The organism is Pseudomonas sp. LJDD11, from assembly GCF_024584215.1.
Classification (GTDB): Bacteria; Pseudomonadota; Gammaproteobacteria; order Pseudomonadales; family Pseudomonadaceae; genus Aquipseudomonas.
The window spans coordinates 131,745-187,121 of the sequence record NZ_JANJFL010000002.1; the positions used below are offsets into that span (position 1 = coordinate 131,745).

57 protein-coding genes and 1 pseudogene (2 of these 58 running past the window's edge) are annotated in these 55,377 nt (G+C 61.1%); 36 read left to right on the plus strand and 22 right to left on the minus strand.

The window, feature by feature from the left end:
- The 4 genes in view from NRB16_RS03145 to NRB16_RS03160 are tightly spaced (at most 60 nt apart) and all read right to left on the minus strand, a layout consistent with a single transcriptional unit that may run on beyond the window.
- Nucleotides 1-564 carry the 5' portion of an AbrB family transcriptional regulator gene (locus NRB16_RS03145; protein WP_257105451.1) on the minus strand. The gene continues 468 nt to the left of window position 1, outside the view, so the window shows 564 of its 1,032 coding nt (coding positions 1-564); the start codon lies at nt 562-564; its stop codon lies beyond the left edge, outside the window.
- Nucleotides 557-2,071, minus strand: a complete 1,515-nt coding sequence (locus NRB16_RS03150) for a tripartite tricarboxylate transporter permease (protein ID WP_257105452.1) — start codon at nt 2,069-2,071, stop codon at nt 557-559. Before NRB16_RS03150 ends, NRB16_RS03145 begins: the two co-directional genes overlap by 8 nt.
- 1 nt (nt 2,072) lies before the next feature.
- Entirely contained in the window at nt 2,073-2,531 is a 459-nt protein-coding gene (locus NRB16_RS03155; RefSeq protein WP_045488385.1) for a tripartite tricarboxylate transporter TctB family protein, read from the minus strand.
- 60 nt (nt 2,532-2,591) lie between these two features.
- A complete protein-coding gene (locus NRB16_RS03160) occupies nt 2,592-3,572 on the minus strand; it encodes a tripartite tricarboxylate transporter substrate binding protein (RefSeq protein ID WP_045488388.1) in 981 nt (326 codons plus the stop codon).
- Between the two features lie 433 nt (nt 3,573-4,005).
- Here NRB16_RS03160 and NRB16_RS03165 point away from each other — a divergent pair, with 433 nt between their 5' ends.
- Both NRB16_RS03165 and NRB16_RS03170 read left to right on the plus strand, forming a co-directional pair.
- On the plus strand, nt 4,006-4,680 hold the full coding sequence (locus tag NRB16_RS03165; RefSeq protein ID WP_045488390.1) for a response regulator: 675 nt from the start codon (nt 4,006-4,008) through the stop codon (nt 4,678-4,680).
- A complete protein-coding gene (locus tag NRB16_RS03170; RefSeq protein WP_045488392.1) occupies nt 4,670-6,046 on the plus strand; it encodes a sensor histidine kinase in 1,377 nt (458 codons plus the stop codon). Before NRB16_RS03165 ends, NRB16_RS03170 begins: the two co-directional genes overlap by 11 nt.
- Before the next feature lie 68 nt (nt 6,047-6,114).
- Here NRB16_RS03170 and NRB16_RS03175 read toward each other — a convergent pair whose 3' ends face one another.
- From NRB16_RS03175 to NRB16_RS03185, 3 genes are all read right to left on the minus strand, one after another.
- Complete coding sequence (locus tag NRB16_RS03175) at nt 6,115-6,936, minus strand: HDOD domain-containing protein (RefSeq protein ID WP_253113367.1); 822 nt, start codon at nt 6,934-6,936, stop codon at nt 6,115-6,117.
- A 64-nt stretch (nt 6,937-7,000) separates the two neighbouring features.
- Complete coding sequence (locus tag NRB16_RS03180) at nt 7,001-7,942, minus strand: folate-binding protein YgfZ (RefSeq protein ID WP_257105453.1); 942 nt, start codon at nt 7,940-7,942, stop codon at nt 7,001-7,003.
- A gap of 91 nt (nt 7,943-8,033) precedes the next feature.
- Nucleotides 8,034-8,294: a transposase gene (locus NRB16_RS03185; RefSeq protein WP_257105454.1), complete on the minus strand. Its 261-nt coding sequence runs from the start codon at nt 8,292-8,294 to the stop codon at nt 8,034-8,036.
- 72 nt (nt 8,295-8,366) lie between these two features.
- Between NRB16_RS03185 and NRB16_RS03190 the strand changes: the two genes are divergently transcribed.
- Both NRB16_RS03190 and NRB16_RS03195 read left to right on the plus strand, forming a co-directional pair.
- Nucleotides 8,367-8,621, plus strand: coding sequence for a succinate dehydrogenase assembly factor 2 (locus tag NRB16_RS03190; RefSeq protein ID WP_045488395.1), 255 nt, complete (start codon nt 8,367-8,369; stop codon nt 8,619-8,621).
- Nucleotides 8,605-9,054 carry a protein YgfX gene (locus NRB16_RS03195; RefSeq protein ID WP_257105455.1) on the plus strand — a complete coding sequence of 150 codons (450 nt, stop codon included), beginning with the start codon at nt 8,605-8,607 and terminating at the stop codon, nt 9,052-9,054. Before NRB16_RS03190 ends, NRB16_RS03195 begins: the two co-directional genes overlap by 17 nt.
- Before the next feature lies 1 nt (nt 9,055).
- Here NRB16_RS03195 and nadB read toward each other — a convergent pair whose 3' ends face one another.
- A complete protein-coding gene (gene nadB, locus NRB16_RS03200) occupies nt 9,056-10,672 on the minus strand; it encodes an L-aspartate oxidase (RefSeq protein WP_257105456.1) in 1,617 nt (538 codons plus the stop codon).
- Nucleotides 10,673-11,149: 477 nt separating this feature from the next.
- Here nadB and rpoE point away from each other — a divergent pair, with 477 nt between their 5' ends.
- The 11 genes from rpoE (at nt 11,150) to pdxJ (ending at nt 21,482) form a co-directional block, all read left to right on the plus strand.
- A complete protein-coding gene (gene rpoE / locus NRB16_RS03205; protein WP_045488402.1) occupies nt 11,150-11,731 on the plus strand; it encodes an RNA polymerase sigma factor RpoE in 582 nt (193 codons plus the stop codon).
- A gap of 32 nt (nt 11,732-11,763) precedes the next feature.
- Complete coding sequence (locus NRB16_RS03210) at nt 11,764-12,348, plus strand: RseA family anti-sigma factor (protein WP_257105457.1); 585 nt, start codon at nt 11,764-11,766, stop codon at nt 12,346-12,348.
- A gap of 17 nt (nt 12,349-12,365) precedes the next feature.
- Nucleotides 12,366-13,331, plus strand: coding sequence for a MucB/RseB C-terminal domain-containing protein (locus tag NRB16_RS03215; protein ID WP_257105458.1), 966 nt, complete (start codon nt 12,366-12,368; stop codon nt 13,329-13,331).
- 307 nt (nt 13,332-13,638) lie between these two features.
- Nucleotides 13,639-15,069 (plus strand): DegQ family serine endoprotease, encoded by a 1,431-nt coding sequence (locus NRB16_RS03220; protein ID WP_257105459.1) that lies wholly within the window; start codon nt 13,639-13,641, stop codon nt 15,067-15,069.
- A gap of 172 nt (nt 15,070-15,241) precedes the next feature.
- Nucleotides 15,242-17,038 carry a translation elongation factor 4 gene (lepA, locus tag NRB16_RS03225; protein WP_045488415.1) on the plus strand — a complete coding sequence of 599 codons (1,797 nt, stop codon included), beginning with the start codon at nt 15,242-15,244 and terminating at the stop codon, nt 17,036-17,038.
- Between the two features lie 10 nt (nt 17,039-17,048).
- On the plus strand, nt 17,049-17,906 hold the full coding sequence (lepB, locus tag NRB16_RS03230; protein WP_045488418.1) for a signal peptidase I: 858 nt from the start codon (nt 17,049-17,051) through the stop codon (nt 17,904-17,906).
- An 80-nt stretch (nt 17,907-17,986) separates the two neighbouring features.
- Complete coding sequence (locus tag NRB16_RS03235; protein WP_045488421.1) at nt 17,987-18,364, plus strand: DUF4845 domain-containing protein; 378 nt, start codon at nt 17,987-17,989, stop codon at nt 18,362-18,364.
- Nucleotides 18,361-19,050 carry a ribonuclease III gene (gene rnc / locus NRB16_RS03240; RefSeq protein WP_045488424.1) on the plus strand — a complete coding sequence of 230 codons (690 nt, stop codon included), beginning with the start codon at nt 18,361-18,363 and terminating at the stop codon, nt 19,048-19,050. The genes NRB16_RS03235 and rnc overlap by 4 nt, the downstream gene beginning before the upstream one ends.
- The gene (gene era / locus NRB16_RS03245; protein ID WP_045488427.1) at nt 19,043-19,945 is read left to right on the plus strand and encodes a GTPase Era; all 903 of its coding nucleotides are present in this window, start codon (nt 19,043-19,045) and stop codon (nt 19,943-19,945) included. The genes rnc and era overlap by 8 nt, the downstream gene beginning before the upstream one ends.
- A gap of 59 nt (nt 19,946-20,004) precedes the next feature.
- A complete protein-coding gene (gene recO, locus NRB16_RS03250) occupies nt 20,005-20,688 on the plus strand; it encodes a DNA repair protein RecO (protein ID WP_045488430.1) in 684 nt (227 codons plus the stop codon).
- A 50-nt stretch (nt 20,689-20,738) separates the two neighbouring features.
- Entirely contained in the window at nt 20,739-21,482 is a 744-nt protein-coding gene (pdxJ, locus tag NRB16_RS03255) for a pyridoxine 5'-phosphate synthase (protein ID WP_257105460.1), read from the plus strand.
- Nucleotides 21,483-21,590: 108 nt separating this feature from the next.
- Here pdxJ and mltF read toward each other — a convergent pair whose 3' ends face one another.
- Nucleotides 21,591-23,054 carry a membrane-bound lytic murein transglycosylase MltF gene (gene mltF / locus NRB16_RS03260; RefSeq protein ID WP_052483407.1) on the minus strand — a complete coding sequence of 488 codons (1,464 nt, stop codon included), beginning with the start codon at nt 23,052-23,054 and terminating at the stop codon, nt 21,591-21,593.
- Nucleotides 23,055-23,248: 194 nt separating this feature from the next.
- Here mltF and purL point away from each other — a divergent pair, with 194 nt between their 5' ends.
- Together purL and NRB16_RS03270 are read left to right on the plus strand one after the other, a co-directional pair.
- Nucleotides 23,249-27,145: a phosphoribosylformylglycinamidine synthase gene (purL, locus tag NRB16_RS03265; protein WP_257105461.1), complete on the plus strand. Its 3,897-nt coding sequence runs from the start codon at nt 23,249-23,251 to the stop codon at nt 27,143-27,145.
- A gap of 4 nt (nt 27,146-27,149) precedes the next feature.
- Entirely contained in the window at nt 27,150-27,461 is a 312-nt protein-coding gene (locus NRB16_RS03270; RefSeq protein ID WP_045488440.1) for a YqfO family protein, read from the plus strand.
- Between the two features lie 120 nt (nt 27,462-27,581).
- On the opposite strand, the gene NRB16_RS03275 is transcribed toward NRB16_RS03270, so the two are convergent.
- Nucleotides 27,582-28,145, minus strand: coding sequence for a murein L,D-transpeptidase family protein (locus tag NRB16_RS03275; protein ID WP_045488443.1), 564 nt, complete (start codon nt 28,143-28,145; stop codon nt 27,582-27,584).
- A 44-nt stretch (nt 28,146-28,189) separates the two neighbouring features.
- Complete coding sequence (locus NRB16_RS03280) at nt 28,190-28,735, minus strand: NUDIX hydrolase (RefSeq protein WP_045488446.1); 546 nt, start codon at nt 28,733-28,735, stop codon at nt 28,190-28,192.
- A 160-nt stretch (nt 28,736-28,895) separates the two neighbouring features.
- Between NRB16_RS03280 and NRB16_RS03285 the strand changes: the two genes are divergently transcribed.
- From NRB16_RS03285 to NRB16_RS03295, 3 genes are read left to right on the plus strand one after another with little or no spacing between them, the layout of a single operon-like run.
- Nucleotides 28,896-29,492 carry a CoA pyrophosphatase gene (locus NRB16_RS03285; protein WP_045488449.1) on the plus strand — a complete coding sequence of 199 codons (597 nt, stop codon included), beginning with the start codon at nt 28,896-28,898 and terminating at the stop codon, nt 29,490-29,492.
- A gap of 33 nt (nt 29,493-29,525) precedes the next feature.
- The gene (locus tag NRB16_RS03290; RefSeq protein ID WP_253139088.1) at nt 29,526-30,059 is read left to right on the plus strand and encodes a gamma carbonic anhydrase family protein; all 534 of its coding nucleotides are present in this window, start codon (nt 29,526-29,528) and stop codon (nt 30,057-30,059) included.
- Nucleotides 30,049-30,255, plus strand: a complete 207-nt coding sequence (locus tag NRB16_RS03295; protein WP_045488454.1) for a DUF1289 domain-containing protein — start codon at nt 30,049-30,051, stop codon at nt 30,253-30,255. Before NRB16_RS03290 ends, NRB16_RS03295 begins: the two co-directional genes overlap by 11 nt.
- A 34-nt stretch (nt 30,256-30,289) precedes the next feature.
- Here the strand turns inward: NRB16_RS03295 and NRB16_RS03300 are convergent, their stop codons facing one another.
- On the minus strand, nt 30,290-30,688 hold the full coding sequence (locus NRB16_RS03300) for a GFA family protein (RefSeq protein WP_257105462.1): 399 nt from the start codon (nt 30,686-30,688) through the stop codon (nt 30,290-30,292).
- Between the two features lie 678 nt (nt 30,689-31,366).
- On the opposite strand from NRB16_RS03300, the gene NRB16_RS03305 reads away from it, so the two are divergent.
- The 11 genes from NRB16_RS03305 (at nt 31,367) to NRB16_RS03355 (ending at nt 41,670) form a co-directional block, all read left to right on the plus strand.
- The gene (locus tag NRB16_RS03305; protein ID WP_253139082.1) at nt 31,367-31,642 is read left to right on the plus strand and encodes a DUF6124 family protein; all 276 of its coding nucleotides are present in this window, start codon (nt 31,367-31,369) and stop codon (nt 31,640-31,642) included.
- Nucleotides 31,643-31,737: 95 nt separating this feature from the next.
- Complete coding sequence (locus tag NRB16_RS03310) at nt 31,738-32,190, plus strand: RidA family protein (RefSeq protein WP_257105463.1); 453 nt, start codon at nt 31,738-31,740, stop codon at nt 32,188-32,190.
- Nucleotides 32,191-32,324: 134 nt separating this feature from the next.
- Nucleotides 32,325-33,497 carry a glycosyltransferase gene (locus tag NRB16_RS03315; protein WP_257105464.1) on the plus strand — a complete coding sequence of 391 codons (1,173 nt, stop codon included), beginning with the start codon at nt 32,325-32,327 and terminating at the stop codon, nt 33,495-33,497.
- Between the two features lie 140 nt (nt 33,498-33,637).
- Nucleotides 33,638-34,315, plus strand: a complete 678-nt coding sequence (locus tag NRB16_RS03320) for a thermostable hemolysin (protein ID WP_257105465.1) — start codon at nt 33,638-33,640, stop codon at nt 34,313-34,315.
- A complete protein-coding gene (locus NRB16_RS03325; protein WP_257105466.1) occupies nt 34,305-35,783 on the plus strand; it encodes an AMP-binding protein in 1,479 nt (492 codons plus the stop codon). Before NRB16_RS03320 ends, NRB16_RS03325 begins: the two co-directional genes overlap by 11 nt.
- The gene (locus NRB16_RS03330; protein ID WP_253139069.1) at nt 35,780-36,466 is read left to right on the plus strand and encodes a TenA family transcriptional regulator; all 687 of its coding nucleotides are present in this window, start codon (nt 35,780-35,782) and stop codon (nt 36,464-36,466) included. The genes NRB16_RS03325 and NRB16_RS03330 overlap by 4 nt, the downstream gene beginning before the upstream one ends.
- Entirely contained in the window at nt 36,453-37,256 is an 804-nt protein-coding gene (locus NRB16_RS03335; protein ID WP_253139065.1) for an SDR family oxidoreductase, read from the plus strand. Before NRB16_RS03330 ends, NRB16_RS03335 begins: the two co-directional genes overlap by 14 nt.
- A gap of 2 nt (nt 37,257-37,258) precedes the next feature.
- Nucleotides 37,259-37,900, plus strand: coding sequence for a tetratricopeptide repeat protein (locus NRB16_RS03340; RefSeq protein ID WP_257105467.1), 642 nt, complete (start codon nt 37,259-37,261; stop codon nt 37,898-37,900).
- Between the two features lie 9 nt (nt 37,901-37,909).
- On the plus strand, nt 37,910-38,572 hold the full coding sequence (locus NRB16_RS03345) for a response regulator (protein WP_253113460.1): 663 nt from the start codon (nt 37,910-37,912) through the stop codon (nt 38,570-38,572).
- On the plus strand, nt 38,569-39,930 hold the full coding sequence (locus NRB16_RS03350) for an ATP-binding protein (RefSeq protein WP_257105468.1): 1,362 nt from the start codon (nt 38,569-38,571) through the stop codon (nt 39,928-39,930). Before NRB16_RS03345 ends, NRB16_RS03350 begins: the two co-directional genes overlap by 4 nt.
- 117 nt (nt 39,931-40,047) lie before the next feature.
- A complete protein-coding gene (locus NRB16_RS03355; protein WP_253113466.1) occupies nt 40,048-41,670 on the plus strand; it encodes a methyl-accepting chemotaxis protein in 1,623 nt (540 codons plus the stop codon).
- 96 nt (nt 41,671-41,766) lie between these two features.
- On the opposite strand, the gene NRB16_RS03360 is transcribed toward NRB16_RS03355, so the two are convergent.
- The 3 genes from NRB16_RS03360 to NRB16_RS03370 form a co-directional block, all read right to left on the minus strand.
- A complete protein-coding gene (locus NRB16_RS03360) occupies nt 41,767-44,208 on the minus strand; it encodes a TonB-dependent siderophore receptor (protein WP_257105469.1) in 2,442 nt (813 codons plus the stop codon).
- Between the two features lie 103 nt (nt 44,209-44,311).
- Nucleotides 44,312-45,274, minus strand: coding sequence for a FecR domain-containing protein (locus NRB16_RS03365; protein WP_253139056.1), 963 nt, complete (start codon nt 45,272-45,274; stop codon nt 44,312-44,314).
- Nucleotides 45,274-45,795, minus strand: coding sequence for a sigma-70 family RNA polymerase sigma factor (locus NRB16_RS03370; protein ID WP_253139053.1), 522 nt, complete (start codon nt 45,793-45,795; stop codon nt 45,274-45,276). Before NRB16_RS03370 ends, NRB16_RS03365 begins: the two co-directional genes overlap by 1 nt.
- Before the next feature lie 332 nt (nt 45,796-46,127).
- Here NRB16_RS03370 and NRB16_RS03375 point away from each other — a divergent pair, with 332 nt between their 5' ends.
- Nucleotides 46,128-47,156, plus strand: coding sequence for a UV damage endonuclease UvsE (locus tag NRB16_RS03375; protein WP_257105470.1), 1,029 nt, complete (start codon nt 46,128-46,130; stop codon nt 47,154-47,156).
- 18 nt (nt 47,157-47,174) lie between these two features.
- Here the strand turns inward: NRB16_RS03375 and NRB16_RS03380 are convergent.
- The 4 genes and pseudogenes from NRB16_RS03380 to NRB16_RS03395 all read right to left on the minus strand — a co-directional run.
- A pseudogene (locus NRB16_RS03380) lies at nt 47,175-49,646 on the minus strand (penicillin acylase family protein); the annotation flags it as partial.
- A gap of 109 nt (nt 49,647-49,755) precedes the next feature.
- Complete coding sequence (locus NRB16_RS03385; RefSeq protein ID WP_257105471.1) at nt 49,756-50,397, minus strand: glutathione binding-like protein; 642 nt, start codon at nt 50,395-50,397, stop codon at nt 49,756-49,758.
- A gap of 105 nt (nt 50,398-50,502) precedes the next feature.
- Nucleotides 50,503-50,703: an SEC-C metal-binding domain-containing protein gene (locus NRB16_RS03390; protein ID WP_084710242.1), complete on the minus strand. Its 201-nt coding sequence runs from the start codon at nt 50,701-50,703 to the stop codon at nt 50,503-50,505.
- A 32-nt stretch (nt 50,704-50,735) separates the two neighbouring features.
- Nucleotides 50,736-51,197 carry an LEA type 2 family protein gene (locus NRB16_RS03395; protein ID WP_257105472.1) on the minus strand — a complete coding sequence of 154 codons (462 nt, stop codon included), beginning with the start codon at nt 51,195-51,197 and terminating at the stop codon, nt 50,736-50,738.
- Between the two features lie 107 nt (nt 51,198-51,304).
- Between NRB16_RS03395 and NRB16_RS03400 the strand changes: the two genes are divergently transcribed.
- Nucleotides 51,305-51,844, plus strand: a complete 540-nt coding sequence (locus NRB16_RS03400; protein ID WP_257105473.1) for a hypothetical protein — start codon at nt 51,305-51,307, stop codon at nt 51,842-51,844.
- Nucleotides 51,845-51,855: 11 nt separating this feature from the next.
- Here NRB16_RS03400 and NRB16_RS03405 read toward each other — a convergent pair whose 3' ends face one another.
- Together NRB16_RS03405 and NRB16_RS03410 are read right to left on the minus strand one after the other, a co-directional pair.
- Nucleotides 51,856-52,329: a YchJ family protein gene (locus tag NRB16_RS03405; RefSeq protein ID WP_257105474.1), complete on the minus strand. Its 474-nt coding sequence runs from the start codon at nt 52,327-52,329 to the stop codon at nt 51,856-51,858.
- A 3-nt stretch (nt 52,330-52,332) separates the two neighbouring features.
- Entirely contained in the window at nt 52,333-52,830 is a 498-nt protein-coding gene (locus NRB16_RS03410) for a DUF6231 family protein (RefSeq protein ID WP_045488483.1), read from the minus strand.
- 299 nt (nt 52,831-53,129) lie between these two features.
- Here NRB16_RS03410 and NRB16_RS03415 point away from each other — a divergent pair, with 299 nt between their 5' ends.
- The 3 genes from NRB16_RS03415 (at nt 53,130) to NRB16_RS03425 (ending at nt 55,039) form a co-directional block, all read left to right on the plus strand.
- Complete coding sequence (locus NRB16_RS03415) at nt 53,130-53,840, plus strand: OmpA family protein (protein WP_045488485.1); 711 nt, start codon at nt 53,130-53,132, stop codon at nt 53,838-53,840.
- A 172-nt stretch (nt 53,841-54,012) separates the two neighbouring features.
- The gene (locus NRB16_RS03420; protein ID WP_045488487.1) at nt 54,013-54,288 is read left to right on the plus strand and encodes a DUF1145 domain-containing protein; all 276 of its coding nucleotides are present in this window, start codon (nt 54,013-54,015) and stop codon (nt 54,286-54,288) included.
- Complete coding sequence (locus NRB16_RS03425; RefSeq protein ID WP_257105475.1) at nt 54,281-55,039, plus strand: collagen-like protein; 759 nt, start codon at nt 54,281-54,283, stop codon at nt 55,037-55,039. The genes NRB16_RS03420 and NRB16_RS03425 overlap by 8 nt, the downstream gene beginning before the upstream one ends.
- A gap of 28 nt (nt 55,040-55,067) precedes the next feature.
- Here NRB16_RS03425 and NRB16_RS03430 read toward each other — a convergent pair whose 3' ends face one another.
- Nucleotides 55,068-55,377, minus strand: partial view of a CopD family protein gene (locus NRB16_RS03430; protein ID WP_257105476.1) — the 3' portion only. Its footprint extends 161 nt past the window's final position; the window shows 310 of its 471 coding nt (coding positions 162-471); its start codon lies beyond the right edge, outside the window; its stop codon occupies nt 55,068-55,070.

A 55,377-nucleotide genomic window follows, 5' to 3' on the forward strand; every position in this document is an offset into this window, starting at 1 on the left:
GCCGAGGCTCAGACCCAGCAGCCAGCGCCAGTCGACGCTGACCGGATGGCTGAGCAGCGCACCATCGCCTATCAGGTATTTGAAAATGGCCGGGACGCACAGCACGACAGCCAGTACCCGCAAGCTTTGCGCTGCCGCCACGCTACTGAGGGTGGCGCCGTTACGCGCGCCAAGGTTGACCATTTCCTGCGAGCCGCCTGGCATGCTGGAAAAGAATGCGGTAGGCCGGTTTTCGCCGGTGCGCAGCATCAGCCACACACCGATCAGGCAAGACAGGCCCGTGATCAGCGCGCCGCTGAGGATCAGACCAAAATGGGCGATGACCTGCTCGACCACGGCGGGGTTGAAGTGCAGGCCAATGCCCACGCCGATGATCAGTTGCCCGAACTTGCGCCCGCCCGGCACCGGGCCCAGTTGCCACGGCGTCAGGCAGCGCACCAGGATGACCGCCAGCAGCGAGCCGACCATCCATGGCAACGGCCAGCCGATCAGGCTGGCCAGGTAGCCCCCCGCTACGGCTACAAACGGGGTGGCCCACCAGTTGCGAAAGGAACTGTCAGGCATCAGCCACTGCTGCACGTTGTTTGGCGCGCTTGCGCCAGATGCGGTACAGCGGGAACAGCAGCATGAACACTGTGAGCACCCAGACGCCCATGGTAATCGGGCTGTTCCACAGAATGCCCAGTTCGCCATTGGAGATCGACAGCGCCCGGCGCAGGTTCTGCTCCATCAGACCACCGAGGATGAAGCCCAGCAGAATCGGTGACAACGGAAAGTCCATCTTGCGCAGGATGTAACCGAAGATGCCGATGCCGACCATCAGGAACAGGTCGAAGGTCGTCGCGTGGACGGCATAAACGCCAATCGCGGTGATGATCGCGATCACCGGCACCAGCGCCCAGTTCGGCACGGCAAGGATGCGGGTGAAGATCCGGATCATCGGGATGTTGAGGATCACCAGCATGACGTTAGCGATGAACAGCGAGGCGATCAGGCCCCAGACGATGTCCGGCTGCTGCTGGAACAGCATTGGCCCTGGTGTGATGTTATACAGCGACAGGGCGCCGATCATCACCGCCGTGGTGCCTGAACCCGGCACGCCGAGGGTCAGCATCGGCACCAGCGCGCCGCAGGCGGTTGCGCCAATGGCGGTTTCCGGTGCCGCCAGGCCACGCATGTCGCCCTGGCCGAACTTGCCGCTGGCGCCAGCGATGCGTTTCTCTGTCATGTAGGCCACAGCACTGGCCAGGGTCGCGCCGGCCCCTGGCAGCACGCCGAGAATGAAGCCCATCAAGCCACAGCGCAGGTTGACGAAAAATACCGCCGCTGCTTCCTTGAAGTTGAACAGCATGCGCCCGGTGGCTTTGACCGCTTCCTGGCCACGATGGGTCTTTTCCAGCAGCAGGAGGATTTCACTGATGGAAAACAGGCCCAGCACCAACACCACAAACTGAATGCCGTCAGTCAGATGGATGTTGTCACCGGTGAAGCGATACACACCGCTGTTGGCATCGATGCCGACCGCCGACAGGAACAGGCCGATCAGGGCCGCGATAAAGGTTTTCAGCGGTCGGTCACCGGCCATCCCGCCGAGGCAGACAATGGCAAACACCATGAGGACAAAGTATTCGGCCGGACCGAAAGCGATGGCCCATTTGGCCAGCAATGGGGCGAACAGCACCATGCCGCAGGTGGCAATGAAGGCACCGATGAACGAACTCCAGGCAGACAGCGACAATGCGACACCGGCCATGCCCTTGCGAGCCATCGGGTAGCCGTCGAGGGTGGTCATGACCGTGGAGGCTTCACCCGGAATGTTGAGCAGGATCGAGCTGATCCGCCCGCCGTATTCGCAGCCCAGATACACCGCTGCCAGCAGGATCAGCGCCGACTCCGGCGGTAGGCCCAGGGCGAAGGCGATCGGGATCAGCAACGCCACCCCGTTGATCGGGCCCAGGCCCGGCAGCAGGCCGACGATGGTGCCGATCAGGGTGCCAGACAGAGCGGTGACCAGGTTGTAAGGGGTCAGGGCAACGCCGAAGCCTTGGCCCAGATAGCTGAAAGTATCCATATCAATTCTCCAGAACGCTGAGCAAGCCCAAGGGCAGGGGAACGTCCATGGCTTTATCGAATAGCAAGTAGAGGCCGATGCTCATCAGGGTGACCACCACGGCACCGGGCAGCCAGCGGCCGCCATACAGCCGGGCCATGGGAATGCCGATCAGGACGCTGCTGAGAATGAAGCCCAATGGTTCGAACAGGCCGGCAAACACCAGCAGCAGGCCGATGCACACCGCGATCTTGACCAGGGTTTCACGATCCAGTGGCGGTTCGTCCTCGGTATGGACGATGGGCGTGGGACGAAACAGCATGTACAACAGCGCAGCGGACATCAGCCCCAGCATCAGCAGCGGGAAAGCCCGTGGGCCCACCGGTTCGTAAGAAAATGGCGCTTGATAAGGCCAGGCCATCAGCGCCAGGGCCGCACATACCAATAGCAGCACGGCAGCAAGAAGTCGTTGCAAGACCATGATGATCTCCTGCGTTGCGCCTCTTGAGACGCAACGGCTAGTCAGACAAGTGGGTTCTGATTACTGAATCAGGCCGAATTCCTTGGCCAGCAATTTGTAGTCAGCCACCTGTTTCTTGACGTAGGTATCGAGCTCGGCGCCGGTCATGGCAAACGGGAACAGCTCGCGCTGGTCGCGCAGTTTGGCGAAGTCTTCCGAGGCCAGCACTTTGTCGAACGAGGCTTTCCACCAGTTGTAGTCTTCGTCGCTGACTTTCGGGCCGAGGTAGAAACCACGCACCACCGGCCAGACAATGTCGTAGCCCTGTTCCTTGGCGGTCGGGATGTCTTTCATTTCCGGCTCGTCGATACGCTTGTCGGCGAAGACGGCCAGCAGCCGCATGTCACCGCTGAGGATGTGCGGCATTGAGTCGGAGATGTCGGTACTGCCCACCTGGATGTGGCCGCCGAGCAGTGCCGTGGCGATTTCTCCACCGCCTTCGAGAGCGACATAGCGCAGGGCGCGCGGGTTGATACCGGCGGCTTTGGCGATCAGTGCCGTCTGCATCCAGTCCTGGCTGCCGACGGTGCCGCCGGAGCCGATCACTACTTTGCTCGGGTCGGCCTTCAAGGCTTTGACCAGATCGTCGAGGTTCTTGTAGGGCGAGTCACTGCGCACGGCAATGGCGCCATAGCTGGTGCCTACGGCTGCCAGCCAGCGTACAGCGTTTTCATCGAAACGACCGAATTTGCCCTGCGCCAGGTTGAGCAGCGAGCCGCTGGACCAGGCCACCAGCGTACCGGCATCGGCCGGCCGCTGGGCGACCACCGCGTTATAGGCTACCGCACCCACGCCACCCGGCATGTAGGTCACGCGCATCGGCGAGGTGAGAATCTTCTCGTTGATCAGCGCGCTTTGGACCAGCTTGCAGGTCAAGTCAAAGCCGCCGCCGGGGGAGGCCGGTGCGATGCATTCGGGGCGTTTGGGTTCAGCAGCGAACAACTGGCTGGCCATCAGCATGGCGCCGGCCGCGAGGGCAAGATGGTGCAAGGGTCGTTTCATGGGGCAGTCTCCTGAAGCGTTTCTTGTTTTTAAAGGGTGAAGCAGGGCTGCTGAGCAAATCTCAGGCAGCAGCGTGCACCGGTGTCATCACTGGCATCGGAGTTCTGGAAGACGGGGTATAGACAAGTGGGAGTGGCGTACCGCGAGCGCAGCGCATCGTGCTGTTCGGGTCAATGAGCGCGCAGCCATGCATGGCGTGGTCATGAGTAAATCCTTTTTATTTTTCTTGTTATGCAGATGCTCGTTGGCACCTTGTGGAACGCTCAGCTTTCGGGCGTTTGCGCGATGCTAAATCACCAACCTTTCACTAACCTTTCAATGTTGGTTGCCAAATGAACCAAGCAACCTCAAATTGTTTCGGGGCTTCACAGCCATGTACGCCCCTGTACACTCCAGCCGACTCACCCCCTCAAAGGCATTTCTGGAGACCACGATGCGCGTGCTGTTCGTCGAAGATCATCTGCAACTGGCTGAAAGCGTATCCCGGGCGCTCAGGTTGGCCGGGCTGACCGTCGATGTTTTGCACGACGGCGTGGCGGCAGACCTGGCGCTGAGCAGCGAGGAGTATGCAGCGGTGGTGCTGGATGTCGGCCTGCCGCGCATGGACGGTTTCGAGGTGCTCGCCCGCCTGCGTGGACGCGGGCGTCATACGCCGGTGCTGATGCTCACCGCGCGCAGCGATGTCAAAGACCGCGTGCACGGCCTGAACCTGGGCGCAGATGATTACCTGGCCAAGCCGTTCGAGCTGTCCGAGCTCGAAGCCCGGGTCAAGGCGCTGCTGCGGCGCAGTGTGCTGGGCGGTGAGCGGCAGCAGCGCTGCGGTGCGCTGGTCTACGACCTGGATACCCGACGCTTCACCATCAACGGCGAACTGCTGACCCTGACCTCCCGCGAGCAGGCTGTGCTGGAAGTGCTGATTGCCCGCTCGGGAAGGGTGATGAGCAAGGAGCAATTGGCCGGCCAGGTGTTCGGCCTGGATGAAGAAGCCAGTCCGGATGCGATCGAGATCTACATTCATCGGCTGCGCAAAAAGCTGGACGGCCACTCGGTGGCCATCGTGACCTTCCGCGGCCTGGGCTATCTGCTGGAAAGCCGCGATGCGCAATGACAGCCTGCGCTGGCGGTTGCTCTGGAGCCTGGCGCTGCTGCTCACGGTACTGATGCTGGCCAGTGGCATGAGCGCCTACTGGAACGGTCGGGAAGTGGCCGACACCGCCTATGACCGAACCTTGCTGGCCTCGGCGCGGACCATCGCGGCCGGCCTGACCCAGCGTGATGGCACCCTCAGCGCCGAGATTCCCTACGTGGCGCTGGATACCTTCGCCTACGACAGCGAAGGGCGCATCTACTATCAGGTCAATGACATCAACAAGCGTCTGATCTCGGGCTTCGAGAATCTGCCTTCACCGCCGCCCGGCACCTTGCGCACTGATGACTACCCGGCGCTGGCCAGCTTCTATAACGGTGTTTATCGTGGGCAGGATGTGCGGGTGGTGAGCCTGCTCAAGCCGGTCAGCGAGCCGGGCATGAACGGCATTGCGGAAATTCGGGTGGCCGAAACCCAGGAGGCGCGGGTCGGCATGGCTCGCAGTCTGATGGCCGACACTTTGTTGCGGCTGGGGATGCTCGGTGCCGGTGCCATGTTGCTGGTGTGGTTCACCGTCAGCGCCGCCTTGCGTCCGCTGGAGCGTCTGCGCAGTGCGGTGGAAGACCGTCAGCCGGATGACTTGCGGCCACTGCCGATGGTTGAGGTCCAGCACGAATTGCGCCCGCTGGTCAGCTCGCTGAATCACTTTACCGAGCGCCTGCGCCATCAGTTCGAACGCCAGGCGCAGTTCATCGCCGACGCGGCCCATGAGCTGCGCACCCCGTTGGCGGCGCTCAAGGCCAGAGTCGAGCTGGGCCTGCGCGAGCATGACCCGCAGCAGTGGCGCAGCACGCTGGAGTCGGCGGCGCAAAGCACCGACCGGCTCACCCATCTGGCCAATCAGCTGTTGTCGCTGGCGCGAATCGAAAACGGCGCACGGGCGATTGCCGAGGGGGGCGCGCAGACCCTTGATCTCAGCCAGTTGGCCCGTGAGTTGGGCATGGCCCTGGCGCCGCTGGCCCATGCCCGGGGCGTGGCCCTGGCGCTGGAAGCTGACGAGCCGGTCTGGCTGCGTGGCGAACCCACCCTGCTTAACGAATTGCTCAGCAACCTGCTCGACAACGCCATGGCTCACACGCCTGCTGATGGCAACGTCGTGCTGAGGGTCATCGCCCCTGGCATTCTGGAAGTCGAAGACGACGGCCCGGGCATCCCTGAAGCAGACCGTGAGCGGGTATTCGAGCGCTTTTATCGGCGTAATCAGCAGAGCGCCGGAACTGGCCTGGGCCTGGCGATCGTCGGCGAGATCTGCCGGGCGCACCTGGCGCAGATCTCGTTACATGACGGGGAGCAGCGGGGCTTGAAGGTGCGGGTGAGTTTCCCGTAGGAGGGACCGGACGGCGATCCGCTTTAGCCGCGAAGCGTTCTCTGTAGCGGCCGCGATGCAGGGTGCGGTCAGTACAGCATCCTGCTGGCCTCATCCATGTGCACGCTCAGTTGTCCGCCAGCCGGGTCAAGCCCTAGCTGGGTAAAGGCCGGAAGGTCGACGATGTCTACCTGCGCCAGTGGATGGCTGGTGCCTCTGTTGATGTGTGCGCTGGCCACTTGTACCAGGTCGATGTAGTCCGCTTTTTTCGATACTCGATCCAGACTCTGGAACTGGCTTGGCACATTGGCCAGCGACTCCTGGAAATCCCAGGTGCATAGCAGGCGTTCGCCGATGGTCGGGTGGATATTGTCGATGACATGGTTGAGGCTGACCGGATCGGCCAGCAGCTCGAAGTGGTCTTCGGCATAGGTCAGGATCGGCAGGATCCCGATCAGGTGTACCAGCCCGGCCAGGGTGGCCTGGTCCGGCTTGAGATGATGATGCCGCTGGCTCAGCGAATAGCAGATGCCGGCCACTTGCAGGCTCTGTTGCCAGATTTCACGCATCTTCTGTTCGATCACCGGCGACTTGGCGTGGAACATCTGCTCCACTACCAGGCCGATGGCCAGATTGCTGGTGTAATTCACGCCAAGACGGCGAATGGCCGAAACCACGTCGCTGATCTCTACCGCACCACGCAGCATCGGGCTATTGGCGACCCGGATCAGGCGCGCCGACAGTGCTGTGTCGTTGCCGATGACTCGGCTGAGTGCGGCCACACTGATTTCGGTATCTTCCGCAGCCTGACGAATCTTCAGAGCTACCTCCGGCAAGGTTGGCAGGAACAAGGCATCCCGTTCAATCGCTCTGATCAGGGCCTTTTGTACCTCGGCAGCCATGTTGCTCATGTCAAATCTCGTAGCTGTGGGCTTTTATATGTATACGGCGGGCTTGCAGGCCCGCCGGATTGGCTCAGCGCTGGATTTCCAGCTTGCTGTCCAGGCTGTAAGGCAGATCCAGAAGCTCCAGAGCCGGTCCTTCGGCACTGCCCAGGTGAACCTGGCCGCCCTCGATGGCGTTATCCTGCAGTACGGCCAGCAGTTCAACACCGTTGGCGGCCCGTGCGGCGATCACCACATTGCCTACTGCGCTGGCATGCACCGGTGAAAACAGCGCGGCGCCTGGCTCGGGGATTTCCTCGGCTTGCAGGCTCAGGCGATATAGATGACGTTTGAGCTTGCCCAGGTATTGCATGCGCGCGACGATTTCCTGGCCGGTGTAGCAACCTTTCTTGAAACTGACCCCGCCGACTGCCTGCAGATTGATCATCTGCGGGATGAATTCTTCGCGGGTCGCAGGCATCACCTGGCCAATACCTGCGCGGATCTGGCCCAGCAGCCAGTCGTTGAGCGAGCCTTGCGGCAGTTGCGCAACCAGTTGCGCCTGAACCTGAGCGGCCTGTTCAGCTTTGACCCAGAGTTCGGCCCGGCCGGGGCTGACTCGTGTGGCGAGCAGTTCGTTGACCTGCACCAGGCTGTCAGTATCGGCTGGCAGTTCCAGACCCAGGCTGCGCAGCGCATCGTCGCCATCTTGCAGGCCGAAGCGCACCCAGGCAGCGCTTTCGTCGGTCAGTTTGGATTTGGAAAACACCGCGTACTTGCGCAGGTCCAGCAGCTGCGGCTCGATCAGTTCGCTGGCCATGGCCAGCAGGCAGCCATCGGCTTCAAAGAGGATGCGGAAACTCGACTGCATCCGGCCTTTCTGGGTGCAGCGCGCACCGAGCCCGGAGCGGGTTGCGCTCAGGTAGTTGATATTGCAGGTCAGTTGCCCCTGAAGGAACTTGCCGGCGTCTACGCCGCGTACTGCCAGAACGCCCTCATGGGACAGCGTGCAGAAAAAAGCTGATTCGGCCATGGTCATCGCAAAATCTAAAAGGAATGACCTACATCATAGTGGTCTGATGACGATAAAGGTATATGCAAGGCTTTTTGACATCCTCCCCGCCCTAAGGAGCGGGGATTCCTACCGCTAGACGGCGATGCCCCGCCGCAAGAATGTTCCGGGCCGCGTTTACATCGCGGTCGTGGGCTGTACCGCAGCACACGCAAGTCCATTCTCTTATTTGCAAACCGGCTCTACCTTTCGGACTGCTGGTGGAAATGCTTCCGCAGCACGAGCACGTCTGGGTGGTATAGCAGGCCCCCAGCAGACGCCTGCGGCGTCCGCGTTCTCGACTTCGGGCTAAACCTCGAGGCTTCTCGCGCATATGGCGACATAGCCTGATTCGAGCCAGGTCACAAAACCTGTATACTCGCCGCCTGATTTCGAGGAGCGTTTCATGGTCGACGATGTAGAGCTCAATCGCCTGTTCTGGCACAGCCGTCGTGGCATGCTGGAGCTGGACGTACTGCTGGTCCCGTTTGTCCGGGAGGTTTACGCGAGCCTGAACGAGGTCGACCGCGCCTTGTATCGTCGGCTGCTTGAATGCGAAGACCAGGACATGTTCGTCTGGTTCATGCAGCGTGGCGAATCTGACGATGCCGAGTTGCAGCGCATGGTGCGTATGATTCTGGATCGTGTCCAGCCGAAGTAAGGGTTTTGAATGCCGTTGGCAGGCTTCCAGGAGTTTGCTGACGGCTTACCTCGTGGCCCAGGCGCTGGCTTGGCTGGCTCTTTGGCAGCTTGATGGTGCGGTTCTGTTGACCCTGTTCGGCTGGCTGGTCTGTGCCGGGCATGCGGCCTGGGTCTTGCCCAGAGCCATTCTGCTCAGCCATGCCCGGGCATTTCGGGGTGTGCGCCATGGCCACGATGGCTGGCAGGTCTGGAGCGAAGCACGTGGCTGGCAGCCCGTGCAGATTGTTGCCGACAGCCTGGCTCTGCCGCTGATCATCGTCTTGCGCTTTCGTCCGCGAGCAGGGCAGGGTAGTGGCTGGTTGACCCGCTCTGTATGTATTCCCCGTGATGCGCTGGCGCCGGATACCCACCGACGCCTGCGCGTGTTGCTCAGGTTTGCCCGTCACGCCTGAGTCAGGGGGTGTAGTTGCCCGGCACCAGTACGGTGTCTTTCGCTTCTGCCAGCATATCCGGGAAGTCCAGCGTGTAATGCAGCCCTCTGGATTCCTTGCGCTCCATCGCGCAGCGGATCATCAGTTCCGCCACTTGGGCGAGGTTGCGCAGTTCGATCAGGTCGCGGCTGACTTTATAGTTGCTGTAAAACTCGTCAATCTCATCGAGCAGCAAACGTACCCGGTGCTCGGCGCGTTGCAGGCGTTTGTTGGTGCGCACAATGCCTACGTAGTCCCACATGAAACGCCGCAGCTCATCCCAGTTGTGCGCGATGATCACATCTTCGTCCGAGTCGGTTACCTGGCTGGCATCCCAGCCTGGCAATTGGGCAGGCATATCGATCTGGTCGAGTTGCCCCACGATATCCGCCGCTGCCGAACGGGCGTAGACGAAGCACTCCAGCAGTGAGTTGCTGGCCATGCGGTTGGCGCCGTGCAGGCCGGTACAGCTGGTCTCGCCGATGGCGTACAGGCCGGGCACGTCAGTGCGACCATGGCTGTCAACCACCACGCCACCACAGGTGTAGTGCGCCGCCGGCACCACCGGGATCGGCTCGCGGGTAATGTCGATGGAAAACTTCAGGCAACGCTCATAAACCGTCGGGAAGTGCGATTTGATGAACTCGGCCGGTTTGTGGCTGATGTCCAGATAAACGCAGTCGACGCCCAGGCGTTTCATCTCATGGTCGATGGCCCGGGCCACGATGTCGCGAGGCGCCAGTTCGGCTCGCTGGTCGAAACGCGGCATGAAGCGTTCGCCATTGGGCAGCTTGAGCACCGCACCTTCACCGCGCAACGCTTCGGTGACCAGAAAGCTCTTGGCCTGCGGGTGATACAGGCACGTGGGGTGGAACTGGTTGAATTCCAGGTTGGCCACCCGGCAGCCGGAGCGCCAGGCCATCGCAATCCCGTCGCCTGAAGCGCTATCCGGGTTGCTGGTATAAAGGTAGACCTTGGCCGCGCCGCCCGAGGCGAGAATGGTGAAGCGCGCTGCATGGGTGTCGACTTCGCCGCTGTTGCGGTTGAGCACGTAAGCGCCCAGGCAGCGTTGGCCTGGCAGGCCCAGGCGCGGCTCGGTGATCAGGTCGACGGCCACGCGCTGTTCGAGCAGCTCGATGTTGGGGCGTTGCCGGGACTGTTCCAGCAGAGTCCTGAAAATCGCGGCTCCCGTGGCATCGGCGGCGTGGATGATGCGCCGATGGCTGTGGCCGCCCTCACGGGTCAGATGAAACTCGAACCCTTGAGGCCGTTCGTCGCCTTCCCCGCCACGGGTAAATGGCACGCCCTGTTCGATCAGCCACTCGATGGCTTCGCGGCTATGCTCGACGGTAAAGCGCACGGCGTCTTCGTTGCACAGTCCGCCACCGGCGTTGAGCGTGTCTTCGACGTGCGACTGCACGGTGTCGGTATCATCGAGCACCGCAGCCACACCGCCCTGGGCCCAGAATGTCGAGCCGTCGGACAGGTCGCCCTTGCTCAGGACGGCAATGCGCAAATGCTCGGGTAAGGTCAGGGCCAGGCTCAATCCTGCCGCGCCGCTGCCAATGATCAGGACATCATGCTGAAAATGTTGGCTCATGTATGAATTCCGCGTAGAGCGGCCACTAGTATAAGTAAGGTGGGATCGGCACAATACCCGCGCTTTCATGGCATTGTGAGACCAGAGGCGGGTCCGGATTGTGCGCCAGACTCCGGGTGCGTGCATACCGTTTTTCAGTGTGGTCGTTGTCGATTGCCTGAGTGTCACTGCATGCAGGCGCTCACGCCTGCGGTTATTGGTGCAACGGGAACTTTTCAATGAGCCACGTGCTCAATAGCAGGATGCCTGTAAAGGGACAGCGTCGGCCATGCGCGAGCAGTATCCGCGGCTGATTCGACGTAAAGATTATTTGGCGCAGCCGGCTTCGTTCGTGCTGCGTTTTTCGTGCGGGGCAGCTCAGTGTCCGCAGGAAACTTTGCCTGAGGGGGGAGAACTTTTGTCAAAAGCCCGAGTCTATGTTTGCAAGCCTGAACGATGGCAGTTGCAACACTCCTTCAGGCTCAATGAGGAGTGTTCATGCTAACCCAGGAAGAGGATCAGCAGCTGGTAGAGCGCGTTCAGCGCGGCGACCGGCGAGCATTTGATCTGTTGGTGCTGAAGTATCAGCACAAGATTCTCGGGTTGATCGTGCGTTTCGTGCACGACACCCATGAAGCTCAAGACGTTGCGCAAGAAGCCTTTATCAAGGCCTACCGCGCGCTCGGCAATTTTCGCGGCGACAGCGCCTTCTACACGTGGCTGTACCGCATCGCCATCAACACGGCGAAAAACTATCTGGTGTCCCGCGGTAGGCGGCCACCGGACAGCGATGTGAAATCTGAAGACGCGGAGTTCTACGATGGCGATCACGGCCTCAAGGACATCGAGTCGCCGGAGCGTGCATTGTTGAGGGATGAGATCGAGGGCACCGTGCATCGAACCATCCAGTTACTCCCGGAAGATTTGCGTACGGCTCTAACTTTGCGCGAATTCGACGGTCTTAGTTATGAGGACATTGCGAGCGTCATGCAATGCCCGGTGGGTACCGTGCGTTCTCGGATTTTCCGCGCTCGGGAAGCCATCGATAAAGCCCTGCAGCCGTTGTTGCAGGAATCCTGAGACAGCGGCGCTAGCCAAGAGAGGAACCCGCCATGAGTCGTGAAGCCCTGCAGGAATCGCTGTCCGCGGTAATGGATAACGAAGCGGACGAACTGGAATTACGTCGGGTATTGAATGCCATTGACGATGCTGAGACTCGCGCCACCTGGTCGCGTTATCAGGTAGCACGTGCAGCGATGCACAAGGAGCTCCTGATGCCTCACCTGGACATCTCGGCGGCTGTATCGGCAGCGATCGCCGATGAGGCCTCGCCACTTAAGCCCGGTCGTGGTCCATGGCGGACTCTCGGTCGCCTGGCTGTCGCCGCATCGGTGACCGTGGCGGTGCTGGCTGGCGTACGTCTGTACAACCAGGATGAAATTGCCGGTGCACAACTGGCCCAACAGAACCAGCAGCCAGTGAACCTGTCTGTCGCTCAGCCGCAAGGCCCGGCAGTTCTGGCTGGCTACACCACTGAGCAGGCCGGTCCTGCTGCCAATGGTGCGGTCGAAGGTCAGGCAGGTGCTGATGATCAGCGTGTGCCGGGTTATCTGCGCCAGCACGCACAACAGGCCGCACTGAAAGAAACTGAAAGTGCACTGCCTTATGCCCGTGCAGCGAGTCTGGAAAACCGCTAATACCGCTAAGGAAACCTATGCGAGCCACTCCTCTACTATTACCTTTGTTGTTCAGTGGATGGCTAGCCGTTCCAGCGTATGCTGACAATGCGCAAGATCTGCTCAAGCGTCTTGCGCAAGCCGAGCAGCAGCAAAGCTTTCAAGGGGCCTTCGTCTACGAGCGTAACGGTAGCTTCTCTACCCATCGCATCTGGCACAGGGTCCTTGATGGCAAAGTCCGTGAGCGTCTGCTCCAACTCGATGGTTCTGCCCAGGAAATCGTGCGTGTCGATGGTCTGACGCAATGCGTCAGCGGCACGCTCGTAGAGGGGCTGGCCAACCTTCCGGATCCTTCGGGTCGGGTTCTCGATGCGCGTAAATTATCTGCCTGGTACGACATGAAAGTCGCTGGAACCTCTAGGGTTGCCGGGCGGCCTGCCACGATTCTGGTCATGTCGCCCAAGGATCAGCACCGTTACGGTATCGAGCTGCATCTGGATAACCAGACCGGCATGGCCCTCAAATCGCTGTTGCTCAGTGAGCGGGGCGTGTTGCTGGAGCGCTTCCAGTTTGTCGACTACGACTCTGCGCGGCCGATTGAAGACAAGGTCTTGCAAGCCAGTGGGGACTGTCAGCCTCTGCAGGTGGCAAAGAGCAAACCGGTTGAAAAGCCCGTGGTTTCCAATGCCTGGCATACAGACTGGCTGCCGTCGGGCTTCGAGCTGACCAATCAGTCGGTTCGCGAAGAGCAGGGCAGTCATACGCGGGTCATCAGTCAGCTATACGGCGACGGTCTGGCGCGCTTCTCGGTATTTGTCGAGCCGGTTGACGGTACCCGGTCTTCTGACATTCGTACCCAGTTCGGTCCCACGGCGGTGGTGTCGCGTCGTCTGGGCGTCGGGCAGAACGAGGCGATGGTCACTGTGGTCGGCGAGATTCCCGTCGGCACTGCCGAGCGTATCGCGTTGTCGATGCGTCACTCCGATACGCCTGCCAGTAAATGAGGCGAGCGGGCAGCCGTTGCGCAGAATGTAAAAGGTTTCACTTTGCGCCCGGCTGTCCTGCGGCCTACGATTTGCCTGAGCTGGAAATAAACCGCTGAAATGTTTGGTGAGCTTTGCAAGTTGCAATCAAACGCGTTTTTTTCTATAGGTCACAGCTTTGCAGCTCTGGCCTTTGTCGTTTCTGGCATTGTCAGAAATGAGTCCGGCCGGAATCTGAATCCAGAGCGCGGTGCCTGGGCCTAAGGGCCAGGTTCATGGAACAGTCGCTTTGTATTGCTTAACTTTGCTCGTCAGGAACGGGAGCCGTATGTCGATACTACGCTTGAAATCTTATTTCTCAGTCATGGCTGCTGTGCTGGTGCTGGGTCAGGCTGTTGCTGCTAAGGCCGAGGACCTGCCGGATTTCACAGGGTTGGTCGAGCAAGCTTCGCCAGCGGTGGTGAACATCAGCACCCGCCAGAAAATGCCAGAGCGTGGCATGGCCAGCCAGCAGATGCCGGATCTCGAAGGCCTGCCGCCGATGCTTCGCGAGTTTCTTGAGCGCGGCATGCCGCCGGGGCAGCGTGCGCCGGGGCGTGGCGATCGCCAGCGCGAAGCGCAGTCATTGGGGTCGGGCTTCATCATTTCCAATGACGGTTATGTGCTGACCAACAACCACGTGGTTGATGGTGCCGATGAAATCATTGTCCGCCTGTCTGATCGCAGCGAGCTGAAGGCCAAGCTGGTGGGGACCGACCCGCGCACCGACGTTGCGGTGTTGAAAATCGACGGCAAGGACCTGCCGGTCGCCAAGCTGGGCAGCACCACCAACCTCAAGGTCGGTGAATGGGTGCTGGCCATCGGCTCACCGTTCGGCTTCGATCACTCGGTGACCAAGGGTATTGTCAGTGCCAAGGGGCGTAGCCTGCCGAACGACACTTACGTGCCGTTCATCCAGACTGACGTAGCGATCAATCCGGGTAACTCCGGCGGTCCGCTGTTCAACATGAAAGGCGAAGTGGTCGGTATCAACTCGCAGATCTTCACCCGTTCCGGTGGTTTCATGGGCTTGTCGTTCGCCATCCCGATCGATGTGGCCATGGATGTTGCCAATCAGCTCAAGGCGACCGGCAAGGTCAATCGCGGCTGGTTGGGCGTAGTGATTCAGGAGGTCAACAAAGACCTGGCGGAGTCTTTCGGGCTTGATCGTCCGGCGGGTGCGCTGGTCGCTCAGGTGCTTGAGGACAGCCCGGCCTCCAAGGGCGGGCTGCGGGTGGGGGATGTGATCCTCAGTGCCAACGGCCAGGCTATTGTCATGTCGGCTGACTTGCCACACCTGATCGGTAACCTCAAGGACGGTAGCAAGGCCGAGCTGGAAGTGATCCGCGACGGCAAGCGTCAGAATCTGACCATCACTGTGGGCGCGCTGCCTGACGAAGGTCAGGAAGAGGGTATCCCGGGCACCGGCGCCGAGCGCAGCAGCAATCGCCTGGGTGTGTCGGTGATCGAGCTGACCGCCGAGCAGAAGAAGAGCCTGGAGCTCAAGGGCGGCGTGGTCATCAAAGAAGTGCAGGGCGGCCCTGCCGCGCTGATCGGCCTGCGTGGCGGAGATGTCATCACCCACCTGAATAATCAGGAAGTGGTGTCGGCCAAGCAGTTTACCGAGGTGGCCAAGAGCCTGCCGAAGAACCGTTCGGTGTCCATGCGCGTGTTGCGTCAGGGCCGGGCCAGCTTCATTACCTTTAAGCTAGCGGAGTGATTCACTCAGGCTGAGAAGAAAAGAGGGCGGCGCAAGCCGCCCTTGTCGTGCCTGTAGCCGGCAGACAGGGGAGGGCGTTGCGGCAAACGTGACGCCTGCGCTTCGGTTCAGGTACAATTCCCGGCTATTTTTCGGCGGGCGACCTGCCTGCGACTTTTTTGAGTGTTGATCCGTGAGTGATTTGAGTCATATCCGCAATTTCTCCATCATCGCCCACATTGACCATGGCAAGTCGACGCTGGCCGACCGCTTCATCCAGATGTGCGGCGGTCTGTCCGACCGTGAGATGGAAGCTCAGGTCCTTGACTCCATGGACCTGGAACGTGAGCGCGGTATCACCATCAAGGCGCACAGCGTCACCTTGTACTACAAGGCCAAAGATGGCATCACCTATCAGTTGAACTTCATCGACACGCCAGGCCACGTCGACTTCACCTATGAGGTCAGCCGTTCGCTGGCGGCCTGTGAAGGCGCACTGCTGGTGGTCGATGCCGGGCAGGGTGTTGAAGCCCAGTCGGTAGCCAACTGCTACACCGCCATCGAGCAGGGCCTGGAAGTGATGCCGGTCCTCAACAAGATGGACCTGCCGCAGGCCGACCCGGATCGGGTCAAAGACGAAATCGAAAAAATCATCGGTATCGATGCCACCGACGCGGTGGCCTGCAGTGCCAAGAGCGGCATGGGTGTGGATGAAGTGCTCGAACGCCTGGTCGCGACCATTCCGGCACCCACCGGCGATATCGACGCGCCGCTGCAAGCCTTGATCATCGACTCCTGGTTCGACAGCTACCTCGGCGTCGTGTCGCTGGTGCGCGTGCGTCAGGGCCGGGTCAAGAAGGGTGACAAGATTCTGGTCAAGTCCACCGGCAAGGTGCACCTGGTCGACAGCGTTGGCGTGTTCAACCCCAAGCACACTGCCACCGCTGATCTGAAGGCCGGTGAAGTGGGCTTCATCATTGCCAGTATCAAGGAAATTCTCGGTGCCCCGGTGGGCGATACGCTGACCCTGAGCACGACCCCTGAGGTCGATGTACTGCCAGGTTTCAAACGTATTCAGCCGCAGGTCTATGCCGGCCTGTTCCCGGTCAGCTCCGATGATTTCGAAGATTTTCGCGATGCATTGCAGAAGCTGACCCTCAACGACTCCTCCCTGCAGTACGCGCCGGAAAGCTCCGATGCGTTGGGCTTCGGTTTCCGTTGCGGCTTCCTGGGCATGCTGCACATGGAGATCATCCAGGAGCGTCTGGAGCGCGAGTACGACCTGGACCTGATCACCACCGCGCCAAGCGTGATCTTCGAGCTCAAGCTCAAGACCGGTGAAACCATCTACGTCGACAACCCGTCCAAGCTTCCTGATGTGTCGTCGGTAGAAGACTTCCGCGAGCCGATCGTCCAGGCCACCATTCTTGTGCCGCAAGAGCACCTGGGTAATGTCATCACCCTGTGCATCGAAAAGCGTGGCGTACAGCGCGACATGCAGTTCCTGGGCACCCAGGTACAGGTGCGTTACGACCTGCCGATGAACGAAGTGGTGCTGGATTTCTTTGATCGCCTGAAATCCACCAGCCGTGGCTATGCTTCGCTGGACTATCATTTCGATCGTTACGAATCGGCCAACCTGGTCAAGCTCGATGTCCTGATCAACGGCGACAAGGTCGATGCCCTGGCGTTGATCGTGCACCGTGACAACGCCGCCTACAAAGGCCGTGCGTTGACCGAGAAGATGAAAGAGCTGATCCCGCGGCAGATGTTCGACGTGGCCATCCAGGCTGCCATTGGTGGTCAGGTCATTGCCCGGACAACGGTCAAGGCACTCAGAAAGAACGTATTGGCCAAGTGTTATGGCGGTGACGTCAGTCGTAAGCGCAAGCTGCTCGAGAAGCAGAAGGCCGGTAAGAAACGCATGAAGCAGGTCGGTAACGTGGAGATTCCACAGGAAGCCTTCCTCGCAGTGCTCAGGTTGGAATAGTCAGGGTCCTATGTCGTCACTAAATTTCCCGCTGTTGTTGGTCATCGCTGTATTCGTCTGCGGCGTGCTCGCGCTGCTTGATCTGGTCTTCCTGGCGCCACGGCGCCGGGCGGCCATTTCCAGCTATCAGGGCAGCGTCGGTCAGCCGGACATGGCGGTCGTTGAGCGCTTGAGCAAAGAGCCGCTGCTGGTCGAATACGGCAAGTCGTTCTTTCCGGTGCTGTTCATCGTGCTGGTATTGCGCTCGTTTCTGGTTGAACCCTTCCAGATTCCATCGGGCTCGATGAAGCCGACCCTCGACGTGGGCGATTTCATTCTGGTCAACAAGTTCTCGTACGGTATCCGCCTGCCGGTGCTCGACAAGAAGGTGATCCCGGTCGGTGATCCGCAGCGTGGCGATGTCATGGTGTTTCGCTACCCGAGTGATCCGAGCGTCAACTACATCAAACGTGTAGTGGGCTTGCCGGGTGACCAGATTCGCTACACCAGCGACAAGCGGCTGTTCGTCAATGGCCAGCCAGTCGCCAGAACCCTGATTGGCAGCGAGCCGGGCACGCTGGGCAGCGCTGAGCTGTACAGCGAGAAACTCGGTGAGGTCGAGCATCAGATCCGTCAGGAAATGAGCCGCTACCGTACGCCGCCTGACACCGAGTGGAGTGTACCGGCCGGCCACTACTTCATGATGGGCGACAACCGTGACAACTCCAACGACAGCCGTTACTGGGATGATCCCAATATTCCCAAAGACGAGCAGGGCATGGTTCCTGACCGCAATATCGTCGGCAAGGCCTTCGCGGTCTGGATGAGCTGGCCTGAGCCCAAGCTCAGCCATTTCCCTACGTTCTCACGGGTAGGGTTGATCAAGTAATTACTGCGGCGCTGTTCGGACAGCGCCGTATGTCATTTGGGAATGTCTGAAGCATCAGTCAGACGGCCTTGGGGAAAAACATGACATTCAACAACAGGCAGTACGGGATGTCGCTGATGGGATTGTTGCTGTTGCTGGGGCTGATCGGCCTGGCAGTGACGATGGCACTCAAGACAATTCCTCACTATCTCGACTACTTTTCCTTGAAGAAGAGCATTCAGCTGGCCGGTCATCAACAAGCCCTTGGTATCGAAACTGTCGATGACTTCTATAGTTATGTCGGTAAGAACATGCAGGTCAATAACATCCAGGATGTAGATTTGAAAAAGGCGTTAAGCGTGAAAGAGGAAGGCGGCAAGTTCAGCGCCCACCTGAATTATGAGCAGCGTGAACATTTGTTTTTCAACCTCGATCTGGTTATCAAGTTCGACGAGCAATTCAGCGTGGCCAAACCGTGAGTGCACCCCTGAGTCGCCTGGAGCGTCAGCTCGGCTATACATTCAAGGACCAGGACCTGATGATCCTGGCATTGACCCATCGCAGCTATGCGGGTCGCAACAATGAGCGCCTGGAGTTCCTTGGGGACGCCATCCTCAACTTCGTCGCGGGTGAGGCGCTGTTTGAGCGGTTCGTACAGGCGCGTGAAGGCCAGTTGTCACGCCTGCGTGCCCGGCTGGTGAAAGGCGAGACCCTGGCGCTGCTGGCCAGGGGCTTTGCCCTGGGCGAGTACCTGCGGCTGGGGTCGGGTGAATTGAAGAGCGGCGGTTTCCGTCGCGAGTCGATTCTGGCCGATGCCCTGGAAGCGCTGATCGGTGCGATCTATCTGGATTCGGACATGGCGACTGCGCGCGAGCGCGTGCTGGCCTGGCTGACCAATGAGTTCGACAGCCTGACGCTGGTCGACACCAATAAGGACCCGAAAACCCGGCTGCAGGAATTTCTCCAGTCGCGGGCCTGTGATCTGCCGCGCTACGAAGTGGTGGATATCCAGGGTGAGCCGCATTGCCGGACCTTCTTCGTCGAGTGCGAAGTGACCTTGTTGAACGAAAAAAGCCGCGGCCAGGGTGTCAGCCGGCGTATTGCAGAGCAGGTCGCCGCTGCCGCGGCCCTTATCGCCCTGGGCGTGGAGAATGGCAATGACTGAAACAAACGTGACCCGTTGTGGCTATGTCGCCATTGTCGGCCGCCCCAATGTGGGCAAATCGACCCTGCTCAACCACATCCTCGGCCAAAAGCTTGCGATCACTTCGCGCAAGCCGCAGACCACCCGTCACACCATGCTCGGGATCAAGACCGAGGGTGATGTACAGGCGATCTACGTCGATACCCCCGGCATGCACAAAAACAGCGACAAAGCGCTGAACCGCTACATGAACAAGACCGCCTCGGCGGCGTTGAAAGACGTCGATGTGGTGATCTTCGTGGTGGACCGCACGCGCTGGACTGACGAAGATCAGATGGTCCTAGAGCGTGTGCAATACATCGAAGGGCCGGTGATCCTGGCGGTCAACAAGACCGACCGTCTTGAAGAAAAAGCCGACCTGATCCCGCACCTGTCATGGTTGCAGGAGCAACTACCCAACGCTTCGGTGGTGCCGATCTCGGCGCAAAACGGTCACAACCTCGAAGCGCTGGAGGCGGTGATCGCCAAGAACCTGCCCGAGAATGATCACTTCTTCCCGGAAGACCAGATTACCGACCGCAGCAGCCGCTTCCTGGCCGCTGAGCTGGTGCGCGAGAAGATCATGCGTCAGCTCGGTGCCGAACTGCCGTACCAGATCACCGTGGAAATCGAAGAGTTCAAGCAGCAGGGCCATACCCTGCATATCCACGCGCTGATTCTGGTCGAGCGTGACGGGCAGAAGAAAATCATCATTGGTGACAAGGGCGAGCGCATCAAGCGCATCGGCAGTGATGCCCGCCGCGACATGGAAGTGATGTTCGATTCCAAGGTCATGCTCAACCTGTGGGTCAAGGTCAAGGGTGGCTGGTCGGACGACGAACGTGCCCTGCGTTCGCTGGGCTACAACGAGCTTTAACAGGCCGTGCTCCGGCCATGCCCAGTCATGGCCGGCAATCTTCTTCTACGAGCTCTCCCATGAGCAATTCCAACGCTCAACCGGCCTATGTATTGCACAGCCGGGCCTACCGCGAAAACAGCGCACTGGTCGACTTCCTGACGCCGCAAGGCCGGTTGCGCGCCGTGCTGCGCAATGCGCGTGGCAAGGCCGGGACCCTGGCGCGACCGTTTCTGCCGCTCGAAGCCGAGTTTCGCGGCAAGGGCGAACTGAAGAACGTATTGCGTATGGAAGCTGCCGGCGTCGGTAGCTGGATGGTCGGTGAAGCGCTGTTCAGCGGCATGTACCTCAATGAACTGCTGATTCGCCTGCTGCCTGCCGAGGATCCGCATCCGGCGGTCTTCGAGCATTACGCTGCAACCCTGCTGGCGCTGGCCGAGGGCTTGCCGCTGGAGCCGCTGTTGCGTTCGTTTGAATGGCGATTGCTGGACGACCTGGGGTATGGCTTTGCCCTGGACACCGACACCAATGGCGATCCGCTTGAAGCCGGCGGCCTTTATCGGCTGCTGGTCGATGCGGGGCTGGAGCGCGTCTGGTTGCTGCAACCAGGTGTGTTCCAAGGCGCAGAGCTGTTGGCCATGGCGCAGGCCGACTGGAGTGCTCCCGGTACGCTGGCCGCCGCCAAGCGGCTGATGCGTCAGGCGCTGGCGGTGCACTTGGGGGGGCGCCCGCTGGTGAGCCGGGAATTGTTTCGCAAGCCTTGAATAGGCTTTATGCTTTGCGGCCCGCTTCGTCCCATTTTCAGGAGTCCTCCGTGACCCAAAGCTCCCGCATCCTCCTTGGCGTGAACATCGATCACGTGGCCACGCTGCGTCAGGCCCGCGGCACCCGTTACCCAGACCCGGTCAAAGCAGCCCTGGACGCCGAAGAAGCCGGCGCTGATGGCATTACCGTGCACCTGCGCGAAGACCGCCGGCACATCCAGGACCGTGATGTGCTGTTGCTGGCCGAAGTGTTGCAGACTCGCATGAACTTCGAGATGGGTGTCACTGAAGAGATGCTCAGCTTTGCCGAGCGCCTGCGCCCGGCCCTCGTATGTCTGGTGCCGGAAACCCGCCAGGAACTGACCACCGAAGGCGGCCTCGATGTCGCAGGTCAAGAGGCTCGTATTCAGGCAGCGGTAGAGCGTCTGGCCAAGGTGGGCTGTGAAGTGTCGCTGTTCATCGATGCCGACGAGCGGCAAATTGCCGCATCCAGGCGTGTAGGGGCGCCGGCTATCGAGCTGCATACCGGCCGTTATGCCGATGCTCAGACGCCAACGGAGGTGGCCGAAGAGCTGCAGCGCATCGCCGACGGTGTGGCTTTTGGGGTGGGGCAGGGGCTGATCGTCAATGCCGGGCATGGGCTGCATTACCACAACGTCGAAGCTGTGGCGGCGATCAAGGGCATCAATGAACTGAACATTGGTCATGCGCTGGTGGCGCACGCACTGTTCGTCGGCTTCAAGGCCGCCGTGGCCGAGATGAAAGCCCTGATCGTGGCGGCCGCCCGTAACTGAGGTGGCTTTGTAGGGGCCGCTTTAGCGGCAAAGCCTTCGCCGCTAAAGCGGCCCCTACGAGGTTTTGTGTCAGGCGGTGGATTATCTTTTTCAGGCAAAAAGTGGCGATCAGGAGCCAGGCTGTTGCTGTTGTGCCGGCGGTGGGGTCTTGTCCACGCCGGGCACGTGCAGGCTGCCCTCGGTGACCTGATTACCTTCCAGTTGTGGTTGGGTCACCCAGGTCAGGATGTCGTAGTAACGCCGGATGTTGGCTACGAAATGCACGGGCTCGCCACCACGGGCGTAGCCGTAGCGAGTCTTGCTGTACCACTTCTTCTGCGACAGGCGCGGCAGCATTTTCTTCACGTCCAGCCAGCGGTTGGGGTTCAGCCCTTCGTTGACCGCCAGCTTGCGCGCATCTTCCAGATGCCCGCTACCCACGTTATAGGCCGCCAAGGCCAGCCAGGTGCGATCAGGCTCCGGCACTTCGCTCAGTTGCTCTTTGACCAGCGCAAAGTACTTGGCGCCGCCCTGAATGCTCTGCCGGGCATCGAGACGGTTGGACACGCCCATGGCCTGGGCGGTGTTCTGGGTCAGCATCATCAGGCCGCGTACGCCGGTCTTGGACGTCACCGTGGGCTGCCACAGCGATTCCTGATAACCAATGGCAGCCAGCAGGCGCCAGTCGACTTCTTCTTTCTTGGCTGAGGTCTTGAAGAACTTTTCGTACTTGGGCAAGCGCTCTTGCAAGTGCTGGGCGAAGGTATAGGCGCCGACATAACCCAGTACGTCAACGTGCCCGTAGTAACGGTCCTTGAGGCGCTGCAGCGTGCCGTTCTTCTCTGACTTGACCAGGTACGCGTTGATTTCGTTAAGCAGGCTGTTGTCTTCGCCCGGACCCACGACCCAGCGCTGCTTGCGGGTCTCGCCCAGGTCGAAGGCAACCCGCACGTTGGAGAAATACACCTGGTTCATCGCCAGTTCGTTGGAGTCGACCAGGGTCAGGTCGATCTGGCCTTCATCGACCATGCGCAGCAGGTCGACCACCTCAACCGCATCGGACTCTTCATAGTCCAGGGCCGGGAACTGTTTCTTGATCTCGGCCAGTTGCTCGGCATGGCTACTGCCCTTGAGCACCATGATGCGCTTGCCCACCAGGTCGGCGGGGTCGGTGGGCCGTGACTGGCCGTTGCGGTACACCACCTGTGGGGTGACTTCCAGATACGGATGCGAGAAGCGCGCCTGCTGTTTGCGGTTCGGCGTCTCGATCAGGCCGGCAGCGGCCAGCACCGGGCCGCCGGGCTTGCTCATCTGGTCGAACAGTTCGTCGAGGCTGTCGGCGGTTTCGATCTGCAGTTTCACCCCCAGATCGTCCGCGAAATGCTTCACCAACTCGTATTCGAAGCCGGTTTCGCCGTTGCGGTCCTGAAAATAAGTGGCCGGGCTGTTGCGGGTAATGACGCGCAGGACGCCATCCTCCTTGACTCGCTCCAGTGTGTTGGGTTTATCCACACAGGCGCCGAGCATCAGGAAGAGTCCGGTTGCGATGAGCCATCTGACGCAACGAGTGCGAAAATCAGGTCGGGAGAACATTGGCGCAGTATACGCAAAGCGCACCCGGCGCCATATATCGACAGCAAAGCTCGTGTCTGATAAGCAAAAGGGCTTTTTGGCAGCCCGTGACATCCGGGCGCATGCCGTGTAGCCGTTTTGGGTGCCAGAAATGTCGCTTTAGGCTAGAATGCGTGGCCTCAAAGTACACCCCCCTTCCCGAGGCTGTCCCGACGATGTTGATCCTGCGTGGTGCTCCTGCCCTTTCTGCTTTCCGCCACAGCAAATTGCTGGAACAACTGAAACAAAAAGTTTCAGCTGTCAGTGGCCTGTACGCCGAATTCGCTCACTTCGCTGCAGTCACCGGCGCCCTGAGCGACCAGGAACAGCAGGTGCTCGACCGTCTCCTGAAGTACGGCCCGAGCGTGCCGGTTCAAGAGCCTGCCGGTCGCCTGTTTCTGGTAGTGCCGCGTTTCGGCACCATTTCGCCGTGGTCCAGCAAGGCCAGCGACATTGCCCGTAACTGCGGCCTGGAGAAGATCCAGCGCATCGAGCGCGGCATTGCCTTTTATGTACAAGGCCAGTTCGCGGAGTCGGACGCCCAGGCGATTGCCAGCGTCCTGCACGACCGCATGACCCAATTGGTGCTCGGCAGCCTTGAACAGGCCGATGGCCTGTTCAGCAAGGCGCAGCCCAAGCCGCTGACCAGCGTCGACGTTCTCGGCGGTGGCCGCGCCGCGCTGGAGCAAGCCAACGTCGAGCTGGGCCTGGCCCTGGCCGAAGACGAAATCGACTACCTGGTGAGCAGCTTCATCGGGCTCAAGCGCAACCCGAACGACATCGAACTGATGATGTTCGCCCAGGCCAACTCCGAGCACTGCCGTCACAAAATCTTCAACGCCAGTTGGGATATCGACGGCCAGAGCCAGGAAAAAAGCCTGTTCGGCATGATCAAGAACACCTATCAGATGCACAGCGAAGGCGTTCTGTCTGCTTATAAAGACAACGCTTCGGTGATCGTCGGCAGCGTGGCCGGCCGCTTCTTCCCGAACCCTGAGACCCGTCAGTACGGCGCGGTGCAGGAGCCGGTGCACATTCTGATGAAGGTCGAGACCCACAACCACCCGACCGCCATCTCGCCATTCTCCGGTGCGTCGACCGGTTCCGGCGGCGAAATCCGCGACGAAGGCGCGACGGGTCGCGGCTCCAAGCCCAAGGCCGGCCTGACCGGTTTTACCGTGTCGAACCTGCACATCCCTGGCTTCGAACAGCCATGGGAAGTCGCTTACGGCAAGCCTGAGCGCATTGTTACCGCACTGGACATCATGATTGACGGCCCGCTCGGTGGCGCGGCGTTCAACAACGAGTTCGGTCGCCCGGCCCTGACCGGCTATTTCCGTACCTTTGAACAAAGCATCCAGACCCCGCACGGCAGCGAAGTGCGCGGTTACCACAAGCCGATCATGCTGGCCGGTGGTCTGGGCAACATCCGTGAAGATCACGTGCAGAAAGGCGAGATCACGGTCGGCGCCAAGCTGATCGTGCTCGGTGGCCCGGCCATGCTTATCGGCCTGGGCGGCGGCGCTGCTTCGTCGGTCGCCACTGGCAGCAGCTCGGCTGATCTGGACTTCGCCTCGGTGCAACGTGAGAACCCGGAAATGGAACGCCGCTGCCAGGAGGTCATCGACCGCTGCTGGCAACTGGGCGACGCCAACCCGATTGCTTTCATCCACGACGTGGGTGCCGGCGGTCTGTCCAACGCTTTCCCGGAGCTGGTCAACGACGGCGGCCGTGGCGGTCGTTTCGAGCTGCGCAACGTGCCTAACGACGAGCCGGGCATGGCGCCGCTGGAAATCTGGAGCAACGAATCCCAGGAACGTTACGTGCTGGCCGTCAGCGTCGAGAACTTCGAGCGCTTCCAGGCCATCTGTGAGCGTGAGCGCTGCCCGTTCGCGGTCGTCGGTGAGGCGACTGAAGAACAACACCTGACCGTGACCGACAGCCACTTCGGCAACAGCCCGGTGGACATGCCACTGGAGGTGCTGCTGGGCAAGGCACCACGCATGCACCGTTCGGTACAGCGTGAAGCCGAACTGGGCGATGATTTCGACCCCAGCAGCCTGGACCTGGCCGACAGCGTGCAGCGCGTACTGCGCCACCCGGCTGTGGCCAGCAAGAGCTTCCTGATCACCATCGGCGACCGCAGCATCACAGGCCTGGTGGCCCGTGACCAGATGGTCGGTCCGTGGCAAGTGCCGGTGGCCGACTGCGCCGTGACTGCAACCAGCTTCGACGTCAACACCGGTGAAGCCATGGCCATGGGCGAGCGCACGCCGCTGGCCCTGCTCGATGCCCCGGCCTCTGGCCGCATGGCCATCGGCGAAACCCTGACCAACCTGGCCGCCTCGCGCATCGCCAGGCTGTCCGACATCAAACTGTCGGCCAACTGGATGTCCGCCGCCGGTCACCCGGGTGAAGACGCTCGCTTGTACGACACGGTCAAAGCCGTCGGCATGGAACTGTGCCCTGAGCTGGGCCTGACCATTCCGGTGGGTAAAGACTCCATGTCGATGAAAACCCGCTGGAGCGACGAGGGCGTCGACAAGAGCGTGACCTCGCCGATGTCGCTGATTGTCAGCGGCTTCGCGCCAGTGGTCGACATCCGTCAGACCCTGACCCCGCAACTGCGCATGGACAAGGGCGAGACCGACCTGATCCTGATCGATCTGGGCCGTGGCCAGAACCGCATGGGCGGCTCGATCCTCGCTCAGGTGCATGGCAAGCTGGGCAGCAGCGCGCCAGACGTGGACGACGCCGAAGACCTCAAGGCCTTCTTTGCCGTCATCCAGGGCCTGAACGCTGATAACCATCTGCTGGCTTACCACGACCGTTCCGATGGCGGCCTGCTGACCACTGTGCTGGAGATGGCCTTTGCCGGTCACTGCGGTCTGCACCTGTCGCTCGATGGTCTGGCCGACAACGCCAGCGAAGTGCAGGGCATCCTGTTCAACGAAGAACTGGGCGCCGTCATTCAGGTTCGCCAGGACTCCACGGCGGGCGTACTGGCCCAGTTCAGCGCTGCCGGCCTGTCTGATTGCGTTTCGGTGATCGGCAAACCGGTCAACAACGACGACGTGTCGATCAGCTACAACGGCGCTGCGATCTTCACCGGCCAGCGCCACGCGCTGCACCGCGAGTGGGCGCAGACCAGCTACCAGATCCAGCGTCTGCGTGATAACCCCGAGTGCGCTGACCAGGAATTCGCTCTGCTGCTCGAAGAAGACAATCCGGGCCTGAACGTCAAGCTCGGCTTCGATGTCAACGAAGACATCGCTGCGCCTTACATCAAGACCGGTGTGCGCCCACAGGTTGCCGTGCTGCGTGAGCAGGGCGTCAACGGGCAGGTCGAGATGGCCGCCGCTTTCGACCGCGCCGGCTTCAACGCCATCGACGTGCACATGAGCGATATCCTCGCTGGCCGTGTCGACCTCAACGAGTTCAAGGGCCTGGTGGCCTGCGGTGGCTTCTCGTACGGTGACGTGCTGGGTGCCGGTGAAGGCTGGGCCAAGTCGGCGCTGTTCAACGCCCGTGCCCGTGACGCCTTCCAGGGCTTCTTCGAGCGCAGCGACAGCTTCACCCTGGGGGTGTGCAACGGCTGCCAGATGCTCTCCAATCTGCACGAGCTGATTCCGGGCAGCGAGCTGTGGCCGCACTTTGTGCGTAACCGCTCCGAGCAGTTCGAAGCCCGTGTAGCGCTGGTGCAGATCCAGGAGTCGCCGTCGATCTTCCTGCAGGGCATGGCCGGTTCGCGCATGCCGATCGCCATTGCTCACGGCGAAGGCCATGCGGAGTTCGCCAGCAGCGATGCGCTGCAACAGGCTGATGCGTCCGGCACCGTGGCGCTGCGTTATGTCGACAACCATGGCAAGACCACCGAAGCCTACCCGGCCAACCCGAACGGTTCGCCACGCGGTATCGGCGGCCTGACCACTCGCGACGGTCGCGTGACCATCATGATGCCGCACCCTGAGCGGGTCTTCCGTGCCGTGCAGAACTCCTGGCGTCCTGACGACTGGAACGAAGACGGCGCGCTGATGCGCATGTTCCGCAACGCGCGCGTCTGGGTGAACTGAGCCGGTGTACAAGCTCGCCTTCTTCGTGCCCGCCAGTCATCTGGAGCCGGTGAAGGCGGCAGTCTTCGCCGCTGGCGGCGGGCGCATTGGCGCTTACGACCACTGTGCCTGGCAAACGCTGGGCACAGGCCAGTTCCGCCCGCTGGACGGCAGTCAGCCGTTCATCGGGCAGAGCGGGGTGGTCGAACAGGTTGCTGAATGGAAGGTCGAGCTGGTCGTCGCCGACGAGCTGATAGGTGCGACAGTGGCTGCGCTCAAGCTCAGCCACCCGTATGAAACGCCAGCCTATGAGGTCTGGCGGCTGGAAGACTTCTGACGATTGACCGTCGATCACCGGTGGGAGCGACCTTGGTCGCGAAGGGGCCGGACCAGACGCAGCCCATGTTGTGCCTGGCAAATGGCTTTCGCGAGCAAGCCCACTCCTACAGGCTACCCTTCAGGGCCTGATCTCGATCAGCGTCCCGTCCTTCACCAGATCCCACACCTCGCGCATGTCGTTGTTCTTCAGCGCAATGCAGCCTTCTGTCCAGTCCAGGGTATGGAAATACCACTCCGGGTATTCTTCATCGATGGGCGTGCCATGAATCATGATCATGCTGCCGGGCTTGACGCCCTCCTTGCGGGCGCGTTCGCTGTCAGCTGCATTGGGGTAGGAAATGTGCATCGACAGGTTGTACTTGTTGCTCGGCTTGCGCCAGTCGAGCCAGTAGAAACCCTCAGGGGTACGTTTGTCGCCTTCCTGCAGCTTGGTGCCCTTGGGGTTCTTGCCCAGCGAAACGCGATAGGTCTTCAACGCTTCGCCGTCACTGATCAACTGCAGTTGCCGGGTTGATTTGATCACCAGCACCTTATCGATGCGTCGCTCTGACAATTTGCCGGTGTTGATCACCTTCTCGCCAACGATCTTCTGTTCGCTGCCCTTGGGCACGATGGTCTGGGTGAAAGCCGCCTGGGAGGCGGATGCGAACGACAGGCACACTACAGCGAACAACCAGCGCATTGACGTTTTCCTGAGGCCGCGCAGCTCGCGGGCCGGGCTTGGGATTATTGGACAGGACGAGAGGGGGGCAGCGCCTGACTATGGACAGGATAGAGCTGTTCGCGCCGGTCTGCGAAGAACCATTCTAGGGTACGCCGGACCGTCATGAAAGCCAGCTCATCCCACGGAATGTCGGCTTCGTCAAACAAGCGCACTTCCAGGCTCTCGACCCCGGCGGCATAGCTCTCGCCGACCAGTTCACCACGGTAGAACACATGCACCTGATTGATGTGCGGTACATCGATCATCGAGTACAGGTAAAGCTGCTGCACACTGGCGCAGGCTTCTTCGACGGTTTCACGGCGCGCGGCCTGCTCGACGGTCTCGCCGTTTTCCATGAACCCGGCCGGTAAGGTCCAGTAGCCCAGGCGCGGCTCGATGGCGCGGCGGCACAGCAGCACCTTGCTGCCCGAAGTCACCAGGCAGCCAGCGACGATGTTGGGGTTCTGATAATGAATGGTCTGGCAATGGTCACACACATAGCGCGCGCGGCTGTCGCCTTCGGGGATGCGCAATGTGACCGGTTTGCCGCAGTGACTGCAGAAATTCATGATGGGTGTTCGATCAGTGAAAGCCGACGCTCATCTTGGCCTTTCGTACAGGCAGTCAGCAAGTTTTCATACACAGTTGCTATGAAGAGAGTCCTGCAAAGGCTTGGGCGCATCGCTGCTTTGGTGCATGATGCCGGGTACAACACGATCGAGATTCCCCATGCTGGATGAGCTACTTCGCCGTGTAGGCAGTCACACGCCAGGTGTCCTGGAGACCGATGAGCGCTTTCCTGAGGCGGCGGTTCTGTTACCAGTGACCCGTAGCGCCGAGCCGGAACTGGTGCTGACCCTGCGTGCCAGTGGCTTGTCGACCCACGGCGGTGAAGTGGCGTTTCCCGGTGGCCGTCGCGACCCGGAAGATCCTGACCTGGTGTTCACCGCCCTGCGTGAAGCCGATGAAGAAATCGGCCTGCCACCAGGGCTGGTGGAGGTGATAGGCCCGCTGACCCCGGTCGTGTCCCGTTACGGCATCAAAGTCACGCCCTATGTGGGCATCATCCCGGATTTTGTCGAATACCAGCCCAATGACGGTGAAATCGCAGCGGTGTTCAGCGTGCCGCTGGAATTCTTCCGCCAGGACGTGCGCGAACACACCCACCGCATCGACTATCAGGGCCGCAGTTGGTACGTACCCAGCTATCGTTATGGCGAGTACAAGATCTGGGGCCTGACCGCGATCATGATCGTCGAGCTGATCAACGTGCTGTACGACGCCAATATCAGCCTGCAACGTCCGCCGCGGCTGTCCGGTTCCTGAACCGCCTATTACAAGAACGCCTGAGGACCTGCCATGAAATACCGCCTGGGATCTGCCCGTGTGCAGACTCACCCTGAAAGCTGGAGCGCGCCCAACGCCACGCTGATCGGCCATGTACGCCTGGAAAAGAACGCCAGCGTCTGGTTCGGCGCGGTGTTGCGCGGTGACAACGAACTGATCCATATCGGTGAAGATAGCAACGTCCAGGACGGCACGGTGATGCACACCGACAAGGGCTGGCCGTTGACCATCGGCAAGGGCGTGACCATCGGCCATAACGCCATGTTGCATGGCTGTTCGGTCGACGATTACAGCCTGATCGGCATCAACGCGGTGATCCTCAACGGCGCGAAGATCGGCAAGCACTGCATCATCGGCGCCAATTCATTGATAGGCGAAGGCAAGGTCATTCCGGACGGCTCGCTGGTCATGGGCTCGCCGGGCAAGGTGGTGCGCGAGCTGACCGATGCGCAGAAGAGCATGCTCGAAGCCAGCGCCGCCCACTATGTGCACAATGCGCAGCGTTACGCCAGTGATCTGGCGCTGCAGGATGAAGATGAATACTGAAGCCCCTGCCGAGAAACCGGTGCGTTCACCCTGCGTGAGCATCTGTGCACTGGATGACAACGACATCTGTACCGGCTGTCAGCGCAGCGTCCAGGAAATCACCGGTTGGAGCCGCATGAGCAACCACCAGCGCCGTGAGGTGCTGGTGCTGTGCCATGAGCGGGCCAAGGCCAGCGGGATACTCTGGACGCTCTGAATTGAGCAACTGACCGTAACCCAGCCGTTTTGTCTCATGGCTGCTGCGCCAGCTCAGTGGTGTGATGCCACTGCGGCCGCGACTCGACCCAAAGGTGTTTCGCCTTGTGAGCCTCCAGAGGCGTATCCAGAGTAGCCACCGCTACACTGACCCAGTCTGCGAACTGCCCGCCGCTGTTGCTCCAGAACAGCGTCGAACCACACTGTGAGCAGAACTGCCGGGCCACTGTTGTCGATGATGGGTAAGTGGCAAGCAGGTGGCCACCCCGGTCAATCAGCAAGGCACTGCGCGCCACGCTGGCATAGCTGGCGAACGCCGCGCCATGAGCTTTCTGGCATTGCGTGCAGTGGCAGTGACTCAAGGCTTTGAACGGCGCTGATAGCTGGTAGTGGATGGCACCGCACAGGCAGCTGCCTTGGTGGGTCGGTTGCATATTGTAAATTCCCGGTCGATTTGTCGCAGACCAGACGATGTTTCAGCAAGCCCGCAACATCGCTCGTGGTCAGTCCGCCAGTCATGATTTAACGGCGGGTCCTGAACCCAGCCATGACCCGCTGCAACAGCGCCAGTTGTTCAGACAAGTACTTCCCCGAATAGCGATGGATTGACGGGCCTTATGAGCTGCCGGTCTGGCTCGTTGAGCGAGTATCTCTGACGGGTAACTTGTCAGCAGGCGGGCATCCTATACCACGTTGAAGGCCAGCGGCCATGGCTTTGTGACGGCTATGCGGGCAGGCTTTGGTGATGGCAAAAAGGCCGGTTTCTGGCTCGAAAATCCGCCTGATTGCAAGATGCCTCTCTTTCTCTTGAAGGAAATTTCCGAGAAAATCCTGACCGCTTGCGCCTGTGCTCCGGGCTGTCTAGGCTGCCTCGCGTCGCTGCTTTCAGCGGCAGGGCTTGGCCGCCCGATCACACAATCAATAGGCGCAGCATGTCGGAAACCGCACCGTGAATATCGTTTACGGTGCAGCTTCATGGCAACTGCGCGAGGGACACCTTCGGGTGTGCCGGGTTACCTATTGACCGGTCGGCCAACCCTTGTGCAGTTGCCACCCATCCGCTTGGCCGCGGCCTTGGCGGTGACTTTTTATCCATCAATAGGGGTTGCACCATGACCAAAAAACTCGTTCCCGATCCACCGACTTCCAGTCCCGTGCCCATTGCGGGGCACGATCTCAACCACTTCGAAATGCAGCTCAGCCAGGTCTATGACGTGCTGCGTTGCGCCACCGCGATTGCCTATGAATGTGCCGATAACCTGCAGGGCCAACCTCGGGATCTGGCCATGGGCAGCATGCACCTGATCGGCCATGCGCGCAAAATGGTCCATGATCTGCTCGATCAGTTGCAGCCGGTGGTGCCGGACACTGATGGTCTGGCGAACTGACCTGCCGCTGGTCACTGTAGTGCGCGTGGCGAGTGCTTGACCTCGACTTAACTCAAGGTCTGATACTCGCGCTCCTTCACACCAGGAGCTGCCCCATGAGCCATCGCGCTGCATTCGAACTGTTCAACCCGCAAGGCCTCTACGACCCCACCGGTAACGGCTATTCCCATGGCGCACGGGTCGAAACCCCGGCACGCTTTGTGTTTCTGGCCGGGCAGGGCGGTGAAGACAGTCAGGGCCTATTGGCCGACAGCTTCGCCGCCCAGGCTCGTCAGGCGCTGGCCAATGTCCGTATCGCCTTGCAGGCCCAAGGTGCGGACTTCAACGATGTGTTCAAGCTGACCCTGCTGATTGTCGATCACAGCCAGCAGCGGTTGGGTGAGTGGGTGGCGGCCATCGGTCAGGCCTGGGGGGCGGCTATGAAACCGGCCTGCACACTGATTCCGGTGCCGCGCCTGGCATTGGACGGCATGCTGGTGGAAATCGAGGCGATGGCGGTGATTGCCGGCGGGCATGGCCCTTCATCGGATGCTGGTGCGATCTCCTGAACGCCACCCGCCAGCAGTGTTCCAACTCCATACAAGGCGGAGTTTCAGTGGTCCCGGTCCTTGCCTGGCAAGCAGCCGAGTGCCCGTCACTGCAGAACTGACGGGCGCTCGGTCGTTGCACTGAGGACACTCACATGAAACCTGACCAACCGCCCGGACCACCCGACCCTGCGCCCATCCAGTTCAGCCCAGCACCCGCCGTCCAGCCGCGAGCGACGCTGTTGTGCCTGAGCCACCTGCGCTGGGACTTTGTCTGGCAGCGACCGCAACAGTTGATGTCGCGGCTGGCCACTGACTACGAGGTGTGGTTCTTCGAAGAGCCGTTGTTCGACGAGCGACCGGAACCGCATCTGGAGGTGCGTGAGGTGGCTGGCGGTATCACGGTGCTGGTGCCATGGTTGCCGCAGGACCTGGGCGAGCAGCGCATCATCAGCCTGCAACGGCAACTGCTTGATGGCTGGCTGGCGCAGCATCACCAAGCGCCCCTGCTGTTGTGGTACTTCACCCCCATGGGGCTGCGATTTACCCGGCATCTGGGCGGCCAGGTGGTGGTCTTCGATTGCATGGACGAACTGGCGGCGCTGCGCCATGCCCCGCCGGCCCTGGCGGAGCTGGAGCGACAACTGCTGGAGCGCGCCGATGTGGTGTTTACCGGCGGGCTCAGCCTCTGGGAGTCGCGGCGTGAGCGGCATGACAACGTGCACCTGATGCCCGGCAGCGTCGACATCGCGCATTTTGCCCATGCCCGCCTGGCCCAGGCCGAGCCTGCCGATCAGGCTGATATCGGCCGACCGCGGCTGGGGTTTTTCGGCGTGCTCGATGAGCAACTGGACCTCGTGCTGTTGCGCGAGCTGGCCATGCGTCGGCCGCTATGGCAGATCATCCTGATCGGGCCGGTGGCCAGGATCGACCCCGCGAGCCTGCCACGTCAGCCCAACCTGCATTACCTGGGGCCGCGCGACTACCAGACGCTGCCGGCCTATCTGTCAGGTTGGGATGTGGCGCTGATGCCGTTTGCCATCAATGAATCGACACGCTACATCAGCCCGACTCAACCCTTGGAATACCTCGCCGGTGGGCGCCCGGTGGTGTCCACGCCCATCCATGATGTGGTTGAGTGCTACGCCGACAGCGGCGTGGTGAGCATCGCTGCCACCCCGCAGGCGTTTATCGAAGCCATCGGCCTGGCGCTGGATCTGACCCGCCAGCCTGCGCGGCTCCAGGCGTTGGCTGACCGTGCGTTGCAGGGCATGTCGTGGGACAGCACCTGTGACCGGATCAAGGAGCAGATTGCATCCCTGCGATAAGCGCTGATGCTGCCAGCGCGGGCCGGTTTCGTCGGTTTTGCCTGGCGCAGGGTGAAATCAGACTGTTGCGCATCTTCAGACTTTCTTAAGACTCACTGTCGATACTCCTCTCCACACACCGGCTGGGGAGGTGATAGCTGATGCCAACACTTGAGTGGAAATTTTCCGTGCCCTTGTGGTTCGGTCATGCCGGCAGTACGCCGTTAAGGCTTGAGCAGCACTTGCCGGGCGACATTGTACGAGGCGAAGCCGAGCGCTATATCCAGGATCGCTTTCTCGAGGCACATGGCGCTGAGGTCCGACTGTTCATGCCCGAGCTGTGGGCGTTGCGCGGGGCTGACGATGGCCTGTGCGCAACCGCTGGTATACGGCTGGCCGAGCACGACACGCTGTTTCTCGAACACTATCTGGATAACCCCATAGAGCAACTGGCCGCCGGTGTAGCCGGTGGCGAGGTGCCGCGCAGGGTCATCGTTGAAGTCGGCAATCTGGCCGCCAGCAATATCGGCAGTGCGCGCCTGTGCATCATCACCGTGACCTGGCTGTTGGCCCGGCGAGGGCTGGAATGGGTGGTTTTCACCGGTAATGTCGGCCTGGTCAACAGTTTCAATCGATTGGGGTTGCGCCCCGTCACGCTGTGCCTTGCCGACCCGATGCGGCTGGGTGAGCAGCGCCATGAGTGGGGCCGCTACTACCAGACCCGGCCCAGTGTCCACATCGGCAACATCCGCACCGGTTTCGCTCACCTGACCCGTCTGGGGCTTTTCGAGCGGTTCGGCTTACCCCCTCTTTCACAGGTCCACAGCCATGTCGCCTGAACTAAAGGTTTTCAGTGACCGGCTGCTTGAGCATGCCGCCGAGCGTCCCTATACCACGGCCGTCTGGGGCGACGAACTGCGTATCGACTATGCCTCGCTGTACGCTGAAATCGAACTGCGCCGCGAGTTGCTGCGTGACGTGCAGGCCAATTCCATCGCCCTGGCCCTGGACAATACAGCCAACGCGCTGATCTGGGACCTGGCAGCGCTGTTAGAAGAGATTCCCTGCGTTATCCTGCCGCCGTTCTTCAGTGCCGCCCAGCGCCAGCATTGTCTGCAACAGAGCCAGGTGCAAATCGTTCTGGCTGACAGGCCGCATGAGCATGAATTGATTGACGCGGGCTATCAGCAGGCCGGGTTGTTCTGGATTCGTGAGGTCAATGCTACAAGGCTGCCGCCCGGTACGGCCAAGCTGACTTATACCTCCGGCTCGACCGGTGCGCCCAAGGGGGTGTGCCTGAGCGCAGCCGGTATTGTCGAGGTGGCGCTGGCGCTGGTAGCTGCCAGCCAGGCCAGCGCACCGACCCATCATATGGCCTTGCTGCCGCTGGCGGTGCTACTGGAAAACATCGGCTGCTACGCCGCCCTTTATGCCGGCGCAACCGTCAGCTTGCCCTCGCAAGGCAGTCTGGGCATCCAGGGCGCCAGCGCAGTGAATCTCACGACCCTGTTGGGCGTTTTGGCCCGGCGCCAGCCCGATAGCTTGATCCTGGTGCCGCAGTTACTCCAGGTGCTGGTTAGCGCCGCCGAGCAGGGTTATTTGAACCCGGCCGGGTTCAGCTTCCTTGCAGTAGGCGGTGCACGGGTCAGCGAGCCACTGTTGCAACGCGCCCGTGACGTGGGCCTGCCGGTCTATGAAGGGTATGGGTTGTCTGAGTGCGCATCGGTGGTCGCGCTCAATCGGCCCGGTGCCCAGCGGCCGGGCAGCGTCGGTCAGCCTTTGGCACACGTGCAACTGCGCCTGGGTGAGGACGGCGAAGTGCTGGTGCGCAACCGGGCCATGCTTGGTTATCTGGATGAACCCAGTGCCCCCGACCAGTGGTGGCCCACTGGTGACCTTGGTTACTTCGATGCGGACGGCTACCTGTTTATCAAGGGCCGCAAGAAAAACCAGTTCATCACCAGTTTCGGGCGCAACGTCAATCCGGAATGGATCGAGGCGCAACTGACCCAAGGTCCGCTGATTGCTCAGGCGTTTGTCTATGGCGAGGCGTTGCCGCGCAATCATGCGCTGCTCTGGCCTCGTCATCCGGCCACCAGCGACGCACAGCTTCAGGAAGCGGTCGAGCAGGCGAACCTGGCCTTGCCCGGTTATGCCCAAGTGCATGGCTGGACCCGGTTGCATCAGCCGTTCAGCACTGACAACGCGATGCTGACGGCCAATGGCCGGCCATGCCGCGACGCCATTCTTTATCACTACCACTATGTGTTCAGCGCCCATTCATCTGCCGAGGACATCGCATCATGAGTTTTTTCCAACAGTTGCAAGCCGCTACGCAAACGGATCGTGACGCGCTGTTTAACCTGCCGATCATTCGCCAGGCGCTGGCCGGCGAGGTCAGCCTGGAGAGTTATCAGGCGTTTCTGGCCCAGGCTTTCCACCATGTCCGCCATACCGTACCGCTGATGATGGCCTGTGGTGCCCGTCTGCCTGCCCGGCTGGAATGGCTACGCGGTGCGGTCTGTGAATACATCGAAGAGGAGTACGGTCATGAGCAATGGATCCTCAACGACTTGCGTGCATGTGGCGCTGATGCCGACGCTGTACGTGACGCAATGCCAGGGCTGCCGATTGAGTTGATGGTCGCCTACCTGTACGACCTGATTGCCCGGGGCAATCCGGTCGGTCTGTTCGGCATGGTCAATGTGCTGGAGGGCACCAGCATTGCTCTGGCTACCCATGCTGCCGGTGCCATCAAGGCTCGTCTGGGGCTGCCTGAGACCGCGTTCAGTTATTTGCAGTCCCATGGCAGCCTGGATATCGGCCATATGGACACCTACCGCCAGCTCATGGACCGTTTGACCGCACCTGAAGATCAAGAGGCGGTGATTCACGCTTCGCGGGTGGTCTACCGACTGTACACCGCCATGTTTGATTCGTTGCCAGTCGAGCCCGCTCGGGCCGCCGGGGCCTGCCATGCAGCTGCATGACGCCAGGGTCATCGTTACCGGGGCCAGCGGTGGCATCGGTTTGCAAATAGTGGCAGCGCTGTGCGCCCAAGGCGCCCAAGTGGTGGCCGTATCGCGGCAAGGGCAGGCACTTGGCCCTTTGCTGGCGCTGTATCCGGATCGCTTGTCGTGGCTCGCGGCCGACCTGTGCAACGCTGCGGGGCGTCAGCAAGTGGTCGCTGAGGCCCAGCGCCTGCAAGGTTTCAATTTGTTGGTCAATGCTGCCGGCAGCAATCACTTTTCAATGCTTGAGCAACTGCCTGAACAGGACATTGAGTCCATGCTGCAACTTAACCTGCTGGCGCCGATGTTGTTGGCCCGGCAACTGCTGCCGATGCTCAAGCAGGCTGACAGCGCGATGATCGTCAACGTCGGTTCGACGTATGGGTCAATCGGTTATGCCGGCTATACCGCTTACTGTGCAAGCAAGTTTGGTCTGCGCGGTTTTTCCGAAGCGTTGCGCCGTGAACTGGCCGACTCGCGTTGCCGGGTACTTTATGTGGCGCCGCGGGCGACCCGAACCGCGATGAACAGCTCGGCAGCGCAAGCACTCAATGCGGCCCTGAACAGTCAGGTGGACGAACCCGCACACGTGGCCGGTGCAGTGCTTCACGCCATTATCGGTGACCGTAACGAGCTGTATCTGGGCTGGCCAGAGCGGTTGTTCGTGCGGCTCAACAACCTGCTGCCGATGCTGGTCGACCGCGGACTGCGTAAGCACTTGCCGTTGATCCGCCAATACAGTTCTCAAAGCCAACACGAGCGGCCTTGACCATGAAACATTTGTTTATCGCACTGGGCTGTCTGCTCAGCCTGCCGGCCCTGGCGCTGGATAACGCCGATCAACAGCGGCTTGCCGGCATTCAGAACGAGTGGGCCAACATCCAGTATCAGCTTGTACAAGGGCAGCGTGCAGCAGCGTTTGAGCGTCTGTCCGGGCAAACCGAGCGCTTTACCAAGGAACGGCCAGCGGCGGCCGAAGCGTGGATTTGGTCGGGGATTGTGCACAGCAGTTGGGCCGGCGCCCAAGGCGGCTTAGGCGCACTGGGTAAAGCGAAACTGGCCCGTCAGGATTTCGAGAAGGCGTTGGCGATTGACCCTGACGCCTTGCAAGGCTCGGCGTACACCAGCCTGGCCGCCTTGTATGACCGTGTGCCGGGCTGGCCGATCGGGTTCGGTGATGCCGAAAAGGCCGGGCAATTGCTGGCAGAGGCGCTACGGATCAATCCTCAAGGCATCGATACCCTGTACTTTTGGGGAGACCACCTGTATCGCCTGGGACGCTATGCTCAAGCCCGTGAGGCCTTGAATAAAGCCTTGCAGGCGCCTGCAAGGCCGGGCCGGGAGGTGGCTGATGCCGGACGACGTGAAGACATCCGGCAACTGCAGGCTGATATCGACAAAAAACTCAAATAAGGAATACGCATGCGGCTGCTGTTGATCGAAGACGATACCGCACTGGGTGACGGTATCCATCAAGCCCTGTTGCGTGACGGCTATACCGTTGACTGGATCAAGGACGGCGCCAGCGCCTTGCATGCGCTGCTCAGTGAGACTTTCGATCTGGCTGTGCTGGACCTGGGTTTGCCTCGTCTGGACGGCCTGCAGGTGTTGGCGAAACTGCGGGCGACCGGCTCGACGCTGCCGGTGCTGATCCTTACTGCCAGAGATGCGACCGGGGACCGCATCGCCGGGCTGGATGCCGGTGCCGACGACTACCTGATCAAACCCTTCGACCTGGCCGAGCTTAAAGCCCGTCTGCGTGCTTTGCTACGTCGCAGCGCCGGGCGGGCTCAGGTGGTGATTGAGCACCGCGGCATTACCCTGAACCCTGGCAACCAGCGCGTGACACTCGACGGTGAAGCGGTCTCGCTGACCCCTAAAGAGTATCAATTGCTGTATGAACTGCTGTCACCGGCCGGCCGGGTGATGACCCGTGAGCGCCTCATGCAGTTGCTGTATGGCTGGAACGAGGAGGCGGAGAGCAACACCCTTGAGGTCCACATCCATAACCTGCGCAAGAAGTTTTTCAGTGATCTGATCCGCACCATTCGCGGCGTAGGTTACATGGTCGAGGTTTGCCCGTGAGGTCGATCAGACGCCGGACTCTGACGCTGATCATCGGCCTGTTATTGGTGGGCTTGCTGGTGCTCACGCTATTTAACGTGCATGACAGCAATCACGAGATCGCGGAAGTCTATGACGCTCAGTTGGCACGTAATGCGCGCCTGCTACAGGGCGTGATGAGCATGCCTCTGGCTTCGGGTGAGCATGAGCAGCTTTACCAGGCCTTCAATAATGCGTTGCAACACATAGACCCACGTGCCGGTGGGCACCCTTACGAAAGCAAGATGGCGTTTCAGGTATGGAGCAGTGACGGCCGGGTGCTGGTGCATACCGCCAGCGCGCCGATTTTTGACCAGCCCCTCAAAACCCCGGGGTTCAGCGCGATCACCGACCCGCGAGGGCGGCAGTGGCGGGCTTTTGTACTGAATGACCAAGAGCACGGCTTCAGCATTTGGGTCGGCGAGCGCGATGACGTCAGGGCTGATCTGGTCGGCCGTATCGTCCACCACACCGTGCTGCCCAACCTGCTTGGCAGCCTGATCCTGCTGGTGGTGGTCTGGATGGCGATAGGTGTGGGCCTAAAACCGCTCGATGACCTTGCCCGTATCTTGCGCAATCGTACTCCTGGCTCGCTGGAGCCGCTGAGCCTGGCGCCGTTGCCAACAGAACTCGAACCCATGCAGGCGGCGCTGAACCGCCTGCTGTCTCAGGTCCAGGAACTGCTGCACCGTGAGCGGCGTTTTATCGCCGATGCCGCACATGAAATGCGTACTCCGCTGGCGGTGCTCAAGGTCCATGCCCAGAACCTGATGGAAGCCTCCAGCGAGCAGGAGAAGCGTAAATCACTGGACTATCTGGTGGTGGGCGTTGATCGCACCACCCGGCTGGTCAACCAACTGCTGACCATCGCCCGTCTGGAGCCTAATGCACCGATCAATCTGGCACCGGTGGATGTGGTCGATGCTACCCGCAATGCCATTGCCCAGTTGACGCCCTGGGTTATCGGTCAGGGCCTCGAATTGTCGTTCCAGTGCGAGGTGTCACACCGTACGGTCAATACAGACATTTCGCTGCTGAGCATCGCACTGCAAAACCTGGTTTCCAACGCTGTGAAGTTTTCCCCGCCGGGAGGTCATGTAGCGGTGTCACTGCAGTTGCATGAGGCTTCGTTCGCGTTGCTGGTTGAAGACCAGGGACCCGGCATCAGCGATGAGCAACAAACGCGACTGTTCGAGCGTTTCTACAGTCACGGCAACGAGGAGGGGGTAGGGCTGGGTCTGGCCATTGTTCAGGCCATCGCCCAACGACTGCAGGGCAGCATTGACCTGAAGAACCGTGAACAGGGAGGGCTGAGGGCCTGCCTCACGGCACGGGCGTGAGCATTCTGTATTGATTCAAACCGCAGTGCCCATGCGTCTGCGGAAAAAATAACCAGATGATATCAACCCAGTCATTCCAGGCCAGGGATTGCTTGGCTCTGTCTGAAGGGGCTACCCATGAATACACGAAATCTGTTGCTTGGCACCCGTACCATCCTGGCCTTTGGTTGCATCTGCTTGCTGTTGCTGGTCATCGGCATCAGTGCGATCTGGCAGTTGCGCAACATCGACGGGGTGGTGGTCTCTCTGCATGAGAACTGGTTGCCCAGTGTCCGCCAGGCCGGCAAGATCCAGGCAGCAGCGCTGTTGTATCGGGTCGATGCGCGGCGCTTCGCCATGGATGACCAGCGCATGAGCGCCGTTTCGCTGGCGACACTCGACAAACTGCGCAGCCAGCTCAAGACTGAAACCCAGGCCTATGCCGCTATGGTGTCTTCCGATGATGAGCGGCGTCTGTACGAGCAGCTCAGTGCCTATGTTGATGCCTACATACGCGAGATCGACAAGCTTGTGGCAGTCGGTGCCACCGCCAGTGTGAAGGAGCTTGGGGCGATGATTGTGCTTGGCTCCAAGCCGGTCGCCTCCGAGTTGCAGGCCAGCGTGGAAAAGCTGATCGAGATCAACGAGCGCGGAGCCGATGCCTCCAGCCTCGAAGCGCATGATATACAGACCTTCAGCGTCTACCTGATCGGTTCTTTAAGCGCGCTGGCACTGGTGTTGACGGTGCTGATTGCGCGACTGTTCAGCAACAGCATTGTGCGCCCGGTGCGTGCCCTGCTCAGCGCCACCGAACAGATCGCCAGCGGCAACCTGCGCGCTGACATCGATGTGCAGGGCGCCGATGAACTCACGGGGCTGGAAACAGCGACACGGGCGATGCGTGACAACCTGCGTTCGATGATTGACCTGATTGGCCAGTCATCCTCACAACTGAGCAGCGCCGCCGAGCAACTCAGCGCCATCACCCACGAAACCACTGCCAGTGCCCAGCAGCAGAGCCTGGAGACCGACCAGGCGGCCACGGCGGTAAACGAAATGACCGCAGCTGTCGAGGAAGTGGCACGCAATGCCTCGTCAACCTCGCAGTCCAGCCAGCGCTCCGAACAGTCGGCGGTGCTGGGCCAGAGCAAGGTCACTACCACCATCACCTCCATCAAGCGCCTGAGCGACAGCGTGCGCCAGACCCGCAACGACGTCGAAGACCTGGCGCAGAAGAGCCAGGACATCGCCAAGGTGCTGGATGTGATCCGCACCATTGCCGAACAGACCAACCTGCTGGCGCTCAATGCCGCCATCGAGGCGGCGCGGGCCGGCGAGCAGGGCAGGGGGTTTGCCGTGGTCGCTGATGAAGTCCGGGCCCTGGCCCATCGCACCCAGCTCTCGACCCAGGAAATCGAGAAGATGATCGCCGAGATCCGCAGCAACTCCGAAGCCGCCGTCAGCTCCATGCGTCGCAGCGACACCGAAGCCAGCGACACCCTGGCCAGCGCCAACCAGGCCGGCGAAGCCATCGAGCAGATTGCCGAAGCGATCAGCGACATCAACGAACGCAACCTGCTGATCGCCAGCGCCTCGGAACAACAGGCCCAGGTCGCCCGCTCGGTGGACCAAAACCTGGTCAGCATCCGCGATATCTCATTGCGCAGCGCCCAGGCCGCCAGCCAGACCTCCGACGCCAGCCAGGAACTGTCACGTCTGGCGGTGCAACTCAATACGCTGGTGGGCAAGTTTGTGGTTTGAGTGGGTGGCCAAGGAGCGGCTCATCCCGAGCCGCTTCAGCGGCGAAAGAGCTTCGCGGATAAATCGACCTCCACACGGTAGATTGGTCTCTTGCGATCACCAGTTGTAAGTCACATCAGCAGTCAAGGTGCGGCTCTCGCCGTAGTAGCAATCAAGATCACTGCCGCAACTGGCGACGTATTTATCGTTGGTCAGGTTTTCCAGATTGAGTCTTACGGCCACCCCGTTGATGTGCAGCGGCGACTTCTCAAGATCGTAGGAGACCATTGCGTCGTAGACGGTATAGGACGGAATCTGGAAGGTACTGCCAGGGTAGTCCGAGCCGTAGCTGCCTCTTGCATAGCGTGCTCCCAAGCCCAGGCCCAGTCCGGCCAGCAGGCTGGTATCGAAGTGATAATCGACCCAGGCTGAAGCGGTCAGTGGCGGGTTGCCTGCCTGGGTGCGCCCTTCGCGGCCATCGTTCACGCTGCGCCATTTGGACTGGTTGCGAGCGACCGAACCGGTCAGGCGCAGGTTACGGGTCACATTGACTTTGCCTTCCAGCTCGATACCTCTTGAGCGCACGGCCCCGCTCTGGGTGCTGAAACCAATGTTGACCAAGTCGGTGGTCAGGACATTTTTCTGGTCAATCTGGTAAGCCGACAGCTGGATAAAGCCATCAATGGCTGTCGGCTCATATTTGAGCCCGACTTCGATCTGCTCGCCGACGGTCGGTTCAAATGGGCTGCCAGCAGCGTTGGTGCCGGTCTGCGGCAGGAATGATTCGGCATAGCTGATGTACGGAGTCAGGCCGTTTTCAAATTGATAACCCAGACCGGCACGCCCAGTGAATTTCTCGTCCTTGATATTGCTGTGGGTGCCGCTCAGTGGTGCCTTGTTATCGGTTTCGGCAAAGTCATAACGGCCGCCGAGGGTCAGGAACCAGTTATTCCAGTGAAGCTGGTCCTGAATGTACAGGCCGGTCTGGGTGATGGTGTTGTCCCAGCGATACGGACTGGTGAAGTTGATCGAGTTACCGTACACCGGGTTGTACAGGTCGATGCCGATGGCGCTGCGGTCATAGCGGCCGAGGAACTGCGAATTGAAGTGGTAATGATCCACGCCCAACAACAGCGTATGGTCGATCCCGGCGGTGCGAAACTTCGCCTGGGCAATGCTATCGATGCCATAGACCTTGTTTTGTTGCGCCCAGTCCACGCCATAACGGGTTTGATAGCTACGGTCGTTCAGGCCGGTGACCGGGTTGGTCGGGAAGGCATAGCCGTGCAGCGGGGCCGTGTAGCGGTCATCGACATAGGCATAGCGCGCATTCTGCTTGAGGGTCCAGACCTCATTGAGGTCATGGGCGATCTCATAGCCAACCACGAACTGCTCGCGGTCGTATTTGTTCACCCCCGGCTCGCCAATGAACAGCGAGCGACTGATCCGGCCCTGTGGTGTGCTGTATAGCGTGCCGTAAGCCGGCAAGCCTTGCGCTTCAGGTGTGCCCCGATCTTTTTGGTACTGGGCGAACAGGGTCAGGCTGGTGCGCTCGCTGGGCAACCAGGTCAGGCTGGGGGCCAGCAGCATTCGATTCTGGTCGGCATAGTCGATGGATGACTGGCTGTCATTGACCACCCCGGTCAACCGGTAGAGAAACTCGCCCTGATCATCCAGAGGGGCACTGACGTCGAACGCACCGTACTTGCGATCCCAACTACCGCCGCCCAGCACGATTTCGTGCAGCGGCGTGGCGGTGGGACGCTTGCTGACCATGTTGACGATCCCGCCAGGCTGGTTCTGTCCGTAAAGTACTGACGCCGGGCCCTTGAGAACCTCGATCCGCTCCAGAGTGTACGGGTCGATCTGCAATGCACCACCGGTGCTGCCGCCGCCATAGGGCAGGTGCAGCCCATCCAGATACAGCGGTGTCGGTGAAAAGCCCCGGGAAGCAGGCTCGTCGAAAATCTTCACCCGTGACGGGAAGCCGCCACCATTTATGCCCGGGGTATAACGCAAAGCCTCGGTGACTGATTTCGAACCGCGCAGTTTGATTTCGTCCTGGGTGACCACGTTGATGGTCTGCGGGATTTCGCTCAATGCGGTATCAGTCTTGCTGCCAGTGGCGCTGCGCTTGGCGACAATACCGTCCACTGGTCCCCAGGCTGACTCGACCGATGAGGAGGAAACTCTGGTGGCCGCCAAGGCCACGGCATTGGCCGCGGCTTCACTTTTGACCAGTCCGTAACTGCCTTCGCCCAGCGATACGCTTTGCAGCCCGGTACCGGTCAGCAGAATCTGCAGTGCCTGCGCCGGCGCATAGCGGCCTTGCACCGGGTGGCTGGTCTTGCCGACGGTGAGTTGCGGGTCGCCGCTCAGATAGATGCCGGCAATGCTGGCAAACTCGGTCAGCCGCATATTGAGCGGCCCGGCTTCAAGGGTGAAGGTGCGCAGTTGCACTTGTTCCTGGGCCTGGGCGCGATCGTGCAGCAGCAGGGTGACTGGAGCGGCCAGCAACACGGCCAGGGCAAGCGGATGAACACGGAAACTGGACAGCATCGGGGGTTCCTTGAAAAGAGTCACTGAGCAGAAGTGCCGGAAGTAATCGGATGAGCGAAAAAAACCGGAAGTCGTCAGTGAATCTTTTTTGCCGTGGCCCTTTTCAAAGCGGCTCGACACTCACCCACCATGGCATGCGACGCTGGATGCGCACCGGCAAGGTCTTGGCCAGCATGTCCAGTGCCAGGTCGGTGTCATGCAGTGGATAGGCGCCCATGATGTTCAGATGAGCGACCTGCGGGGCGATGCCGAGGTAACCATGCCGGTGGCGACCCAACTCAGCGATGAAACTGCCCAGGTCCATGCCGCTGGTCAGCAGCACGTTGCGGCTCCAGCTCTCGCGTGTCGCCAGCGCGGGAGTCTGCGCGCTCAGGGTCTGGGCATCGAAGCTCAGGGACAGACCAGCCGTCACTTCCTGTTGTTGCTGTGAGTCGGCGCAGCGTGCCAGCACCCGGCCTTCGAACACACAGAGGCGGGTCTGTCGCTCTTCGCGCAGCACGCTGAAACGGGTGCCCAACGGTTGCAGACTGCCTTGGGCGGTGTACACACGCAGTGGACGCCGGTCGTGGCCGGTGCTGATCAACACTTCGCCGCTGTACAGGTACAAGCCGCGCTGCTGGTCGTCGAAGCGCACATCCAGGGCACTACCGCTGTTGAGCCAGATCCGGCTGCCGTCGGCCAGTTGCTGCTCGCGGATCTCTGCGGTGCCGGTCCGGTAGTCGGCTTGCCAGGCCTGCCAAGTGTCCCGTGCGTTGCCTTGCCAGCTCAACCAGCCCAACACGCCAAGGCCAGACAGCCCCGCCAGGCCGCGCAGTATTCGGCGCCGCGACTGATCGCCATGGCGTAAACGGCTCAGGGTTTGATCGGCCTGCTCGACGTCCTGCTGCAACGGGGCAAAGCGCTGACTGACCTGCTCAACGAAGCGCCAAGCCTGGCGATGCGCTTGGTCGTCAGCCAGCCATTGTCGCCATGCCTGTTGCAAGGCCTGGTCGTCAGGGGTACCGGTCAGTTGCGCATACCACTCGGCAGCCTGCTGCAACGCCTGGTGATCAATCGCTGCCTGCATCAGTCACCATCCAGTGCTGCGGCCAGTTCAGCTTCCAGCAGGGCGCAGTGGAACATTGCCTTGGCCATATAGCTGCCGACAGTGCGTTCGCTGACCCCCAGTCGCTCACCGATTTCTCGATAGCCCAGGCCATGCAACTGTGCGAGCAGAAATGCCTCGGCCACGTTTGGCGGCAGTTTTTCCAGCAAGGCCTGCACCTGCAGCAGTGCTTCGAACACCACGGCCCGGTGTTCTTCACTGGGAGCATAGGCTTGTGGGCGCTCGGCCAGTACTTCCAACCAGGCCTGTTCAACCCGACGGCGGCGCCAGAAATCCACGCACATATTGCGCGATAACGCCCCTAGCCAGGCTTTGGCGTCTGCATCGTCAGGGAAGCTGCGCGGATTGTTGAGCAGACGCACGAATACGTCATGGGCCAGCTCAGCAGCATCGTGGGCATTGCCCAATTTGCGTCGGAACAGATTGCGGATCCAGCCATGGTGCGCTTGATACAGCGTGCCGATATCGAGGGAAGAAGACATTCGAGGGCGTTCCGGCAAGAGGCAGCGATTGGATTATATCAAATGGGAATTATTATCAATGCTACGCCCGGACGGGGGCTCAGCACAACCAGAGAGTGGCCACTTGCCTTGCTCGTTGTGCAACCTGAACCCCGGTTCCCGCTCCAACGCGCAGTTGTCTGCGCCTGCCGTCCGGGCAGCACCGCCAGCAGAGCGACACCGGTCACCAGACGGCGAGCTCAGGAAGGTCCGTGACGTTCGTTAAGCCAGCGGCCCGAAATTCATCGAACACTGCGCAGGACGAGTGACGCTGCCGGTGGTCTGACGGCAATGACGTCAACCTGGATAGAGTCATGACGCTTGCGCGCATCGGTTTCGCTTGTCAGTACCGCCACCCTGAACGCGGCCTCTCGGAGGTCGAAATCAAACGGGTGGAAAGCCCCTTCAACCCACGTACCACCACCTTGCGCTGGATCAACAGCGTCGAGCCCGCCGTGGCCCAGGCCAGGCTGGTTGAGGTGGTTACGCACAATCTGGATGCGCAACTGCGCCTGCTCGATTACGTGGCGCAGTTGCCACCGCCGCTGCGCATGTTGCGGTTGTCGAGCGATCTCTTGCCGTTCTACAGCCATCCGCAACTGCGCGATTTTTACCAGCAGCCGTCCATCCAGCAGTGGCTGGGCAGTTGTTTCGCGGCGATTGGCGAGCGGGCGCGGGCGGCAGACATTCGGCTGTCGTTTCATCCCGGTCAGTTCTGCGTGCTAGGGTCGGACAATGCCTCGGTGGTCGAAAACAGCCTGGCCGAGTTCGAGTATCACGCCGACATGATCCGCATGCTCGGTTATGGCCGGCGCTTTCAGGATTTCAAATGCAACGTGCATATCGCCGGGCGTTTCGGTGTCGAGGGTATTCGTGCGCTGTGGCCGCGTTTGTCTGAGGTGGCGCAGACATGCATCACCTTCGAGAACGAAGAGAAGAGCTATGGCGTTGATGACTGCCTGCAACTGGCCGATCTGGCGCCTGTGGTGCTGGATATTCATCACTGCTGGATCAACGAAGAGCAGTACATCGACCCCTCTGATCCACGGGTCGCGCAGATCATCGACAGTTGGCGCGGGGTGCGCCCGGTGATGCATTACTCACAACCGTCGGAGCGTTTGCAGGCGCTGGGCTTTGCTGCCGAAGACAAACTGGAAATGAGCGAGCTGCTCAAGGTCGTGACCAAGCGTGAACTGTATGGGCACAGCGAGCGGATGTGGAATCACTGGACCAACGGTTATGCGCGGCAGTTTCTTGAGCGTTTCGACATCATGATCGAGGCCAAACACAAGAACCTGGCCAGCCTGGCGCTTTATCGGGAGTGGCTGCGCGGCCCCGCCTAAGGGGCGGGGGGGCGGGTACCTGCCTGGGGTCAGGGTCAGGGGGTGCGTGCCATAGCCGGCGTCGTAGTTCTGCTGCTGCACCGGCAGGATGCTGTACTGCGCCTTGAGCCAGGCATCAATGCTGTTGGCATAGAACGGGCTGGCCGGGTTGCCGGACTGGCCGCTGCTGACCACCGCTTGCAATGGCTCGGCCTGGCTGAAATCAACGACCATGCGCAGGCTGGCGCTTGGCAGTACGTCGAAGCTCTGGCCCCAGGCGTAGGCCGCAGGGTTGAGGCTGCTGTGGTCGCCACCTGCAGGCACCGGGCTGCGCTGGAACTGGCCTTCGCCACCCAGGTGGCGGGCCAGCGGGTTACGCGACGGGGCCCAGTCATAGCGGTGCAGCTTGCCCCATTGCCAGGCTTTACGGTCGCTGCCCAATTGGCTTTCACCGGCGCTGATGGCTGCAGCCAGGCTGCGCGCCAGGATCGCTGGTTTGTCTTCTTTTTGCGGGGTTTTGAGGTCGTCCCAGAACGGGCTGTCGTCGCGGCCCAGCAGGTGGTCGGCCTGCGCCGACCACGACGAACGGGCATTCGCCACCAAAGCTTGCCAGGCCGGGCTGTCGGCGCCGCCGAGTTCATCCTGAAAGGTCAGCCGGGCACTTTCTTGCAGGAACAATTGGTAGATGGCAGCGTCGGCAGAACCTGCGGTCAGGTTACCGTCGAAGGCCATCAACCGGCTGTAGGCTTCGCGGGCTTTGCCGCGCTCAGCGTCGGGCAGGGCCTCAATGGCCTGCTTGAGCGGCTTGGCCATGCCCGGTGCTTCGAACATGGCTTTGAGTTTGGCGGCAAACAGGGTGCGCTGGTCGTATTGCGCGGCGATGCTGCTGCGCAGGTCCTGCTTGCCGGCGTTGGCCAGTTCCGCGAGGCGTTCGGCGCGCTCCGGGTAGCCCCAGGTGTTGGACAACTGCATGCCGTAGCCTTTGGGGGCTACGCGGTTGTTGGCGGTGCCCAGCCAGCCCTGACGCGGATCCTGGTCGTAAGGGTGGAGCATGGCATCGGCAAAGCCGTCCCAGTCGTAACGGCTGTCCCAGCCCGGTGACGGCAACAGGCCCTGGCCATCACGGCGGTTCGGGTAACGCCCGGTGACCTGCCAGGCGACGTTGCTGGCGTCGGCAAATACCATGTTCAGGCCAATGGCGCGGATTTCCCGGCTGGCATCAAAACCGCGTTCGACGTTGTTGGCGCGCGACAGGTTAAACAGCGCATCAAGGCTCTTGTCGTCCTTGAAGTCCGGGATCTGCAACGCCACGCCCAATGCGCTGGCGGACTCCCCGGCCTGCAACAGCGTGCCGTGGCGGGTGCTGTAGACGGTTTCGCGCACCGGCTGGCTGCCCTTGACCATGAAGGTTTCCTGATGACTCACAGCCGGTTGCCATTTGCCGTCGGCCAGGTACATCAGGCGATTGTTCTCGCGCTTGAGTTTCTCCAGAAACAGGTCCTGATTGTCGCCCTTGAGGTTGCCCATGCTCCAGGCCAGTTTGCCGTTGAACCCACTGAGAAACAGCGGCAGGCCGGCGATGGTGACCCCGGAGGCCTGATACTTGGGCGCGTTGATCTGCACCAGGCTCCAGCCGGATGCGGCGCCCGATGGCACTTGCAGCTCGCTGACCAGCAGGCTTTTGCCGCTGCGGCTGCGTAGCGGGGCGATGGCCCAATTGCTGGAGGCGGCATTGCCCAGCAGGTTGAGGTCGGCCAGTTGCAGGGCCACGCGGTTCAAGTCGTTCAGTTCCTTGCCCTGACCGGCCAGGCTCAAGCCCTTGAGCTTGTCGGCCTCGGCAAACGCGATCGCTTCGTCAGGTGCGCTTGGCAGCAGCCAGGCGAGTTTGTCAGCGCCAACCTTCTGGTTAAGCACCAGCGCTGAGAGTTCTTGTTGCAGGTTGACTGACAGGTTGAAGCTCAGCAGGCTGAAAATCAGCGCCGAGTCTTCCGGCTGCCAGTACTCCAGCCGATAACCGGCGCTGGCCAGGTCGCCCGGCAGCTTGTCGCGATAACGGAACAGGTAGGCGTTGACGCCACGGGCGTAGACCTCGAAGAATTTCTGCAGGCGCGGCGATGAACCCTTGTACAGCTCGCTGGCGCTGCGCTTGAGGTTGGCAGCGCGCATCAGCCGGTCCACCGGCAGCGCTTCGGCACCGACCACCTCGGCCAACCGTCCCTGGGCCAGCAGACGCATGCCGAGCATCTGCCCGACCCGTTCACCTGCATGCAGGTAGCCCAGGCTGAACAACGCATCGTGGAACGAGTGGCTTTCGATCAGCGCCATGCCTTGCGGATTGCGGCGGATCGATACGTTTTGCTCCAGGCCCTTGATGGCCACAGTGCCGGCAGACGGCAGCAGGGTCGAGGCATCCTCACCGCCCAACTGGCAGCCGGCAAGGCCGAGAAAACCGGCGGTCGCGGCGGCAAAACCAAATCGGGACGACAAACGTGAACGGGCGGGCGAGGCCATGGCGAAACTCCGGCGGCGTGGCAACTGCAAAAAGTTGTTACGTTAGTGAGCGGGCAGGCGCTACGCAAGCCGGGAGGGGAGGAATATTTTCAGGGCGCTACACGCTGGTTTATTTGGGCGGGTTGATCCGCGCAGCCAGCGCATAGGCCCGCTGGGTCGCCGGGCGAGCTTCGATGGCATGGAACCAGCGCTTGAGGTTCGGGAAATCATCCAGGTTCTGCTGCTGGAAACTGTGCGGCACGATCCACGGATAGATGGCCATGTCGGCAATGCTGTACTGGTCGCCGGCCACAAACTCACGGTCGGCCAGGCGCTTGTCCAGCACACCGTACAGCCGCGCGGTTTCGTCCACATAGCGCTTGATGGCGTAGGGCACTTGCTGCGGTGCAAAGCGGTTGAAATGGTGATTCTGCCCGGCCATCGGCCCCAGGCCGCCCATCTGCCAATACAGCCATTGCAGGGTTTCCTGGCGACCGCGCAAATCGGCAGGCAGGAACCGGCCGGTCTTTTCTGCCAGGTACTGCAAAATGGCGCCTGACTCGAACAGGCTCAGCGGCTCGCCGCCGTCGGCCGGGGTGTGGTCGACAATGGCCGGAATGCGGTTGTTGGGGGCGATCTTCAGAAATGACGGCTCGAACTGTTCGTTGGTGCCGATATTGACCGGGATGATCCGGTGTTCAAGGCCGGTTTCTTCAAGAAACAGAGTGATCTTGTGGCCGTTGGGGGTGGTCCAGTAGTGCAGGTCGATCATTGACAGCTCCATGCGGTTTACCCGAAGACGTCGTTGTACTCCGGCACAGGACCGGCCTGCAAATGAAAACGGCCTGCAAGGCAGGCCGTCAGGTGTGCTTGGCGATCAGGCGCCGTGGCACTTCTTGAATTTCTTGTCGCTGCCGCACGGGCAAGGGTCGTTGCGGCCAACGTCTTTCAACGCATTGCGCACCGGCTCCTGGTGGCCGTGGTTGCAGTGCGGGCCATGGACATGACCGTCGTGCTCGTGGTGATGATGGTCGTGGTCGTGGTTGCAGTCAGGACCATGGACGTGGGGCTGGTTCATCGGGGTGTGCTCCAAAATTGAATCGGCGGCCATTATATCTCGCCGTCGACCCCAATACGCACGCTGTCGCGAAACAACAGGCCGGTCTTGAGTTTACCGTCAAGCCGATAAGGGATCGGCTGCCCGCGCTGCTTGAGTTTCTGGGCAATCGGTTTGGCGTGGCGCCACAGGTTGGTACGCACCGGCACCACGAAGATTTCATGGCTGTGCCCGGCGACCAGAAACCAGTCGGTGACCTGGTCTTCGGCCAGGATCAGCTCTCCCAGCATGATTTTGTAGCGCAAGCCGCGCACCAGAAGGCGTGAGTCATTGGGGTTGTCGACCTCGAAATGCAGTTTAAAGTCTTGCTGCAATAGCTGCACTTTGACGGTCTCAACCTTGAGCAGGCGCAGTTGTGGTGGCTGCCAGGCACGTGAACCCCACCCGCTTGAGCAGCCGCTCAAGGTGCCGAGCAGCAGGGCCAGCAGCCAGAGTCGTGGGAATGTCAGTGTCATGCCGATGACCGTCAGGGGCGAGAGTATTGGCAGAGTGTAGGCCATCAGGTTGTTCGTGCGGACAAGCCTGCGCCATACTTTGGATACAGGCTTGAAGAGAGGCAGTGATGAGTCTTTACGAAATCGTCTTCAGCGGTCGGCTGGTAGCAGGTGCCCAGCCAGACAAGGTCAAGGCCAATCTGGCGCGGTTGTTCCAGGCCGACGAGCAACGCATGGCGCTGTTGTTCTCCGGACGCCGGCTGGTTCTGAAGAACAACCTCGACGCTCAGGCCGCCGAAAAGTACCGGGCGACGCTGGAGCGTGCCGGTGCGTTGGCCGAGGTGGTGGATATGCATCCGCGCATCGAAGAAGTGGAACTGGCGCCGCCGCCGGATGCGCCAACCTGGCTGAAAAAGCCCAAGCCGGGTGACGGGCGGTTGCAGATCACGCCCCGCGACCTGTACATGGCGGCATTCGTCGATGTCGATGCCCCCGACCTGCCGCTGGCCGAGGTCGGCAGCGACCTGCAAGATGCCAAACCTGCACCACAGGCGCCGCGACTGGATCTGTCCGGTATCACTCTGGCGCCGGCTGGTAGTGACATGGGCCAGCACAAGCAGCCCCAGGCCAGGCCCGCGCCGGACACTTCACACCTCAAGCTGCTCTGAGCAAGCCTTTGCTACAGCAGGTAGCCGGCACAGCATTTCTTGAATTTCTGCCCGCTGCCGCACGGGCAGTTATCGTTACGGCCCGGCTTGAGCGGCACGGTGGGGTCGATGAAGTACCAGCGCCCCTGATTCTGTACAAAGGCCGAGCGTTCGCGGTGGCTGTGTTCGCCGTGTTCATCGTGCCAGCGTGCAGTGAAGGTCACGAATGCGTGTTCCGGCTTGCCGCCCAACACCTCGGTGTCTTCCACCTCCAGGCCCAGCCAGGTGCTACGCGCGCTCCACTGGGCGATGGCGTTGCGGTCCAGCGCATGTTGTTGGGCCGGCAGCGTGGTGTCGAGCAGGTAATCCACCTGGCTCAAGACATAGGCGCTGTAGCGCGAACGCATCAGCTTTTCCGCGCAGGGTGCCGGCTGGCCGGCATGAAAGCGGCCGCAGCAGGCCAGCAACAGATCCCCGCTGCCGCAGGGGCAACTTGCACTACTCATGCATCACCACCAGTACTTGCCAAAATTTTCCGGGTTGGCCCAGAACTTGGCATTCAGCCAGTCGGGCACCTGTTTGTATTCACGCAAATCGTAAGTAAACAGCGTCAGCACCTGTTCATCGCGGCTGAAGCGTTCGCTGGCTTGCAGGGCCAGGGCGAAGAAGTCGGTTTCCTGCCAGCCGCAGGCCTGCAGGTCAGCCAGCACCGCGATGCGGCTGGCGTTGAGGTTGCGGATGCCGCCAAGCAATTGCAGGCCGTCGCGCCGCGGGATGTGTTCAAGGCAATCGACCACCAGCGCCAGGTCGAAGCGTTGGGCGGCCAGTTCGGTCGGCAGTTGCCCGGGCGCGGCGACGGCCAGTTCGGTGTCTGGGTGCGCCTCACGAAAAGCCTGCAGGGCCGGGAACGTTTCGCTGCCGATCAGCAGCAGGCGTTGCGGGGCGTAGCGGTCGAGCAGGGCGGCCAGCGCCTGTTGCGGTGTGCGGGTGGAGAAAGCAGCGGTCATCATCGTTCCTCTTGACTGTGCAAGCGTAGCGTTATCGGCAACGGGCAAGGCCTGAAAGTTTACTGGATCGGCCGGTAAGGGAAATGGCTTTTCGCCGTATGCCTGCACATCGTCTAGTCTGGACCTTTGCGACGATACCCAGTGTGGCAGGGGACCAAACGCCGGTTCGGCGGGCAATTTAATTGTGCCGCGGCGGTGAACCTTCTCGATTTCGCAAAGGACAAACGGTAGCGCACTGGCAAAGTGCCGTCGCAAAAAACCTCCGCGGCAAACCGGCCGCCCCTCGGGAGTGCAGAACAATGAATATGCTTAGGACAGCGGTACCTTTGATCCTGGTGAGCAGTGTGCTGACCGGTTGTGCGGGCTTGCAGAAAGAAGACTGGCCAAAATGTGCCGCTGGCGGCTTCCTCGGTGGCGCGGCGGTGGGGGCGTTCCAGACCGCAGCGGTGGCGGCCAGCCTCGGCGGCGCAGTGGGCGTGATGGCCGGTGCTTATTGCTGGGTGCATGGCGACGGCGACGATGATGGTGACGGCGTACCGAACAGCCGCGACAAGTGCCCGGATACTCCGCGCGGCACGCCGGTCGATGCCACCGGTTGCCCGATCGTGGCCGCGCCTGCGCCTGAGCCGATTCCCGCTGCGCCAGCGCCACTGCCGCGTGAAGAGGTAATCAACATCAACAAGGAAGTGCTGTTCGAATTCGACTCGGCGCGCCTGACCGCTTCCGACCGCACCAATCTGGACGTGGTTGCCAGCCGTCTGCGTCAGGAAGCCGCTACCGTGCAACTGCGCGTCACTGGCCACACTGACAGCGTCGGCAGCGATGCCTATAACCAGAAGCTCTCTGAGCGTCGTGCGCATTCGGTAACCGATTACCTGATCAGTTCGGGCGTGCCACGCGCTTCGTTCGTGTCGGTGTCCGGTGAAGGCGAGTCGCGTCCTGTCGCGGACAACAAGACCGCTGAAGGCCGCGCGCTGAACCGCCGCGTTGAAGTGAAAATCAACCGCTGATCCACCGCTCCCTGTACCGGTCCGGCGACTGTTGCCGGGCCGGTTATCTGCTCTGCCCCCTGCATTTACCTGTCGTCACTGGCATTGTGTGCTGGCTTGGCGTTACTGTGCGCGCTGCGCACATGATGCGAAAGCCAAGCGTTTGCAGACACGACATGATCAGGGGCCTGAAATGAAGCTGTTCTGGGGGTTGGGAAAAGTGTTGATGCTGGGGTTCTGGGCAGTGGTGCTGATCAACCTGCTGGTTGGTGCTCCCGGTCCCTTTGACGTGGTAATCGACATGGCAGGTTGCCTGATCCTGCTGACCCATCTGTTGGAGCTGGTGCTGTTCAATGCCAGCCTGCGTGGCCGCGCCCAGCCCTGGCGCGATCGCGGCAAGATTCTTGTATTCGGTATCTTTCATCTCCAGGCCATCGGCCGTCCACGCGTCGAGGCTCGTCATGCGTAAATTACTGTTGCTCGCCACCCTGTGCAGCCCCTTGGCCATGGCTCAGGACATTCAGGTGCAGTCCCATTCGCTGTTGCGCCTGCCGGCCAGTGGCACCGTCTTGCAGGTTCAGCGCCTGGAAGTGGCCGATTACGGCACCTTGCTGATTCCCGGCGGGGTCACTGATCTGAAGGTCGAGCAACTGCTGCTCGGCCACGAAGCCCGGATCGCGATCGTCCCCGGCAGCCAGCCACTGAACGTGCTGATCGGCACGGCGCAACTGGGCACCGGCAGCCAGATCACGGCACGCGGTGCGCCGGGCACTTATCAGAAAGCGCCGACACCGGGACGCAACCTGACCTTGCGTATTCAGGCATTGCAGGCTGAGGAACTCTCGGTGGATGCCCGTGGCGGCACCGGCGCGCCAGGCTACGTGGGCCTGGACGGTGCCAACGGCCAGGCACCGGGTTGCACCTGGGGCAGTGCCGGGCGGGGTTATGACGGTGATGCCGGTGGTAATGGCCATGATGGCGCCGCGGGCGGCCAGGTGCGTCTGGAGCTGCCGCTGGGCTTTGCTGCCGAGCGCGTTAAGGTTAACGTCGACGGTGGTGCCGGTGGTGCGGCCGGTGAAGGCGGTAAACCAGGCAAGGGCGGTGAGTCCAAGGGCTGCATCGTCTACCGCGCCGATGGCGGCAAGGCCGGCACCGCCGGAGCTGCGGGGCAGGCAGGGGCCGCAGGACCTGCCGGGGTGGTGAACGTACAGCGTTTCTGACCGGCGCCGCCTGAGCGGCTACGCCGACCTATGACCACAGCGCCGGCCGCGCTGCGGCAAGCGCCACCACCGCCAGGCCGATCAACAGATTGATACCCACCAGCCGGCGGATGCGCCCCAGCACCCCGGCGCCTTCGGCCCACTGTTCGGCTTGCACCGCTTGACGCAGCTCGGGCAACTGTAACGAATGAATGCGTAGAAACACCGCGACCATCACCACATACAGGCCCATCATCGCCTGCACATAACGCGGCGCCAGCTCCAGGCTCGGGTAGTTCAGGCGGGCAAACACCACCCCGGTAACCGGCAAGATCACGATGGCGAGCCACACCCAGGTA

Bases quoted from the DNA above. Each gene is read 5' to 3' on its own strand.
- NRB16_RS03150 (WP_257105452.1), bottom strand. From the start codon at position 2,071: ATGGATACTTTCAGCTATCTGGGCCAAGGCTTCGGCGTTGCCCTGACC.
- NRB16_RS03155 (WP_045488385.1), bottom strand. From the start codon at position 2,531: ATGGTCTTGCAACGACTTCTTGCTGCCGTGCTGCTATTGGTATGTGCG.
- NRB16_RS03160 (WP_045488388.1), bottom strand. From the start codon at position 3,572: ATGAAACGACCCTTGCACCATCTTGCCCTCGCGGCCGGCGCCATGCTG.
- NRB16_RS03165 (WP_045488390.1), top strand. From the start codon at position 4,006: ATGCGCGTGCTGTTCGTCGAAGATCATCTGCAACTGGCTGAAAGCGTA.
- NRB16_RS03170 (WP_045488392.1), top strand. From the start codon at position 4,670: ATGCGCAATGACAGCCTGCGCTGGCGGTTGCTCTGGAGCCTGGCGCTG.
- NRB16_RS03175 (WP_253113367.1), bottom strand. From the start codon at position 6,936: ATGAGCAACATGGCTGCCGAGGTACAAAAGGCCCTGATCAGAGCGATT.
- NRB16_RS03180 (WP_257105453.1), bottom strand. From the start codon at position 7,942: ATGGCCGAATCAGCTTTTTTCTGCACGCTGTCCCATGAGGGCGTTCTG.
- NRB16_RS03185 (WP_257105454.1), bottom strand. From the start codon at position 8,294: ATGCGCGAGAAGCCTCGAGGTTTAGCCCGAAGTCGAGAACGCGGACGC.
- NRB16_RS03190 (WP_045488395.1), top strand. From the start codon at position 8,367: ATGGTCGACGATGTAGAGCTCAATCGCCTGTTCTGGCACAGCCGTCGT.
- nadB (WP_257105456.1), bottom strand. From the start codon at position 10,672: ATGAGCCAACATTTTCAGCATGATGTCCTGATCATTGGCAGCGGCGCG.
- rpoE (WP_045488402.1), top strand. From the start codon at position 11,150: ATGCTAACCCAGGAAGAGGATCAGCAGCTGGTAGAGCGCGTTCAGCGC.
- NRB16_RS03210 (WP_257105457.1), top strand. From the start codon at position 11,764: ATGAGTCGTGAAGCCCTGCAGGAATCGCTGTCCGCGGTAATGGATAAC.
- NRB16_RS03215 (WP_257105458.1), top strand. From the start codon at position 12,366: ATGCGAGCCACTCCTCTACTATTACCTTTGTTGTTCAGTGGATGGCTA.
- NRB16_RS03220 (WP_257105459.1), top strand. From the start codon at position 13,639: ATGTCGATACTACGCTTGAAATCTTATTTCTCAGTCATGGCTGCTGTG.
- lepB (WP_045488418.1), top strand. From the start codon at position 17,049: ATGTCGTCACTAAATTTCCCGCTGTTGTTGGTCATCGCTGTATTCGTC.
- NRB16_RS03235 (WP_045488421.1), top strand. From the start codon at position 17,987: ATGACATTCAACAACAGGCAGTACGGGATGTCGCTGATGGGATTGTTG.
- era (WP_045488427.1), top strand. From the start codon at position 19,043: ATGACTGAAACAAACGTGACCCGTTGTGGCTATGTCGCCATTGTCGGC.
- recO (WP_045488430.1), top strand. From the start codon at position 20,005: ATGAGCAATTCCAACGCTCAACCGGCCTATGTATTGCACAGCCGGGCC.
- mltF (WP_052483407.1), bottom strand. From the start codon at position 23,054: ATGTTCTCCCGACCTGATTTTCGCACTCGTTGCGTCAGATGGCTCATC.
- purL (WP_257105461.1), top strand. From the start codon at position 23,249: ATGTTGATCCTGCGTGGTGCTCCTGCCCTTTCTGCTTTCCGCCACAGC.
- NRB16_RS03275 (WP_045488443.1), bottom strand. From the start codon at position 28,145: ATGCGCTGGTTGTTCGCTGTAGTGTGCCTGTCGTTCGCATCCGCCTCC.
- NRB16_RS03280 (WP_045488446.1), bottom strand. From the start codon at position 28,735: ATGAATTTCTGCAGTCACTGCGGCAAACCGGTCACATTGCGCATCCCC.
- NRB16_RS03285 (WP_045488449.1), top strand. From the start codon at position 28,896: ATGCTGGATGAGCTACTTCGCCGTGTAGGCAGTCACACGCCAGGTGTC.
- NRB16_RS03290 (WP_253139088.1), top strand. From the start codon at position 29,526: ATGAAATACCGCCTGGGATCTGCCCGTGTGCAGACTCACCCTGAAAGC.
- NRB16_RS03295 (WP_045488454.1), top strand. From the start codon at position 30,049: ATGAATACTGAAGCCCCTGCCGAGAAACCGGTGCGTTCACCCTGCGTG.
- NRB16_RS03300 (WP_257105462.1), bottom strand. From the start codon at position 30,688: ATGCAACCGACCCACCAAGGCAGCTGCCTGTGCGGTGCCATCCACTAC.
- NRB16_RS03305 (WP_253139082.1), top strand. From the start codon at position 31,367: ATGACCAAAAAACTCGTTCCCGATCCACCGACTTCCAGTCCCGTGCCC.
- NRB16_RS03310 (WP_257105463.1), top strand. From the start codon at position 31,738: ATGAGCCATCGCGCTGCATTCGAACTGTTCAACCCGCAAGGCCTCTAC.
- NRB16_RS03315 (WP_257105464.1), top strand. From the start codon at position 32,325: ATGAAACCTGACCAACCGCCCGGACCACCCGACCCTGCGCCCATCCAG.
- NRB16_RS03320 (WP_257105465.1), top strand. From the start codon at position 33,638: ATGCCAACACTTGAGTGGAAATTTTCCGTGCCCTTGTGGTTCGGTCAT.
- NRB16_RS03325 (WP_257105466.1), top strand. From the start codon at position 34,305: ATGTCGCCTGAACTAAAGGTTTTCAGTGACCGGCTGCTTGAGCATGCC.
- NRB16_RS03330 (WP_253139069.1), top strand. From the start codon at position 35,780: ATGAGTTTTTTCCAACAGTTGCAAGCCGCTACGCAAACGGATCGTGAC.
- NRB16_RS03335 (WP_253139065.1), top strand. From the start codon at position 36,453: ATGCAGCTGCATGACGCCAGGGTCATCGTTACCGGGGCCAGCGGTGGC.
- NRB16_RS03340 (WP_257105467.1), top strand. From the start codon at position 37,259: ATGAAACATTTGTTTATCGCACTGGGCTGTCTGCTCAGCCTGCCGGCC.
- NRB16_RS03345 (WP_253113460.1), top strand. From the start codon at position 37,910: ATGCGGCTGCTGTTGATCGAAGACGATACCGCACTGGGTGACGGTATC.
- NRB16_RS03355 (WP_253113466.1), top strand. From the start codon at position 40,048: ATGAATACACGAAATCTGTTGCTTGGCACCCGTACCATCCTGGCCTTT.
- NRB16_RS03360 (WP_257105469.1), bottom strand. From the start codon at position 44,208: ATGCTGTCCAGTTTCCGTGTTCATCCGCTTGCCCTGGCCGTGTTGCTG.
- NRB16_RS03365 (WP_253139056.1), bottom strand. From the start codon at position 45,274: ATGCAGGCAGCGATTGATCACCAGGCGTTGCAGCAGGCTGCCGAGTGG.
- NRB16_RS03370 (WP_253139053.1), bottom strand. From the start codon at position 45,795: ATGTCTTCTTCCCTCGATATCGGCACGCTGTATCAAGCGCACCATGGC.
- NRB16_RS03375 (WP_257105470.1), top strand. From the start codon at position 46,128: ATGACGCTTGCGCGCATCGGTTTCGCTTGTCAGTACCGCCACCCTGAA.
- NRB16_RS03385 (WP_257105471.1), bottom strand. From the start codon at position 50,397: ATGATCGACCTGCACTACTGGACCACCCCCAACGGCCACAAGATCACT.
- NRB16_RS03390 (WP_084710242.1), bottom strand. From the start codon at position 50,703: ATGAACCAGCCCCACGTCCATGGTCCTGACTGCAACCACGACCACGAC.
- NRB16_RS03395 (WP_257105472.1), bottom strand. From the start codon at position 51,197: ATGACACTGACATTCCCACGACTCTGGCTGCTGGCCCTGCTGCTCGGC.
- NRB16_RS03400 (WP_257105473.1), top strand. From the start codon at position 51,305: ATGAGTCTTTACGAAATCGTCTTCAGCGGTCGGCTGGTAGCAGGTGCC.
- NRB16_RS03405 (WP_257105474.1), bottom strand. From the start codon at position 52,329: ATGAGTAGTGCAAGTTGCCCCTGCGGCAGCGGGGATCTGTTGCTGGCC.
- NRB16_RS03410 (WP_045488483.1), bottom strand. From the start codon at position 52,830: ATGACCGCTGCTTTCTCCACCCGCACACCGCAACAGGCGCTGGCCGCC.
- NRB16_RS03415 (WP_045488485.1), top strand. From the start codon at position 53,130: ATGAATATGCTTAGGACAGCGGTACCTTTGATCCTGGTGAGCAGTGTG.
- NRB16_RS03420 (WP_045488487.1), top strand. From the start codon at position 54,013: ATGAAGCTGTTCTGGGGGTTGGGAAAAGTGTTGATGCTGGGGTTCTGG.
- NRB16_RS03425 (WP_257105475.1), top strand. From the start codon at position 54,281: ATGCGTAAATTACTGTTGCTCGCCACCCTGTGCAGCCCCTTGGCCATG.